This is a genomic window from Pseudomonas sp. ICMP 8385, assembly GCF_002699915.1.
GTDB lineage: Bacteria > Pseudomonadota > Gammaproteobacteria > Pseudomonadales > Pseudomonadaceae > Aquipseudomonas > Aquipseudomonas gessardii.
Genome location: NZ_LKBY01000001.1, coordinates 401,412 through 454,748, shown reverse-complemented (window position 1 = coordinate 454,748; position 53,337 = coordinate 401,412). Strand labels below are relative to the sequence as shown.

The following is a 53,337-nucleotide window of genomic DNA, read 5'->3' as shown; positions in this document are numbered from 1 at the left end:
GCTCGCGAGAACCGCTGAAGACCGTGGGGCCATTGCTCCAATTCATGACATGGCCTGCGGCGTCATAAGCACTTTGCGTCCCGTCCGGGTAACGCCGGCTCGTCAGGCTGGCCACGCTGGACAGCGGTGGGAAGCGATCACTGTTCAGGCCAAACAGCGCCACTGACTGCCCCCCACCCTCGCCGCCGCCGTAGTTGAGCAACAGGCATTGCTCACCCACTGTGGGGATCCGCGTTTCCGTCTGCGCCCCGGCGCTGGGGTTGAAAAAGCGAATCGCCGGGGTCAGCAACTCGCCATGGCTGACCTTGCAGGTGTTGCTGGCCGCATCAACTTCCTGGCACACGCCGATCCGGCAAAAGCTCTCGGCCCGCCGATAGAGGTCTTCCAGCTGGGTTTCCATCTGTGCCAGGCGCTCGACAATGGGCGCCAATTGCAGGCGTAACAGTGCATCGAACATGGGCTACTCCTGCAATGGCCGGTATTGATCGGGGTCGTCGATATCCGACACTTCCCAGGTCCGGGCAAACAGCGGCTTGCCGATGGGGTCGTCGAGCAGCGGCGGGCCGAGGTAAAGGGTCTGGCTGAAGGACACGGTCCAACTGTCGTAGTTGGGTTCGGCCCCCACCGGGGTCGACGGCAGCGCAACGATATTCACCGGCACATCGCACTGGGCCGGCGGCAACTGCCAACGGTTATCCAGCACCAGGTCCATCAGCCGGCTTGCCAGGTCGCAGGCGTCAAAGGGCTGCGCGCCCTGGGCGGCCATGACCTTGAGCGAAATCGACAAGACATGGGCCTTGCGCCCTTCAAGGGAGCGTACGCCCGGGCCATTGCGCTCGACCATGATCGCCACGGCGGTTTCATCCGCCGCCAGAATGCCCGGCGGGCTGCCCACCCGTAGCTCGGGGAACGCTGCACGCAGGGCCTGGCCGACGGCAATCGGCAGCTGTGAAGGTTTTTCAATGAGGGTCATGGGTGGCTTCCTTGCAACAATCACTTTGAATCCGGGGGCGGGTTGACCCCGATGCGCCTGGCAGCCCAGCGCTCATAAAGGCCGATGGCGACGTCGGCACCGGCCATGGCGGTCAAGCACCCGAGCGCGCCGGCCGTCCAGATCGACATGCCAGCGGCGTACAGCAACATCAACGCTGAAACCCCGCACACCATGCAGGCCCCGGAACGCAGGGCCAGGCGGCGGACCAGCGACCAACCGCGGGCGCCCTCCTTGTCGGCGCGCCACATCTCCCCGGACACGCCGCCGATCAGGGCCAAAATAATCACCAGCCAGATAGGCATTTCTGCCAACGCTTGCTGCTCGTTTGTCATGTCACGCCTCCTGGAATGCGTAAAACCGGCAGGTGGCCGGTGCTTGGGTCAATAGATGGATGGGGTTGTCGGTAGGCATTCCAAAAAGCCCGGTGGCCCAGGCTTTTCAGTAATGCTGTCCTTAGGCGCTACTGGCGCGTTACGGATTCTTCCTTGATGTTTTTCCGACCACGATCCCTGTCTGCCGGATAACTGCTTCTGGTGCTTTACGCTGCACACCCGGGTCAGTTGCCAACCCTCTGAACCGTCAAGGCCGGTTCATCGCTGCCTGTTGTAAAACCGTGAAACTAAAGAGCGTCGGCATCCTTGCCGGTGTTGCCTGGCGTCCTTGCCATCACTCGGTGGCGTCCATGCCAGTGTTACGTGCCTTCCTTGTCTTCCTTGGCAGCATCCTTGCCGCCTCCACCAGGCCTTGTTGGCTGGCTTGAGATGGAGAATATGCATGTATGCATATACAGTCAATGCATAAATGCATTTTATTTTGCGAAATTTATGCGAATTCGCATAAAAGCCTTGAGGGGTGGCTACTTGGCGGTTTTCCACAGACGAAAAAAAGCCCGCTCTTGGGCGGGCTGCTTCTTACAAAGAAGGGTTAGCGGGCGTACATGCCCCACCAAAAAACGTGACCGAGGATGCTGATCTGCTCTTCCTGGATCTCCTGGAAGCTGTAGTCCTCATCGGGATGCTCATCCCGGTTGAAGCTGCGCAGGCGGATCCCCGAAGGCAGGCGATAGAGCTGTTTGACCCGCAATTGACCGTTGTGATTGATGGCATACAAGTCACCATCCACGATATCGCCGATCCCGCTCTTGCCGGCATTCACCCCTACCGTCGCCCCATCGCGCAGCACCGGCAGCATGCTGTTGCCGCGTACCGTCACACACTTGGCCTGGTCGAACTGCACACCGTTATGCCGCAGGCTGCGCTTACCAAAACGCAGGCTGGCCTTCTCGCTTTCCTCGATGACGAATCTTCCTGATCCAGCAGCCAATTCAACCTCGCGCAAAAAGGGGATCGACACCTCGTCATCATTAACGGGCGTGTCGTCGTCCCACAGGCTTATATCCTTGAGCTCCGAATGCATCGGATCGCGCTCATCCTGCCACGCCGCCCCCGCGCGCCCGCGCAACTGGTCGGTGCTTACGCGGAAATAATCGGCGATACGCGAGATGTGCTTGTCCGATGGATCAACGATCTTGCCGCTGAGAATCCGGGACAGAGTGGATTGAGGCACGCCGGTACGCCGGTGAAGCTCCGTGGGGGAGATCCCGTCGCGATCGAGCAGCTCTCTTAAGACGATTGAAACGTTGCGTTTTTGCATAACGGGGATAGTGACGGGAGTTTTGGGGGTTGGCAAATGCTAATTTGCATATTTCGTGCATGGGGTCTGCGGTTGTACCTGGCCGTTTGTGAACTGCGAAGCACTGACCTCGCGTGTTAACCTTGCCCCCATCGCAAAAAATGCTGGGCCAAGCGCCCCCTTTGCCCCATCACTTTCAACGAACTTGCCTACTACCCAATGAGTAAAAATACGTCCGATCTGTCCTCCCACACCCCGATGATGCAGCAGTATGGGCTGGAGAAGGTCGCACGCAGCTGACTGCGTGGCTTGCAGCGACTCACTGTCTAAAACTCTTATGAGAGATAGCGCCTGTTTCGCCCAATGAAACCGGGATAGGCCGAGGTAGTTTTAGACAGCTTTTTGAGTGTTGCGCTATCGACCATTTACCAGTTCATGATCGCCAGCTCGCCGGTTACCGCCGCCTTGCCCTGTCGTGGGTTTGCGGTGCTGTAGCGGATATCCATCGACTCAAACCGGAACCCATCAAACACGCGCCGGATATCTGGGTGGTCATTGATGCTGACCATCACCTTGCCCTGGCAGGCCCGCATGAACTCGGCCATTCGTTCGTATTGCTCAAAACCAAATTCAGCGCCATACCCTGCCGTTTTCCAGTAGGGCGGGTCCATGTAGTGGAAGGTGTGTGGCCGATCGTATTTCTCGGCACACCTCAACCACGGCAGATTCTCGACGTAGGTACCGGAAAGGCGCTGCCAGGCTTGTGACAGGTTTTCCTCGATCCGCAGCAGATTGATCGGCCGGCCCGTGGTCGCCGTGCCAAAGACCTGACCGGTTGTCTTGGCTCCGAAGGCATGGTGCTGGAGATAGAAGAACCGCGCCGCCCTCTGGATGTCCGTCAATGTTTCCGGCACCGCCATCTTCTGCCACTCGAAGATCTGCCGCGAGCTGAGCGCCCATTTGAACTGGCGCACAAACTCCTCGAGGTGGTGCTGAACCACGCGATACAGGTTCACAAGCTCGCCGTTTATATCATTTAGCACTTCCACCTTCGCGGGCTGCTCGCGCTTGAAGTACAGCGCGGCGCCGCCGGCGAATACCTCAACATAGCATTCATGCTCTGGGAACAGGGCCAGCAGGCGCTTCGAGAGGCGACGCTTGCCGCCCATCCATGGAACGATTGGGTTTGTCATTTTTGCAATCCTTTGCAAAGGGGGTGTTTGTTGGGGGCGTGTTAATTTTTTCGACCGGGAATGTAGGTCAGGGCGCAATGGCCCTGACGTACGCCTGGCACGCCCGCAGCGCGATCAATCCTTGGTCGCCGGCATCGGTGATGGCGATAATTCGTTGAGCATGCGCTGGGTCAAGTTGGGCTCGACGGGCTGCATGAACCACGCCGACGGCGCCGGAGGCGGGAGGCACGTTGCAGCCACTGGCTGAATCCGTGGCGTCGAGAAGGACTGACAGCCGCACATCAGCAGTAGCAAGGCGGTCACGCAGCAGAGCCTGGTTGCGTTGAGCATCGGAAAGTTCTCGGGTGTGTTGTTGATCGGAGGTGGCCAGGGTCTTCTCCAGGGCCAGGCGCCTGCCCTGCTCTTCGTTCACCTGCTTGGCGGCCGCCGCGCTGACGGCAGCCAGCTCGCCCTGGTGCAGGCCGGCCTGCTCGGCCAGCTTCTTACCCAGACGCCAGTCCTGCACCTGCCAGGTGACGCCGGCGGCGCTGGCCATCAGCACCAGGACCAGCACCACCAGCCCGGCCAGCTTCTGCACGGGCGTCATCACGGCACATCCTTGAAGAAGACGTGGTGCCCGAGGCGCAACGTCTGCTTGGCCTTCGCCGCCCAGGCCGGGGCCTTGGGCATCGTGGTTGCGTAGTAGTGCGTGGCCCCACCGGTTGGATCCGGTACCGCACCGGCCATCACCTGGTCAGCCGCACGCTGGGCCTGGGCGAACTGCGCGGCCGGGATCGGCTTGGCGCCGCTGAGGTAGGCGTAGTTCGGGTCGTTCTGGTTCCAGCAGCTGAACTGCCAGGGCTTCAGGCACACGCCGGCGTAGCCCTCCCCCCACCAGGACTTGGCCTTGCCGTCGAACACGCGGTTGCGGATGGTCCAGGCCACGGCGATCTGGCCGTCCAGCCCCTCGCCGCGGGCCTCACCCCAGAGCGTGCGCGCCAGGATGTCCCGGTCTTTATCGGAAGTGGTCATGCTTTTCTCCAGGCAAAAATAAACCCGCTCGATGGCGGGTGTGGTCGACGACAGCGCGGCGCTACGGCGCGGCGGGCCAATCAATGGCGAGTGGGTAGCCCTCCTGCTCAGGCACACGGTTCAGGGCCACACGGTATTTCTTCCAGGCCTTGAGGGTCGCCAGCTCTGTCTCGGTCCCTTCGTCGATATCGACGGCGTCCTGAAGTGGCGCGATTGCGTAATCCGCCTCGGCTCGCAGGTGCGCGATCTGGGTCTGTGCAGCCGCCACAGGATCAATTTCCGGCGCCGGCAGCTCTGCCTGTGGAGGGCGGTCAGGCACCAGGATGTGCAGAGTGATCATGACCTTCAAATCGTACGGCTTGCCCTCTTTCGTCACGGTGACCGTGAGCAGGCCGTCATCAAACGCAATGTCCACCTCGGCGGGGTTGTCCGAGGGGTGAAGCCCGTAGCCCCAGCCCTGATCGAGCGGCGGGAATGGGACCATGCCCAGGGTGCCAGTGACACAGTAAACGCCCACGCCCTGGCGATAACAGGTCACCTCGGTCCCTCCCAGCGAGACGAAATCGAACTTCTCACCCGTGCCGGTGATGTTAATTGCTGCTCTTGCCATGATCAGATCGCCCTCAGCGTGTTGTCGGCCATACGAGTAGTGTTGCCGGTGTGGTAAACCTGCACCCATGGGCCAAAGCCACCGAATGCAGACCGAAAGAAGAGCCGGCTATCGCCGTTGTAAATCATCAACTGGGCCCCTACCAGGCCGCCCCGCCGGAGGTTGATGCCAGTTGCGTTAATCGTTTCTCCCGTGCCACCAGGAGAGACAGCGTTGCCCGCGATGAACGCGCTACCAAGATTGTTGTAAGCATCGTTCCAGTCAGAGACGATTACGCAATCTGCGCCAACGCCAAAATCACCAACTTTCAACACTCGGCCCGGAGTGGTATCGACGTTACCCACGGTCACGGCCGCTGTTGCAGCAGTACCCAGCCCCAGGCCAGCACGTCCCTCAGTCGGGTTTCTGCCACCGGTGCCGCCCATGGCTACCGGCACGACATCCTGAGTGGACACATCACCCAAGCCCGCGAGCGTTGCGCCCCACTGCTGAACAAATTGATTCACCGCGTCGGCCAGGGCTTTGGGATATCCGTTAACGGGCACAATCCCGTACCCGGCGCCGCCAACGGCAGGCCCACGGTACGCCGGCGAAATGGCAAGCAACGTATCGCTTGCGGGGTTGATCACTTGATAGATGCCCTGGTCAGGGCCGACAAACATATCCCCGGCACGGCAGTTCGAGAACTTGGTGCCGACGCCCGTTACTGTCGGGCTCCCGTTCTGAACGCTCACAGTCCCTTCTGAAAACCAAGAAGCCATAGGTTTCTCCAGTTGAGTGCCCATATCGGCACTTGAAATTAGTTGTAGTAACGTTCTATTGGAAACTTGCAGACAGGTACGCCCAGAAAAAAACCGTCTGAGCCCTGCCAATAAAACCGGTCGAGGTACTGTTTCTGGTTGAATATCTGCAACACCGGAACGCCACCATCCAAAATGGTGATACCTGCATACTGCGAGTTATTTGCAAACCACATGATGCCGCGATCCATACTTGAAACACATATGAAGTCGCTTGCGTCAATCACCACATCGCTGTAGTAGGTATCTACAAAGGTCCCTCTGCCGACAGTCCATTTTTTTGCGAACTTCCCGAAGCGAACAACTCGATCACTTGAGATAAACACTATTCGATTTTGCTCATCCCGCACTTCAAGCCCGTACTCAGTCGAACTGCTTTGATCTGAGTACTTACAAGACACAAACTCCATTAAATAATCTTGCAATACGCTGCCGCCCCGAACGGCTGACGTGACATGGAAGCCGGTCCAGTTGCCCGACGATCCTTCGATTGAGATGTACAAGCCGAGGTTGTCGTGTGAGGCCGTTATCGTCCGCAAAAATATCTGGGGCGGCTCCACGGTGCGAATAGGTTTGGCAAAGTTAAACTGCCCTTTGCCGGGCTTATCCGTGTAGCGAGATTGAATCCTGAACTGCCCCCTTTCAGAGAACACCAGTACCTTGTAGGTGCTGCTGATGCTGACCGACCCATGATCGTTTACAGCGATAAAACCGTAGTCATCCATATCAATTCACCTTGACCACTTCCACAACGCTCTCTACGACATTGCGCGTCCACATCTCGCGGTTTTTACCACCGCCACCGCCATCTGGCTCGCGGTAGTTGATTTGGGTGTAAATCGCAATTCTCGTCCCTCCCAAATCGGTATAGGTAGGCAGTCCACCCCAAGTATCAGGGCGCCCAATCTGATCATATGGCGCGTAAACTTTGGGGGTGATCGTGACAAAGCAGGTGGCGGGGTCATAGCCTGGAACATCCATAAGGATGTACTCATAGTTAGACCCGCGCCCGCCACCCGTAGCCGCCGGGACTATCAATACCGCCAACTTCTGTAGAGTGAAATCCTCCATACCCAATGTTTTAATGCCGTTCGCATCAAACACACTTAAACCAAAGTCCATACCCACACCTCCCCTGCAACTTCAACCCAGTCAAAGTCTTAGATTGCCGGTCATTGTCCGACGTACGTCATTGCCGTCATACACAGCAAGGCCGTTGTTATTGAGCAGGATCGAGCCACCAGTACCATCGCCGCGAAGTACGAATGTGCCCGCCTTCACATTGATCTCCAGCAGCGGGCGCCCCCTGGAGTCGACAGCCTCAGATCGCAGCGTCATGCCCAGAATGATCTCCTGGATAAATGCCTTGTTGATCACCGCCTGGTTGATGAACACCTGACCGCCGCTCACAACGAACGGCGTAATCAACTGCCCACTGACCTCGTCGACAATCGCGAAGCGCTGCGCAAACGCCAGGATCTCCGACGTTTCCCCATCGCTACCCAGTGCCAGGGCCGCCATTACTGTTTTGCCGTTGGCGGTAGTCTTGGTTTTGATCGTGGTCTGCGCAGATACCTTGCCGTTGAGATCGACAACCGTCTCGCTCACTTGCTGAACCGAGGCATTCGTCTGTCCGATGCTCGACTGCAGGGTTTCCGAGGTTCTGGCCAGGGCCTGGTTGGCGGAAGCCTGGACCTTCTTCTCAACCTCAAAGCTGGCTGTCGACTCCCAGGCCTTGATCGCGCCGGCAAGATCACCGGAACCATCATCGCCGCGCACCGAAGCCCGCAGCGCCTCATTGCTGGACGCTTGAGACGTGACCTTACCGTCGAGGTTGGTGACCTTGGTGTCGAGGCCGGTAATGGCCTGGGAATTGCCGGCTACCTTCTCTTCGGTCAACTCCAAGTCGCTTTTGAGCTGAGTCAGTTGAGTGGCTGCCGTCTGCTTGTTGGTGGCCACCACCTGCTCCAGCACGGTCAGCCCGGACTGGTTCGCCCCCACCCGCGCCTCCATCGTGGTGAGTTGCCGCGCCATTGCATCGCTTTCAGAAGCCCGCGTGCGCTTCTCAATCCCGAGATCAGCGGTCGATTGCCACCCTTTCACCGCGTCCGCCAGATCGCCCGCGCCATCATCGCCACGGGCAGCCGAGCGCAGCGCCTCAACCGACGTCGCGGTGGCCACCACCTGGCCCTCGATCTCCTCGATCATGCTGGTGACCAGTTGAACCTGCTGGGCCAGCGCGTTGGTGGTTTGCAGGATTGTGCCGATATCCTTCCAGTACAGCGGGTTTGGCGGCGCTTCGCCGGCCGGTACCGGGCCAGTCGCCTGGTACAGGTGCCCATCCTTTTGCGTGAATGCGCCAGCGGTGTAGGGCTCATCCGGGTTGTACGGCTCTGCCCCGGTAATCTGGCCCAGCAACCCCTCCAGCTCTGCCTTGGCCTCCGTCAGCCGATCATTGACGGACCCAGGCCCATCGCCAGAGATCAGCTCGATCTCTTCGCGCAGGCTCTGGTACAGCGAACCTTTGCTGATCATCCCTTCGAAGTGTTTCTCGTATTCGCTTTGGACGGAACTTGATGCGCCGTTTACTGCGTCGGGTACCGGGTAGAACGGTCCGATATTTCCAGTGCGGTCGACCAGCCGAGCCCAAAAGAAGAACGACGCGCCGGCGACAGGGATGTACATCTCATGAGAAGCCTGCGGGTAGCTGAAGTCGCTCAACTTGATCGCCGTCGCCAGGTCCGGCGACTCGCTATACCAGACCTCCGTGCGCTGGGTGTCCTCTGCACCTGGTGGAAAACCCCACTGGATGCCGATGCCGTAGACCATGCTGGTGGTGCTCAGGAACGCCACCGCCGGCGGCACACCCTCTTTACCCTTCAGGTTGGTAAGGGTCGAGTTTCGCCATTGTGACGAGAAGTCAAAGGCGCTCACCGCCCGCACCCGGGCTACATAATCGCCCGCGTAAATACCGACCACGTCAACGTTAGTCTGTCCGGTTGGCAGCAACTTGATCCAGTTGCCACTGTCCTTGCGCCACTCCACGTCATATCCGACTGCACCGTCTACGGCGGGCCAGCTGATAGTCATTGTCGCCACCGCCAGGCCTTGCACGACCGAAGACGCCGCCGCAACCGAGACACTTGCAGGCGCTGGAACAACAGCGATAGGAATCACGCTGATCGGGCGCTCCTCCAATCGTGCTCCGGTGTCGATGCGCGCAAACTTGCTCGGTTCAAACTGCAACGCACTGATCTCGAAGTCGCCCTCGAGCGTGCGTTTTGTACGAATCACCCGGTACAGCGGAATGGCCAGATCATCAGCATCGAGCGCCCACTGCAACTGCGGCACAGGCGGCTCACTGTAGGCGATGGTCACGGTCACATCGCGGTCGCTGACGCTTTGCACGGTTCGCCCTTCGGCGCGGCCACCCGGCAGGTTGATGATCAATCGATCACCGGCCTTGGCCTGGGTGTTGCGATCAAGCGTCACCACACGACCAGAAGCTGCTGCTATTCGCCCGCCTACCTCGCGCCCAGCCAGCAACGAGTCGGCCACCGGGATGATGTGACCTGGCAGCGGAATCACGCCCTCCATGCCAGTTTTGAATGACACAGTGCGATCCTGGTTGTTACTCAGGATTGCCCATTTCCCGCGGCGCTGGGCTTCTGAAGCGCGAGTGCAACCAATGGCACTGAGTTCGGTAGGACGATCACCGTAGCGGCGCTGGAGATCAGGGTCGGCGAATGGAATGACATCGGTGTCGTAGTTGTTGGCCGGGTTATCGTAGCTGACCAGGGCCCGGGTATATCGAGTTTTGGCCGAGGCGCTGCCGTACGAAAACTTCCCGCCGATGACGTTCGACCTGGTGAATACATAGTCGAAGTCCTGCGCGCGAGGCATATCAGCCTGCATGACCAGTTGGCCCTGAGCCCAGTAGGTCATGCCTCGGTAAATGGCCGAGATATCGCGGAGCAGCGACCAGGCATCAGCCTTGCCTTGCAGGTTCATGTCACAAAGGAAGCGCGGCTCGGTACCGCCCAGGCCGTTCGGAACCAGTTGATCGCAATACTGGGCGATTCGGAAAAGCTCCCACTTATCAACCATGAACGACTTGATACGTTTACCAAGTCCAAAACGATCCTCCGTGCACACTCCGAACGTGATCCAGGCCGGGTTGTTGGTCCAGGCTGACTTCATAGTGCCGTCCCACGCTCCGCTGTAGGTGCGCTGGACTGGGTCGTAGTTGCTCGGCACCATCCACCGGCGCGCATTGCACTCCACGGTGACGGCCGGAATATTGGTGAACTGCTCGGCGTCGAACTCGATGTAAAGAAGCGCTGTGTTTGGGTAGCGCAGCTTGGCATCTATAACTTCCGTGATGCCCGCAATCAGCATGGTGTCAGCAATCCTGTTGCTGTTCTGATTCGGTGTCAGCCGCCTAACACGGATCAGCCAACCAGTGGTTGCTGTAGGCAAATCAACGCGGCGCGAGCGTTCGTAGCGTGTGGTCGTTTTGCCGTCTACAGCGTCGGGATAGACCTGTTGATATGGGCCGCCATCGGTGGCCACATCAATGGCGTAATCGATACGGTAGCCCACGACATTGCCTTGATCATCCTGCCGTTGTAATGCCGGCCATGCAAAACGTAGGCGCACGGCTGATAGCTGGATATTGGTGATCGAGCGCACCCACGGAGAATCACTGCGCAACTCGACGTTCAGCGATGTCTCGTTCTCTACCGCTGGAATTCCGGGGATGTAGGTCTGATCAACGGAGCCTGGGCGCCAATCCCACTTCACATTCGGGAAGTTGTAGTTGCCGCTGGCATCACGAATCGGTGTGTTATCCAGGTAGATGTCATAGTCGGTAGGAACGCCGTCAAACTCACCCTCACCAACAGCAATCAAGAGCTTTGCCAAGTTGGTCGAGCGCAAGCTATCGCTGGCTTCGGTCGGCGACTTCGGCTTGCTGCTACCGCCCTTCTCGCCATGAACATCGATTTGTGCAACTGCGCCCATGCTTTCCTCCAGGCAATAAAAAACCGCCACTTGGGCGGTCGCGGTGCGGCTCTTCTGCTTACGTTTTGTCCTCGGCATAGATCGAGGCCGAGATAATCATGCCGCCCCACCGGCGGCGGCCGATGCAGATCGGCACCGGGTTGCCACTGGCGGTGGTGTTCTTGGCAGATCCAAACGCATAGCTGGGCATATTTTCCGGCGAAGCGCTTTGCTTGAGGCCTGATGCCTGGGGACTGAGCATTTGCATTGCGCCGCCCACCGCTAACCCAATACCAAGCTGAACGGCCCAAGGCTGTTTGAAATAGGTGCCCACAGCAATCAGGACAACCCCGAGCACCGTTTGGAGAAGCCCGGCGCGTTTGCTGCCAGCAATTATTGGCACGATTTTAAGAGTTTTTATTCCTCCCAGATCGAAGCCTTTCTCGCCAACGTTTTTTCCATTGCGGACAATGGCGAACCTCATGCCGAGCCTATCAAGACGGGCGACTTCTTCCGAAAAACCGTCAACTGTGACCCTCAGCGCCTTGAAAACCTCCCATGCGTTACCCGTTTCCAACTGGTAATCCTTCTGCCGGAAGAACTTTCTTCCCAGAATGCTGCCGAGCTGAATAGTTGTTCGTGGACTGTAATGCACTGCTGTTGCAGCCATCTCATTCTCCAGGCAATAAAAAACCGCCCTAGGGCGGCTTTCTTTCAGTAGGTCGTAGGTGATAAATCCATACTCATCGCTGAGTCGGTAGATATCCTGAAGCGCTTCGTGCCACCAGGCTTCAACAAGGCCTCGCGCTCTTTTAGCCCGCTGCCACAAGAGGTAGCGGAGACGATGTGATCGCCAGCTGGAACGTAAAACTTTGCAGTTTCCCCTGGCCCGATTTCTGCTGATTTGTGACCATCAATGCTGATCGTTGTATTACAGCCGCCGCCGACGAAACCCGTATCTCTGGTGATAATCAACACTGCATCGCCTTCACGTTGCGCTTGGTTCGCCAGCAGTCTTGAAGCAGGTACAGGGTCTGCCTTGTCGGATGGGATAGGGGAAGTTGCGCAGCCCGCGAGCAGCGTTACCGCCAACACGCCTATGATCAATTTCATGCGGTTCACTCCTGTGGAAGATGAGCCACCTTATCACCGAGCATCACGGTGACGCAGCACCAGGCGCGTGCGATCCAGCCAAGGGCCGCCAAAAACGATCAGCTCAGATGGCCTGCCGTAAAGGTGATGCAGGAGAAAAGGCCCGGGGCCGAACGTGCCCGAGTCTTCGCCGGGTAGCGATGGATCGGTGCCCAGGTATATGCCGGCATGATTCGGGTGAGCCGTCCGACCAACCTGCATCACGATCATGTCGCCACGCTGCGGACGGTCGACGCGCACGAATCCGGCGGCCTCGTAGTGCTGCTCGTACAGGCTGGCGTTATCCGCACTCTCCCACCAGCCATCGGCACGCTGGAAGGCTTCGAACTCAATCCCCCATTCGCGCTTATACCACTCGGCGCATACAGCCCAACAGTCCCAAGCCCCATGAACAAACGGTCGCTTGAGTAGCGGCACGCTGCCGGTCGGGGTGATCGTCCGTAGATCCCCCTCGGGCCACGACAGAATGTGCCAGGGCAAGGCCGTGGCCTCGCACATTGCCAAGTCACGCGGTGACGGCCTGCTGGTAGCGTCGGGATGCGAATGCACTACGCCAATCACCTCCCCAATATCTTCGGCCGCGGCGTACTCCTCCGGGTCGATCCGAAACTCTTCGTTCGGATCGGCGGCGATGTTCCTGCAAGGGAAGTACTTCTCCGCCCGGCCCACGGAAATCAAAAGCCCGCAGCACTCTTTCGGGTACTCGGCCGCCGCATGCGCCTGTATGGCTGCGATGATGTGTTTGCGCATTTTTCAGCTCCTGGCGATGAGGGACACAGCGGGAAATCCCCCGAATGGCATGGGGTTGTCCCGCCCAAATCGAGGGTCGCACCCCTTTCCAAGCGTGCCGTCGCATTCGTCCTGTTCGGGATCGTCTGTGGGTAAACCATCCTTCGTGACGTATGGCCCGGTGTAGTTGCAATTAGGGCCGCGATAACCACCAGTTAGGCACCAATGGCACAGCGTCGTGGCGTGCCGGCCGATTGACTCACCGCCAACGTCGCCTGGGCTGGCCAGCTCCCAACTGACCGTTTCCCCGTCTTCGTTCGTCTTCTGGTCGATGTACCAGACCTCGATCGTCTCCTGGGTTGGATCTGCCGTTGGGTTCCCTTCTGGGAAGTTCTCAGCGTCAAGGTAGCTGCCCAGCGTATGCCGCATGGTCAACTTGAAATCCGCGAGGTCCTGGAACGCCAGACACAGTGCAGTGATTCGCCCGTTAACGTTGCCGACAGACAACGTGGGGCGAACGGCCGTGCCGTCTCCGTTCGCCTCGATGCCGTCGATCTGCATCGGCCAGGCGTTGTACTCCTCGCCATTCCAGTAGATCGCCTTCGCCGGCAGTTGGTCAGCATCGGCGCCGGCGGCGATCAACTCAGCCGCCGTGTACGGGATGGCGTGACCGTGGAAGCGCAAAACGTCCGCGCCGAAGTCCGTGCCGTCCAACTCAAAGAGCAGCACTTCGCTGCCAGGTTCAAGAACCTGGATATCGCTGATCAGCGGCATGGTTGCCCCTTATGGAAGAAAAGATTGGGTGAAAGTGGTGGTCAGGGTGAACATTCCGGCGCCGTTCGGGGTGATCGAGGGCGCGGTACCACGGAAGAACGAAAGCTCTCCCAGTGGCGGTGTCCAGAAAAACGACTTGTGCCCAGCGTGCCGGTCGAGGAACTCCTTGATTTGCAGGGCGACCGCCTCTCTCACAACGAACGTAAGCGGCCAGGAATCGAGCCGATTATTCGGCCCGTCCCCAACAACCTGCTCATAGCCGCTCCCAAACTTTGAGGATCGATTGCGGTACTCGGGAATGCTGGTGGCCGAGATCGACGGACACCAACCAAAGACTTCAACGGCCATTCACAAGCCTCCAGATTTGCCCGCCGGGCTGAGTTTCCTTGGCGATTTCCGCTTGAGCCCCACGGCGGGCGATATCCGCGTAGGCCTGGCCGAGGGCCTGAGAGTCTTTCTGAGATGTGCCACTTTCCGCCCCCTGAACCACAAACGACTGCTGGATGACGACGCCCCCAGGGGCTGTCGGTGCTGACGATGACCCACCGGACAGCCCGACATAGCCACCGTCCGCATAACCCTTCTTGTTCAGGCGTTCCAGGTACCCGCGCATACCAGGTTGCTGAACCACCTCTTTGCGGATTACAAACTCATCGCCGTGCACAACACCCTTCGGCTCGTACTTACCACCAGGACCAGTCCAGCCCCCATCGGATAGGCCCGGCCATTTCGAAAGAACATCAGCGGAGTACCCGGCCGCTGTGCTGCCAGCTGACACCGCAGCGCCACCACCGCCACCAAATGCGCTACCGATTGCACTGCCGGCGATACTTGCGAACACGTTCGATGCCGCTGACTGCAAAGCCATCTTGGCAATCATCTTGGCAAAGCTCTTGGCCACATCACCAAAGCTCTGATCTGCCCCGAAAGCCCAATCGACGGCGGCGTCGGTAAGGCCGTCATACAGCGACGTGAACGCCGACTGCGTCTGCCCTGCGACATCCTTTGCCTGATCCATGTAGTTCTGGAAAGCCGAGGAAGCCCCCAGCGACCAATCGCTTCGGGCCTGATCTTCGTCCTCGTAGAACTTGTTTTGCATGGCCAGGCGCTGATCGAGCGCGGATTTAAGGGCCTGGGTTTCCTTGTTGTACAGCTCGGCGCTGAACTGATCCTTGCTGCTCTTGTTGTAGTCCGAGGTCAGCTTGTCCATTTGCGACTGATAGGACTGCTGAATGCCGCGCTGCTCCTGTAGGCGCTTGCGCTGTTCATCGCCCAGGCCAATACCGGCCAGGTTGTTGTCGAGGCCCTGCTGGGCGCTCGAAAGCTGGCTTTTCAGGTTTTCATCGAATGCCGCGAGTTTTTTCTGAGTTTCCAGGCCCTTCTCGCGAAGCGTGTTCTCAGCCTCGAGCGCTGCGTTGCGCTTGAGCTGGGCCGTGATCAAGTCCTGGCTGGCCAACAGCGACCGCTGCTCAGCCGTGAGTGTTTTCTTGGCCTTGATATCGGCCAACTGTTGCTCGAACTCGACCAGTTTTTTCGCATTCGCGCCAAGGGTCTGACTCGCTGCGGACTGATCGCCAATCAGGCCGTTTTGCCGCTGGAGGACGGCGTATTGCTGGCGGGCCTGGTCGAGCGCCCTGATCCCCGCATCCTCGCGATAGAGCGGCGTTCTGGCCACCTTCGGATCTTTGTACTTGTCGTTTATGTTGGCGATGTCTTTGGTCTGCTGCTCTGGGGAGATCAGCAGGGACTTATCGCCGGAGGCGCGGGCCTGGATGATTCGGCGCTCGACCAGCATCCGGTATTCGCCCAGCTCGCGTGCGCGCTTATCGGCGTTGGTCTCGGTCTCCTTGCGCAGTTTGTCCAGAGAGACCTGGTCCGACAGCGCTTGTTGCTGTTGCTGCTGCTGGAAGCCCCGGGCAGCCGCCCGGCGATCCTCCTCGGCCTTCAGAACAAGTTTCTGGGTTTTCTCAGCCTCTAATGCCTCGACACGGAAGCTGTCGTTTGGCACCAGATTGTCAAACCCATCGGATTTGTTCAGCTTTCGAGCGTTGGCAATGTCATTGAGCTGCTTGTCCAGCGCGGCGATCTGCTGGTCTAAGGTGTCCTCGCGGCCAACGTTGAGCGCAGCATCCCACGCTTCTTTCGCGGCGTTTTTTACAGCGCTCCAACTGCCCTCGAGGAGCCCGAGGTTCTTTTTGATCGAGTCGGATGTGCGGTTAAGCCCTTGCTCATAGGTGTCATTGGCAAGCGCGGCGGCCTCCTGAGTCTTGCCTTGCGCCTGGAGCGCCTTAATCTGTTCATAGGTGGTTGCCGTCAGAAAGTTCATCGACTCGTTGAGCTTCAGAATCTCCGCAGCAGGGTCCTTCGCGATCTTCTCGAAGTTCTTGACGGTCTCCTCGGCGGCCTGCCCTGTTGCCGATTCGAACCGGATAGCGGCCGCAGCAATGCCTTCGAAGGCCTGAATGGGAATGCGAGTAGAGCCCGCCAGTTGCGCCAGGACGCCAGACGCCTTGCCGATAGTGCCGTTGGCCAGGGCAATCTGCTGGGCAAGCGTGGAAAGCTGGCCAGCAGTGGTGCCTACGGTGTTCCCAGTCATGGCCAGGGAGGTGGTGTAGGCCGTGGCCTCGTCGCTTCCCTGCTTGTAAGCCAAGGCCAATACAGCGGCCGCAGCGGCGGCAACAGTAAACGGGTTGATCAGTCCGAGGACGTAGCCGCCCAAGGCCTGTGCTGCGGGCCCAATCCCGCCGAACATATCCTTGAGCTGTCCACCCTGCTGCAAGAACACCGTCATGGGGTTCTGGCCGGCCTGCAGCGATACGGCAATATCTGTGAACTGAGCCGGCACGCCCCGCAAGTTCGCGGCGTATTGCTTGGCGGTCTGTCCGTTTTTGAGCATTACCTTGTCGGTTTGCTCGATAGAAGCGCGCTGTTCATCGATCTTTTTCTTATAGAGGTCGAACTCAGCAGTGGGTAGTCGCCCAGCCTTGCGGTGGGCCTGCAGTTGCTCCTCCATCTTGTCGAGGCGACTGTATGCCGCCACAACAGGATCAATGCGACCAACGAGCTTATCCAGCTCCTTGGCCTGGTAGGCGGCCTCCTTGGTTGTGGACTTGAGCTTTCGCTCTGCACGGTCCATCCCCTTTTCAAAGCCGCCAGTGTTGGCCACCAGATCGACCGTTAGCTGGCCAAGTGAATCAACAGCCATAAATCACCTCTTGACCGACTGCAACAGCGCGAACAGGTCCTGCGCGGACGCCTCAACCTCTTCCTCTGGCTCCCCGCGTTTAGGCAGGAAGTCATCGAAATTTGCCTTGCCGCCGTGCACGTTGTTCAAAATGGTGGCGAGCAGGGCGACACCACGCTCAATTTTCAAGCCCAGGTTCAGCGTTCCGTTCTGCTCGACGTACGCCATCCACGAAAGCACCTCGGTGTAGCTGAGGCTGGCTTTCGCTTCAGCGACGGATCGCCCGCCGATGCCGTTGAGCACCAGCTCATGCCAGAACTCATCGGCGGGCCCTATTTTTTTTCTTCGGCGCCCTCACCAATGCCATTTGCTTCGTTGAGTGCAGCCAGAAGTGCCAGCGTCAACTGAGCGCACAGCGGGCCATTGCCAGAGTCGTTGGTGCCGAGCACATCCCCAACAGAGAACACTGGCGAGCCGTCTTTCTTGAGAATGTTGTTGGCAATACGCTCGGCGAGCACATCGCCGCCGGCGTCCTTCGACTCCCAGCGCTGGGTCAACTCGATGAAAGACTCTTGGCGCACGTAGATCGTGGCCTTCTGCGTTTTGCCACCGGAAAACCACTCGATGTCTTTTTTTACCGCCATGCCGGCGAATGCTCCGGCTGCGGCCAGGGCTTTAATGCTGAGATCCATGGTTATTCCTTATGGAGCGATGACTTTAGGGACAAATACCGGGTCGCCAGACACTTGGATGCCGACGGTGGACTTCACAACGTCATTCAGCGCGAAGCTGAACGGGAAGCTGTTCATGTAGCCCTCGAACGTGATCCAGGTGCGGGTGTTCGGCAGATCAAAATCGACTTCCAACCCAACGACAGCAGTTGCGGCCGCGCCGGTACCGCCGCCGCCACCAGTGAGCGCGATGGTTGGTGCGGAGGTGTAACCAGATCCGGCATTGGTGATGGTGAAACCGGTCACCGAGCCAGCCGAAACAGCTGCTGTTGCAGTAGCGCCAGTGCCGCCACCGCCGGTAATAGCGACAGTAGGTGCCGAGGTGTAGCCGGTGCCGCCACTGGTGAGTGAGATCGCCGAAAGCGCGCCGGCCTGGCTGACAGTCGGCGGGATTCCTTCCAGCTCGCCCTGGGCATTCACAATGCGGCCGTCAGACCAGCCAATCGCCCAGAGCAGTTTGGTACCGGCGGTTTTGAGCCGGTGCAGGCGGACGTGAGCCGCAGATTGCGGGTCGATGTTCAGGCCAAAAGAAGCCGAACCAGGCTCAGCGAGACCGGCCTCGTATTCCCGGGCGCTGGAGTTCATGCAGGTCGTTTCGATCTGCGCAATGCTGGTATCGATCCCGTCCAGGGAGGTAAAGCAGCCGACCACCAAAATAGCTTTGGTGAGCGGGTCAATGGCGTAGAGGTCCGTGCCTTGGGTCTTAATGGTCAATTTGTACTCCCCGATTTTCTTGGAAAATCACTTTTGAGCGGGCATAAAAAACCCGCCGAAGCGGGTGGTTCTTTTCTGATTTACGGCTACAAACTCACCAGCCAGGCAACGTCGAAACCTTTGCGGTAGCTGTGGGTGTCCTTGTCCTTGTCGTCGATCCCGAAGCCGGTGACATAAGCGTGCTGGGCAATAACCCGGCGCAGCACCATCACTACGTCATCAGCGGCAGAAGCTGTTTCTGCGTACACGTCGACCTGAAGGCCGTAACGATCCGTACTTGGTACGCAGTTGAGGAAGTTGATCGGCGAGCCGCTGACAACCTGCCAGACGGCATAGGGCCGCTCTACCCCCTCTGGCGCCTGGCCGTGCGGGTAAAGGCGCGTAGGGCCGGTGCCAAGCCGCGCAGTGACGGCCTGGCTCGCGGAGCACACCTGAAAAATGGGCGCGGTCATTCATTCACCCCCAGTTTGATCAGCTGATACTTCGCCGAGCTGAGGAATTCCTGGAACAGCTGCTCGCGGTTGTTGGCAAGGGCCGGCCGAAGGAATGGTTTTGCCCGGTTCTTCTCGGTACCGAGCTCCACCCACCACCAGTAGAACGTGTTGCCGCCCTTCTGGCCGCGCTTGCGCATTCGCACGCCCACCGAGATAACCACGGCGCCGAGCTCCTGCCCAAGCGCCTTGCGCTCAACCATGGCCAGGTTGGCCGGGATGAAGTTGGCAGTCTCCGGGTCATCGATGCGCGATGCACGGTCCTTCGCGTCGATCAGCACTATGTCCATTGCGTCCTTGGCCGCCGGCGTGACCACTTTGCGGCGCATTTCCTCCGTCAGTCCCTTGAACCTGGCTGACAGTGCATCGGCGCCCGTGAGGTTGTACGTGACCCAATCAGCCATCGGTCACCCCCGTTTTGCTCAATATCGTCAGGTATTCAAGGCCGGAATCCCGATCCGGGAGCGGTTCGCCCTCGATGCTGTAGAGCTTCCCGCGATGAACGATCCGCATCGTCGGCAGCAGGCCTGCCCAGTGGCGGATCACGAACCTGACCGTTGCCTGGGATTGCGCCGCCTGCGCGGAGAACAAATCCTTGGAGCTCAGCGGTTCGTATGCGGCCGGCACCTTTTCACGAACAGGGCGCCAGCCTGGAATCATTTCCCCGTTGTTCTGGTCTTGCACTAAAGCCCTTTCTTCAAAATCTATGCGGTGTCGCAAACGTCCGGCACGCATCACGCACCCATCCCGATGCGGTAGGGCATCAGCAGTGATTTGCTTGCCAGGGGAAGCTCAACAGCAGTGCTGCCGACCACCACCTCCTCACGATTGGCGAACAGATGACCAAGTTTGAGCAGACACGCGGCCTCGATCGCCTTGTTAATCACAATACCGAAGTCGTCCATGTCGATTGCTTCGAACGTGTCGGACAGCGTCCGGCGCGCCCTCTCGCGCAACCGGCACCGGTCTTCAACATTCTCCGGATCATCCGCTACTACCAGCGCAGCGCGGTATGCAGCGCGGGCGGCCTGAGTTCTCGGAATGGTCGCGGCCTTGGCAAGATCAACAGCGGCCTGATCGGCAAAGAACCGGCGCTGCAGGAACTGCTGTGCAGCCTCCTCGGCACCGTCAAGTTGCGACTGCACCAGCACCTGGTCCTCTGGCTCAGCCAGCAAATGCCTCATGGCCAGGTCGATGTCGATCACGCTCATGGTCAGTCGGCCTTTTTCTTGGTGGCGGGTTTGGCTGCCGCTTTATTCGCAGGGGTTGGGGCCTGCTTGTTTTCCGGGGCAGGAGCGTTCTTCACGTCGTATCCCTCGATCAGGCCATTACGGCGTAGATCGCGGGCCACTGATTCATCCACGGTGAATTCCGCGCCACGCTTCACATACTTTTCGCCTGAACCCAGGCCATCGGCATTGAAGCCCTTGATCGCTTTTACAGTGATGTCTGGCATCGATGTTCGCACCCGGTTTCCCGGGTGCGCTCCTGTGAGGTGTCGAAGCCTTACGGCGCGTCGAATTCACCGTGGACGAAGGATTCTTCACGGTACACAGCCATAGCCAGGCGCTCTTCCGCGCGAATCGTGACCATGTTGGTACGGAAGTTGTCGCCGTCTTCAGTCGAAACTTCGACGGCCGCCTCTTCGCGGTCGAAAATCTGAGCCGCGATGTTCATGGCGCCCACCAGGAATTCACCCTCTGGAACAGCGTTACTGTCCACAACAGGCAGCTTCCACAGGCGTTGTGCGCCGCCTTCCTGGACGTTGACCCAGATGTAGGAGCCAGTGCTGTCCTTGGTCAGCTCGATATCAGCCCAGTCGACGGGGTTGAGTGCGATCGCCGAGGCGCGGTATTCGGCGATTCGTACCTGCAGGATGGCGCGACGCAGCGTATCGATCTTGGTATCGCCGGCTTTGCGAAGGGCGTTGTTGAAGGCGGATGCCTGAGGGATCAGGCCGAGCATGTTCCCGCCCACGCCGTTACCGGCAAGGATCTGCTCTTCTTCCTTGTACTTCAGGCCGTAGATCGCGCGGCCGTTGATGTAGCTCTGCAACAGCGGGATATCGGACAGAACCTGCTTGGAGGCGCGGAACCAGTGAGCGATGGTAACGACGTTGGTCGTTTTCAGCGCAAACGAGATGTCAGACTGAGCTTTCGCTGCGCCTTCACCGGCCTGGATCGCCGCCATATTCTGGAAGCCGCTTTCTTGCACGAACTCGACAGCGTTAGAGTCGGTCCGGCCGGGCATGATCAAATCGCGGATGACGAATTGACGCTCCGGATCTGCAACGATGCCAGGTACCCGCGTTGGCTGGATGCCGACGCCCACGCCGCCAGTACCGGTGGTTGCGCTGGTGATGTTGGTGACGGCCTTGCGACCAATGCGGGCGATGCCACGGCCGCGAGTTTGCAGGGCCTTGAAGTCCTCCGAGTCGGACAGCTCTTCGCCTACCGACTTGGCATCAGTTGGATCGTTCGCCGCAAAGCGGCGAGTCAGCTTCTGCTCGATGTCCTGTAGGCGATCCTGCAAGCCCAGGCCATCCTTTACCAGGCCGTCGAGAACGGTCTTGGTATCGGCCAGAATGGTGCCGTGTTCTTTGATTTCTTTGTTCGCCTTCTCGGCGAACGCTTTGATTTCCTGGTCGCGCTGGTCCAGCAGGTCGGTTACCGCTTTCAGTTGGACCTTGTCGTCGGAGTGCTCCTTGCGTTGCATCTGACGGTTTTCGGCGCGAGCCTGGTTGCTCATGGCGTTATGCATGGTGAATCCTCAAAACGATGGGAGAGTCAGTGCCGGGCGCGATTTGATCGCCTCGACGAGTTCAGCTTCAGCCAGGTCGCCCGCGGACTCGCTCCGGAGCAGGTGTTGCAGTCCACGGTTGGCAATCACCGTTGACTGATTTTTCGAGAATCCTGCCTCGCGCAAGAGCAACTCGAATTCTTTCAGGGAAGGAAGGCCGCCATGTGCCAACTTCGACTTGATGGTGTCGGTGCGCGCCTCATCGTTGGCCGGCACCGTCACAATGGAAATTTCCACCAGGTCGAGCTTGGTCAGCGTGCGGATGCGGGTCTTCTCGTCGAAGCTCGATTCACGCACGTAATAGCCGATGGAAAGGCCAGTGATGGATCGGGACTTCATGCCGCGCATGGCGATACGCGCATACGGCGCATCAGCCAGCCAGAGCTCGCCATCGCCGAACAATCCCTTGGCATCCTCTTTCAGGGTGTCCATGGACCAGGAGCCGATTGGCTCGCCGGTGCGGTGCTGCCAGAGAACTGGCAACGATCGGCCTTTCGCTTTGAGATCGGCGATCGACTCAAGAAACGCCCCGGGCGCCACCACCTCGTTGTAGCTGTCGACGACACCAAACACCGATCCGTAGCCAGAAAAAAGGCCGTCATCGCTGACAGCCTTCACGTCGTAATCAAATGAGCGGTACTTCACCGCCAGGGACTGGTCTTTGCGTTTCATTCCTGGTTCCCCTTGGGTTTTTCATTGAGCCAGTCCAGCAGCGCGGAACGGGCTTGCTGGGCATCACCCGAGCCTTCGCCGAGCTTGTCGATCGGCAGCATGTTGGATTGAACGGTGAGCTTCGCCGCGTTACCGCCCATAGGCGCTAGGTTCTCCTTGATACGGCAGTCGTCTCGGGTGTAGATGCCGTTTTGCGTCATGGAGCTGTAAAACGCCGCACGTGCCGCACTGTCTGCGCGAAGCAGGCCTTCCGGGTTGAACTTGGCGTAAAACCGTCGGCGCTCATCGGGCCGTAGAAGGCGCCTGTTGATGCTTTGCTCAATACGTTTCATCCATGGCAGCAGGGTAAAACTGAGGAAACCGAGCATCTGCTGCTCCATCCCCGTCCCCCAACTGGTGCTGTTCGAGGTGTGCCCCACCATCCAAGGCGGAACACGGAACCAGCGGCAAATCTCCTCAACGTTGAACGCCCGGGTTTGCAGCATCTGGGCATCTTCAGGCGTCATGGAAACTTGCTGGTACTTCATGCCGGCTTCCAAAACCATGGTCTTGCCGGTGTTAACCGCGCCGGCAAATTTTGCCGCCATGTCCTCGCGGATATCGTTGCGCTGTTCCTTATTCAGGATCTGATCAGTAGACAAAACGCCGCCGAGCTTCATCCCGTTAGCAAACATCTTGCTAGCCGACTCATCCGCAGCCATTGCGGCGCCAAATACGTTGCGACCCATTGCGAGCGGGCTTAAACCGCTCATGGGGTCTGTGCCAAAGCCGCGGGTATGCATCATCTGCTCATCGAGAAGCGTGTGCGATTTGCCCTCGCTGTCGATGAACCGATACTCAATGGCGCCGCTGCTGGTCCGGCGCGGCGGTGATACCGCCTGAGGTAGCAGGAACTCCAGGGAAGAGAGCTCGCCACCTACCAGGTGCGGCTCGTTAAAGCTGTTCCCGGCCAAAAGTAGGCTAGCCACCACGCATTCCCAAAACTCAACTGGGGTTTGGTCGGCATTCGGCTGGATGCTGATGACGCGGTGCACCGGGTGCGATGAAGCCACTACGGGGACGCCGTCCTTGTCCTCATACAGCGCAATCGGCAGCGTGGCCAAGGTCTCAGCGATCAGACGAACGCAAGCCCAAACCGTGGACAGCTGAAGCGCTGTTTGCTGGCTTACCGTCTTGCCTGAGGCGGAATCGGTGCCGTAGTAACCGTTCCAGAATGACGTATCGCCAAGACCAATACGTCGCCCAACCCATCCGGCGAGCGAAGACTTCACGAATCCAGGCTCGGCCGATTTGAACAGAGCCTGGCGCAGGACTGATTTGATAGGTTTATTCACCAGTCAGCCCCTTGCGGATGAATCCAGCGGCCGCCAGGCAGCCGGCGCCCGCCGCCACAAGTGCCCAGCCGAGCCCGGCAAGTACGAAGACGCCGGCGACCAGCAGGCCAAGCGCAACGATGGCGACCACTAAAAAAAGGATCAGGCCGTTATCCATGGTTCGTTTATCCAATGATGATCGGGTTTGAGAAAAATTCGGTGATGTCTTGGCTCTGTGCCTGGGCGCCGGATATCCCCACAGCCATCAGTAGCGCGCACATATCGTCGATCTTGTCCGCTGAGCGCTTCTTGTTTGGCCCCATGTTCATGTTGTCGTCGTATTTGACGATGAGGTTTGATGCACACCAGTTAAGGAGCATGTCGCCACCGTGGCAGAACTTACCCGAGACATAAGCAAGCTCCAGCGCCTGCATGGCAGGGTGATACGACTTCGGCCCCTGGATGAACTCGATCATTGGAATGTCTGCAGCTACTAGTCGGTTGACTAGATCCCTGGCGTTCCAACTGTCATAGGCAATCTCCTTAACGTTGAAGCGCTCGTAGACCGACTTGATATCGGCCTCGATCACCGCATAGTCAGTGACATCACCCTCAGTCTGTTTGAGCAGTCCAGCCTCGACCCAAGACTCATAAGGAACGGTGCCCCGCTCAGTTCGAAAGGACACTGCACTCTCAGGTGCCCAGCGCCAACCGTAGGTATAGAGAACACCTTCGACATTCCATACCAAACGAAACGACGTGATGTCGGTTGTCGATGCCAGGTCTAAGCCACCCCAGCATGGATAATCACGCAGCCATTCAAGGTCGACCTCTCCACCACATTTCTGCCATTTGTTGAGATCTACCCAGCCATCTGCCGTTGATGCTGGCCGGTTCAAGCGCTTGATACGAAACTCAGCCATCTTCGACGGCATCTGCTTCGCCTCGACCGCCTCCTTGCGAATCGCCGCCATCAAATGCGGGTTCACATCCATCAGTGGGTTGGCTTTGATCCAGCAGGTCTCGTCGAACTCCTCGTCAGCCTTGATTCCGAGGCTCTTGTCCTCATCATCTACGGCGTAGAACACCACAAGGAAGTGATCGGCGGTGTTACCAAAAAGGCCAGACAACAGCTTTTTGGCAAACATCCTGATTTCAGCCCACGGCCCGGGGTTCGTGTAGCCCTCGGTTGTTGTGTAAAGCCAAAGCGGGTTGCCACGCGCACCGGCCGCCGATGTCAAAACGTTCAACAGGTCAGCGGTTTTGTGCGCGTGGATTTCATCCAGGCCGACGTGCGACGGGTTCAGACCGTCCTGGGTCGAGGCCTTGGCGTGAATCGGCTTGAAGCTCGCGCCCGTTTCCGCCCGGCTGATCGACTTTGCCCAAACCTCAAGCCCGAAGTGCTCCCGCAGGTCTGCGTTTTTCTCGACCATGCGCTTGGCGGCATTGAAGATGATTGCGGCCTGGCCGAACGTGGTGGCCGCGCTGACGATCTGGGCGCCCTCCTCCGGCTCGCAGCATTCGCAGTACAGAAGAATCGCCGAGGACAATGTGCTCTTGGCGTTCTTCCGTGCCACGGCGAACAGCGCCGAGGTGAATCGGCGAGGATGAAACATCCCGTCACCGCCCCAGCCTTCGGTGTATACCGCTTCGCGCTTTCGGAAACCGAACAACTGCACAACAAAGAAGATGTGCGACGGATGCATGACAATCGTCGGTTTGTCCCACTTCCCTTCAACGTGGTGCAACTTTTCAATGAAGTCGCATGGGTCGTTGGCGTGCCATGGGTCAAAGATGAAGGAGCAGTCCTTCTTTTTTGCTCGCTTCAGGTCATCCAGAAACCGCTTTGACGCCTCACGGATCAAGCGTCCGTGCTTCTTTCTCTTTTTGTCAGCTACCGCTGCCTTGGCGTAGTCGGTCGCGATCTTGACGAAATCACGCATTCCCACTCCAGACTGGACAGCCAGATCATTTGATTATTTAGCACCCTGCTTGCGGCCGTTCCCGGCGAAGGCGTTGCCCTTTGGTTTTTCGGAGCCAGACGAAACCTTCCGGCGACTGGCTGGCGTCATCCCGAACTCTGAAAAAAGCGCTTTCAACGCCGTGGTTTCTGCCGCTGTCGATTCCATGTCTGCCTTGGCTTTTTTCCGAAAGCACTGCCAGGCGAAGCAAAGTTGCTCCAGCGAATAAAGGTCAACGACTTGCAGCACCCTGGCGCTGACGAGTTGCCGGCCAAGTGATCGCCACATTTCCGAGCCATCAACATTCAGGTGCTGGGGCGGGTCTGGAAAGTCGGCGACTAGGTCGAACTCCGGCGCGTCCGTCTCCTCGCGATCCGGGCGAGTTGTACCGGCCAGAACCTTGAGGTGCGGGGCCGTTGGCTTCCGTCCTCTGGTCATTTGTGGTCCTTCAATTTTGAAAAGCTAATTTTGACGGCGCGAAAAAACGGCTCGGGCGCGGTCTAGAAGCGAAAAGCCCCAGACTATTGACCCACCCCCACCCATAGAGCCTGCCTAAGCCTGCTGCGAGGCCTCATCAGCCACGCCTGGAGTTGCCGAAGCCACCATCTTCCTTAGCTGTCTTGGCTGAGTGGCACGGATGGCAAAGGCCTTGCCAGTTGGTTCGATCCCAGAACAGAACCTTGTCGCCACGGTGCGGGACGATGTGGTCTACATCAGTCGCCACAACCACGCGGCCTTGCTGCTGGCAGTGAACGCACAACGGATGCTTGGCCAGGTAGCCCTTGCTCGATTGCTGCCACCGGTAGGTGTAGCCGCGCTCGTTGCTGGTACCGCGCTGCTGTTCGGGTGTCGTGTGCCTGGGCGTGGCTGGTGAAGCCGGCTTGTGTCGCGGTGGCCTTACCGGCATATCGGTTACTCGGTGTGTGGTCCGCTCTTGGCGGGCCTGTTGTCAGTGGGTTCAACAGGGGGAGCCGCAGGCACAAGGCCTGCACGCTCTGCTGCAATCCTCAGCCACTTGATCGCTCGGGAGCGTCGAGCGGCGCATCCGCTGCAAGCCATCACTCCACCCACTCAATTGCTACCGTGCCGACCAGTCGCCTGGTGTAAACCTCGTCGCAACCTGGCTTCTTGGGCCGCAGCGGGAGCGGGCAATAGATCGCAATGCCTCGGGCGGTATCGCACCACCTCACACGCTGAACCTCGTAGCCGTTGACGAACACACGCCGCCGGCCTCGACCATCCTCAAAGTGATGGAAGGTTTCTGTTCTACTCATGTCCAACCTCCGAGGCTCTTGATGCCCACCGCTTCCAGTAACGCAGCACGCCGCCAAGCTGAAGCAGCTCATTCATTGCCCTGGTGCGGAGTGGGCAGGTGCTGTTTAGGCGCCTACCGTGGTAGTAGTCAGCCTTGGCCATCGAAGCCATGGCATACCCAACCAGCCACTCAGGGGCGCCGACCTTGATGCATGCCTTCAGCTCTATCTCTGTCTTGCGCGTCAGGTCTCGGTATCGCATCACCAACCTCCTGCCACCTTGGCGCCTACCGCTACACCGGCAATGAACACCAGCACGATCAGCACTGACGCAAGACTTGCGACGTGCGCGGCGTTCGGGGTGCGCATGGGTGGTGGTGCTGGTGGCGCAGGGGCAGGATCTGGCCGGCGAAACCTCAGCCCACCATTCGGAACGTACCGATCAGGCTCCAGCACCAGGTGACCGTCGTTGACCAGGCTCTCGACCAGTCGCATCGCCACCCTTTGCTCCTCGCTGGGCTGGAAGCGCGGGCGACCTGTAAGAGTTCCCATCGTCACGCCTCCTGCGAAATCTTGATCATTGCCATGAGCGCGCCAACGAGCGCTTTGTCGGAACGTGTAGCGATAGCGGTCACTTCAGCTTCAGCCTTGAAGACCTCGGCCTGCTCCTCTGCTGACATCTCGGTGACCATGCCCTTCATCTGGTAGTACTCCGCACTAACTGTGCTCATGGGCTGTTCCTCATTGCGCGCCACGATTGGGCGCATTCGAAAACGTGGCGCGGATTAATCAACCTTGCGGCTGGGCAACTTGAAGTCGGTAACCCGGTCAGCAATAGCGCGGATCTTCTCCACACCCAGGAAGCCAACCCAGCCACCGACGAAGGTGGACATGGTCTGAGGTAGCCCGAAGAACTCCAGGCCGCTGATGATGGTCAGGGTTAAACCGCCGCAGATGGCACCCTCGACCAGCATCTGGCGTCGAGTGCCGCCACCGTAAGTGATCCGCAACACAGCCATCGCGGCAGACAACAAGGCGGCGCCGATCAAAGGGAAGTGCTGGCTAAACCATGCGAACGCGAACGCCCATGTGTCTGGTTTGTCTGGCATGTTCATCTCGATATCCTCCCGGTTAGGGAGTGAAGGAATGGATTAGCGGGATCGGTGAAGCAGGCCGCCAGGGAGAAGCTCAGAGCGGAGCACGTCCTTCACGACCTTGGCGAAGTCAGCCTCGAACCCTTCGACATCAACCACAAGCTGAGCTACGTGACGGGGTTCATCAGAAGCGGACGACACGGCGTTGAGCGCAGATGCGACACCGCCAGCCTTCAGAGCGGTGCCTGTATGCCAGTTACTGATCGCGTCAGCGAGGCTGCCATCATCTCCGCCTCTTGCGAATGAACTCACCAACTCGGTGTTTACGGTGAATTGCGGGGCGAGTGCGCCGTCGTGACTGATTTCTATCACGCCGGCCTTGATGCAGATGTGGGTGCCGGCCACCTTCGCCTTCTCCAGGCGATCAGCCAGTTCCTGCTCTGTTTCGAGGCGGGAGTAGCTCAGGAACAGACGAGCATTGAACGACTCCCTGCCGTAGCTCGCGTCGAACTCTTCGAACTCGGCGACGTGGCGATACTGCTCCGGCACCCGCTCAAGCTCTGCCTGCATGAACTGGAGCAGGTTGGCGGCATTCTTGGGCAAGTCGTACTTGCTCCAGCTGGCCACTTCGACCGACACCATCTGGCGCTCAGGCGCTTTGGCCGCGCTACCGAGGGTGCAGGAGTTGATTTCGAGCGTGCCCGCCTTCAGGTCGATCTTCAGGCCGGACATGCCCGGCACGTAGTCATGGGATTGCAATGAACCGGACATTTACTGTGCTCCAGAAACGACGAAGGCCCGCCGATATGGCGAGCCCTGGAATGGGTTCGATGTCTTTCCATCAGTCCACTTGAGCCAGCCCTAATAGCACAGGAATGAGCTGCTCATGCTGCCGGTGTTCTTCCGTAACGCGTGACTACCGGCTATACCGCGTCCAGGCCCGCCCGAAGGCCCACCCTGGCTATGGCTTCACGCGCTAAATTTTTGGCATAAAAAAAGCCCGACTCAATAGCCGGGCTTTCTCTGTTTGGGCGTCATCCTGTGATGCACCAAACCGCAGGTTCGAAATCTACGCGGTCACTCGGTCACTGTCAAGCAACCTGCTGAAGCAAAAGACCGCGCTCCTCGAGCAGCAGCTCAACAGCTATGTGCGCCGCGCTCACTTGGTCATCCAGCCAGCGCTTGGTGATCGAGCGCCAGCGGCGTAGCGTCCTTTCCGGCGTGCCATCGGCATCCCAACTGTGCAGCACATAGAAGGATCCTGGTAGCCCGTTCCGCCTCTCCGGAACCATCCAGGCCATAACGCACTTAGTCTTGAAAAGTTGGTGGGCGGGGCTGACAACCCTGGGGGTGAGATACGCGGCGGCGATCCTCACCTCATTCTGGTTGATCGAGTACTTGCCCACCAGCGCCTGCCACTGGATCTCCGGTAGCGCCCGCTTGATGGTCGCCCGAGTCATTGAATCCTGAGTCAGCCGCTCCTCCGGGGATAGATCATCGCTTACCGACCCTCCGGGCAACTCATCGTCGAAGGTGGCTTTGTACTTGCGCTGCCATGAGGCCTTTTTTGTGCCGTCGTGGATCTCGATAGACATCACCCGACTGATGCAGTGTGCAGCATCGCGATAGACAGTCATGCAGCCCTCCGAATGCGGCGTGGCGGTGGGTTGTCGTCCAGGCCAAGCAGGTTGCGCAACAGCTTGTCGGCCGATTTGCTCTTGGCGTTCCCCTCTGCCACCCAGCGTTTGCAGTAATCCCCAAACTCGATATTGACCCGGGTTGCGTGCCAACTGGCAACCATATCCAAGAGGCAGGCCATGGCTGCGGCGCCGCCAACCTTCTCCTGGGCCAGCCCCTCCCCGGCGATCTTCAAGAACTTACGCTCGTGTTCCTGCAGGCTTTTGCGCGGCAATGCCGCCGTTACGTTATTCATTTGCGGCACTCCCGAGGCTTTTACAAACCTCCACTATGGTTAATTGTCGAATGTGGTTGCGGGCCTTGCTGTGCGTGGCCTGTAGGCGATTCTGTGAATCTCCGAATCTAACGCCTGTCTGCACGGCATCTGGGCCTTGGGCGGTTCTGTCTAACGATTTTCCGCCGTTCATAGCGTTGCACCCCGCACTTGCAGGTACTCGTTTGGCTTCATGTCGTTGCGCGCCTGGGCCGATACAGCGTGACGCCAGGCTCGATACGCCTCCTCCGGCGAATCGCCAACACCTGCCCACGGATGTTCCTTGGCAAAGCACCAGAAGGTGCCGCTGCGCCCGGTGATCCGCGCCTTCGGTAGCTGACCGGTAAACCCGACCTTGTGCCGCGCCAGCCAGCCCTCGACCGCCGGCCAGATGATCTCTTGCTCTGGCTTGGAGAAGGCGCCCTTCCCTCCGTTGCTGTAGACCTCGGCCAAGCCATAGCCCTGATTTGCCACCCATAGGACAAAGCCGCTGGGCGTGTGGATCAACTTGTAACCCTTCATCGTCCAAGCCCAATCCTCGGGATAGTCACGGATCGACTCGGCGATGCGTTCGGCTTCGGGGTGCCGAGGAACTTCAATAATCTTCATGCCGGGCTCTAGCGTGAAAGCCTCACCACGCAGCGCTGCTGCATAGGCCTTCTCGATCTCTGGCTTCCGCCCCAGTAAACGATCAATCAGATTAAAACTTCTCATCGTTCCTCCTCCCCTTGTACTGGCTGGCGAAGGGGCGCCCCATCTCCACCTCTTCGTTGGTCGGTGGCTTGCCCGCGAAGTCGACAAAGCGCACGTACTTGCCCTGCTGCTGCACAAGGCACGAACCGACCTTGGCGTGCCTGACTTTGCCGACAATGAGCTCGGTGACACCGTTTTGGCCTTCTTCGCTCTCCATGTCGCGATGCACCAGGATCACCACGTCGGCATCCTGCTCGATCTGGCCCGAGTCGCGGATATCGCTTGGACGCGGGCGCTTGTCTGGGCGGTTGGTCGATCCACGGTTGAGCTGAGCCAGCACGATCACCGGGATTTTCAGTTCTTTAGCCAGGTTCTTCAGGGCTGTGGATATCTTCCCGACTTCGATAGAACGGTTGGCGCCACCCTCTGCGGTGATCAGCTGGACGTAGTCCACCAGCAACACGTTGAGACCCTCGCGGCGCTGGCACTGGCGGGCGATAGAACGAATGCGGGGCATGGTCATGCCGGCCTGGTCGTTGACGAACAAATTTGCTTGGTCGAGAACGCTCACGGCGCCAGTCAACTTGGGCCAGTCGTGATCCTCCAGCTCACCACTGTCCAACTTGCTCAGGTTGACGCTACCAAGCGATGCCAGGCCGCGCGTTATGAGCTCCTCCTTGGTCATCTCCATGCTGAACGCCAAACCCGCGCCACCGAGCTTGCAGGTGACGTGCTGGGCGATTTGCAGGCCGAGGATTGTCTTGCCGGAGCCGGTGAGCCCGCCAACGACGATCATGTTGCCAGGGCGCAACCCGCGCACCAGTTCATCAAGATCTTTCAGTCCGGTGGAAAGCCCGGCGGGCATCGTCTTGTTGAACTTCGAGTCAATGGTGTCCACCACGCCCGGCAAGATCTCGCTGGCCCTGTAGTAATCCCGCTGGCCGTCGTCATCCAGATCTCGAAGGTCGGCGGTGGCCTGCTGGGCAAGTGCGATGATCTCCGCCAGCGGCAAATCTTCCGTGGCTTGCTCGCGAATAACGTCGCCAGCCTCAACCACTCGCCGCAATATCGCCCTCTCCCGAACGTGCTTGGCGTACGTCTTCCAGTTGGCGGTGCTGGTCACGTTATTGGCGATCTCGACTGCAAAGGCCAAGGTGCTATCGCCACTCGGCAATTTCGGACGCCAAAGCCCAACTGTGACCGGGTCAACCGGATCACCAGTGGCGTGACAGTCAATGATTGCCTGGAAAAGCGCGGCGTTTTCCAAGTCGTGGAAGTCGGAGACGCTGACCTTGCTGGTGACCTCATCGAACAGGTCCGGCTTCAACATGATTGCGCCGAGGATGCCATGCTCGGCTTCGATGCTGAACAGTTCGCGGCTCATGCGTAACCCCTCGCCGAAGCCCAACGGAACACCACCACGATGCCGCCCTTGTCCCGCAGACGATCAACAGCACGATCACCCAGACACTGGCGCAGCTCGGTCACGCCAAGGTTGCTCACCACGATGGTGGGCTTGATCTTCTCGTACCGGCCATTGACCACCTCGAAAAGCACCTGGCGCTCGAAGTCAGTCCCGTGCTGGACGCCAACCTCGTCGATGACCAGCAGGTCGGGGCGGATCAGGTCTGCGTAGACATCCGCCTCGGTGCGGCCACGATTGCCAAAGGTGGCCTTCACGTCGCGGATGATCGAGCCAGCAGTGGCGTAAAGCCCGACCAGCCCGGCGTGTGCGTGCTCACGAATCACCGCCTGCAGCATTGCCGTGGCCAGGTGCGTCTTGCCCGTGCCCACCGTGCCCAGCAGCATCGCAGAGCGGCCTACGCCAAAGTTCTCTTCGAAAGCCTCCACGAAACCACTGCACGCGGCCAGCGCCTGGGCCTGTGCAGGCGCTTCAGCGCTCCAGTTGGATAATGTGCAGCCCGTGAACCGCTCCGGGATGCCAGCGTCGAGCAGGCGCTCGTTCAGCAGCCTGTCGCGTTGAATCCCAGCAGCCTTCGAGCGCTGATCAAGGTCTTGCGAGTGGCGAGCGTCGAAGTGGCAGCGCGGGCAACCGAACCAAACCGGATCGGCGCCGAACTGTTGCACCAGGTTGTCGGGGAAGCGGCCATGCTCACGGCAGTCGCCCGCCCGGGTTTCAAGGGTGTAGTTGGGTTTTGTGGTCATGGGGTCACGCTCGCAATTCGGTAAGTTCCATCTGACTGTCGTTCAAGGCCGTCTTCGTGGTTGATCTGGTCGAGGTCGGTGTGGCGCGACTGCTTGCTACCGGCGGGAGTCAGTTCGTCCGTCCAGCGCTCGCCGTTCAGCCAGGTCGATGCCATCGGCACGTATTGCCCGTCGTCCTTCGTCCAGTCGCGGGAAACCCGTTGATTGCCCAGTGCGGTCATCAGCGTCAGGCGGAGTTCTGCGCTTGGCTTGAGCTTCTCCCAAGCCTTGCGAGCATCCTTCTTCGACTTCTTGTTCGGGTACAGCTTCCAGAACACCTCGAATGCTTCGGCCAATTCCACTTCCGATGTGCACAAGGTTTTAGGTTCCTTGACTGGTTCAGAAGAGTGACTGGTTCTGGGGGCGGCTGACGCCCCACCCCCTGGGGCAGCTCCCGCCCCAGGTAGGGCAGCTGACGCCCCACTACCAAGTTCAAGGTGGAAAAGGTTCGACTGGTTCAGTTCACCCTTTCGACGGTACTCGCGGCGAAGGAAACCAGCTTTCTCAAGCTCTCGAACGTGGACCTTCACCGTGGTGCGGCTGATTTCGCACTGGTCGGCGATATGCTGATACGACGGCCAGCACTCGCCCTGATCGCTGGCGTTGTCGGCCAGCTTGACAAGAACCAGCTTGCGCAGCGGGTTTCCGACCTTGGTTTTCATGGCCTTGACCATCAATTCCATGCTCATAGGTCAAGCTCCCGCGTTACACGGTGCACGAAGTCGTGATAAGCCTCAGACATAACGAACCCCTGCGCTTCCAGAGCTTCGCGATAGGCCTTTGCCGATCCGTACAGCACCCAGCGCTCGCGCTCGGGCAGATCCTTGAAGTGGTCGTAGGTCGGCCAAGGTCCTGCAATTATCGGCGCTGTACGAGCCTCCTGGGGGGGGGCATGAGGGTTGGTGATGGTCATTGCAAAGTCTCCCCGCGAGCCGTGGTGCGTTTCACTGTCGCCGAAGCATCACCTGGAGCGTCACCAGCAAGGCGCTGCTTCAAGACGTGCATGGCGGTGGTGGCATCGATGGAGAGCAACCGAGCCTCTGCCATATCCAGGGCTTCCGGCGAATGCGTCATGATCGATTCGCTGACTCGCCGGGCATAACTGAGGCTGGCGTTAGCCAACTGCAGATCCGTCAAGTCATCAAAGGCGCTAGGTGGATTAGGATTGCCGGGCACGGTGACGATGGGGATACGCTGCTCGGGCATGGGCGCACCCTCCAGCAGATGCCGCCCCATAGCCTCCCAATGCTCGCGGGCGACCACATCAGCGTCATGCCCAGTCTTGCGCCTGAACAGCACCTTGAGCGCGTAGAACGCCCGGATCAGATCAACGTGAGTGTCATCCCCATTTTCGATGGAGTACTCGGGCTCGCTGATCACTTCCAGGGTGTCTTTCACGATCTCGAAGCACCTGAGTAGTAGAGCCGCATCGCCATGCTTGGCCATGTTCTCCTCGTCGATGTGCTCCACGGGCAGCGACGATGGAAAATCAATAACGTTCTTCATTGGGCACGCTCCAGACGCTCAACCAAGTTGCGCAACTTGCGCTTGAGTCGTGTGGTGAGGGCGCGCTGATCAAACCAGCGGCTATAGGCACCTTGTGTGAACTCCACTACCCCGCGATACGCCGGGTCTTCGAAGTCGAAGCGGGTGCGTTCGCCGTTGCCTGGGCGACCGTGGGCGCGGAAATAGGTCGCATACATCGAACTCAGCTCGCGTTTGAGCGAATTGCGCAGGATCTCAGCCTGCTGGAAATCAATAGCGGCCTCGGCGATCAGGGTCATGAGTTGTTCGTAGGTAGGTTTCTTGTTCATGCTTGTTCTCCGTCGGCGCCAAACAGGTCAGCCAGGTCAATATCAAAAACAGCAGCCCAGGCAGCGGCAGGCCAGGCTTTAACGCCTTCGGCATAACGCTTATCAGGGACGGTCTCCGGGGTTACGCCATTCGCTTTGCACCAGCGCCGAAGGTTTACGAAGCTGAAGCTGCGGTCGGTCGCGGCCTCGACCTTGAGGATGGTGGCGTGGCGCGCACTGAAGCCCAGTTCGTCGCGAAGGCGAGCAGCTTCACGCACCGCCGCCGATGCCGTGGCCATTGCCGTGGCTTCGCGCTTGGTGCCGATCTGCGCTTTGGTTGCAACAGCATGATCACGCTGCTCGATCGCAAGCTTTTCGGAGCGCTTGGATTCCAGTAGGTGTTCCAGGGCTTGGATGTAGTCGCTTGGCAGCGCTGGCGACTGCGTCTGGCGTTCAAGGTTGTTGAGTTTGGTGGTGACTCGTCGGCGAACAGCCTTAGACTCGCGCATCAGTACCCACATGCACTGATCTCGGGTCATGCGAAGCTCTACCGACTCGGTCTTGTTCAAATTTTGAACTACGAAAGTTTCGTAGTGCTCGCCGACAAGCTCATCCCGGCAGCGGGCAGTAAAGTCGTTGCGGCGAACCTCTCCTTCGCCGAACTCAGAACGAGCTTCGTTGACCAGTTCAAGCAGCTCGATGCTGGTCATGGTGACGGCATCGCCGCCTTGGAATTTGGCGATGGTCATCAGTAAGCCCTCGAGCGAGAGTCGCGACGGTAGGTTCTTGGCCGGCGAGCCCGCTCAATAGCTGCCGAGGAGACGCCCGTCCCGATGAAGGAAACATGCAAGTCAGTCTTGAGCATCACCTCAGGGATGTGGAGGTAGCGACCGGCAGGAAGCGCCCGCGGCTGGCGCCGAACCCTGGGCATATGCTTGTCCATCAGCGCGATATCGGCGGCGACTTCTTCCTGGAGGCTCTTGCCGAGCTCGCACAGCGGGACGGGCTCGCCCGGGCGAATCTGGCTCCAGGCATAGCGATCAGCCAATACCTCGTTGATGCTGCGGATCACGCTTTCGCAGCGGGTGCGGACCTGGTGGTCATCAATACGACCGGTATCCCAGTAGCAGAAATTATCCACACGGTGCCCGATCTCATGAGCAACGATGAACGGATAGATTTCGTGATCTTCGAGGATTGACCAATCGATCTCGGGCCGCTGGACACGCCGCAGCCGGCCCGCATCTACGCTGGTTGAAAGCTCAATGCCGCATCCCTCAGTAAACGACAGCTCGTCTGCCGAGACATCCATGCAGACGAGAGTGGCGCGAGGGTCGAAGATGCCCCAGCAATTGCCCAGAGCACGGAAAGTCGAGAGACTCAGCGCGCAGCCTGCCTGCTTTGCCTGCTCGGCGAAGCTACGGTACTGGGTGCGAGTTAGGCGAAGCGTGGTGTCGGTTTTCATGGCCGCACCTCGATATCAATTCCAGGTCGCTCACCAACTACGCCGTAGGACGCGCCCAAGTGGCGATGCAGCCAGCAGAAGTTCCCGCTGAAGATCCGCACCTGCTCGACATGCCGACTAAGGTCACAGGCCAATTGGCTGTTGTGGTAGCCGCCCAAGGCAGGAACGATCTGGCCGAGAACGAGCGCCGCCAGGCGATTGAACTCATCGCGAGCGAAATTCATTGAGCACATGTCGTCAGCGTCGAGCACTGCTTCACGCAAGACTTCGCCTTCAAGTTGGCCAATAACAGAAAGGGAGGTGGTCATGGCTGCCCCTCCGAATTTCGCGCCACGTTTTGCGACTCAGCGTTTCGTGGCGCGAACTCGCTGCACGGATAGATCAAAGCGTTCAAGTGCCCGTCATAGGAGAGCATCGCCAGATTTGAAGCGCGACAATCAGCGTCATACTTACCGTATGAAGGGTGACTGCCGGCGCCCATCTTCAGGGCCCAGTCAGGAAGCAGTTTGCGGCAACGCATTTCGTTGAGGATCGTCCACCAGGTTGAAGCATGGGCGCGTTCGGCGATGAGAAGCGCCACGACGGCATGCTGTTTATCCTCAGGCACGATGGCAGCAACTTTCGGCGCAAGATCGGGGTCTCCCTGATCGGGGTATTGCGTATCTGATAGCGGGGTGCTATTTTTTGGGTGCATGAAATCGTCCTCTAGACGAAAAAGTACTGAATCACTCGCTGCGAACGAGTGGTTTGAGAAGCCCGCCTGCGAAGCGGGCTTTTTGTTGCCCGGAGAAAAGTCAGCCAGACAGCAAAAACTGGAATGGGTTGCGGGGATTCATGGGGGCGCCTGCTGGGTACTGTATGAATTCACAGCCATATTGGAGGCCTGTGCTAGACGGGCGACTTGGTCCAAAATTTGTTCAGGGTCGGGGCGAGCTTTGTGATTAGGTCCGGCGGATGGGAACCCCTTCAATTCGATCGCTTCGAATGAGCCACAAGGTTTTTCCGTGACGAATATGAGTCGCCCAGTCTTCAGGGCTTTGCATATCGCGGTTTGGCTTGAGCCAAGAGATTTTGCAGCTTCCTCTTGACCTATCCCCTCTACAAAGGAACTCAGTGGAATTGGCGTCATACGCTCACCTGAAAATGGCTTATGACACAAAAGATAACTTGCGGTGCTAGAATTGTAAAGACCGGCGGTCCTTTGCAAATCAAGACCACTGGTCTTAGGCTTCAATTATGAAAAAGCGCGAACTTACCTCCGTTGAAAAGGAAGAATGCCAAGCACTTAAGGCGATCTACCTTGCGAAGAAAAAACAGCTGGGACTCAGCCAAGAGAAGATGGCGGAAGACTTTGGGATGACTCAGACCGGCGTCAGCATGTATCTGAATGGAAAAAACTCGCTCAATGTCATGACGGCGGCCAAGTTCTCCAAGCTGCTGCAGGTGCCTATCTCTTCCTTTAGCCCGCGAATCGCGGCAACGGTTGAGAGGCTCGCAAAAATCAACGTCGCAACTGAGGCTGTGCCAGTAGAGTCCAATGCCGAGCATCTGGGAGATCTGTCGGTATGGGAGGATGGGGACCGTCTTGATGAAGATGATTGCGAGGTTCCCTATTACGCCGAGGTTGAGTTCGCCGGCGGGACTGGTATGACTGAAGTTATTGAGCTCACCGATAGAAAATTGCGATTCAGTCAAGCGACTCTTCGGGCGGCAGGCGTTGACTGTAGAAGCGCCGCGTGCGCTCGCGTCAAAGGCAAAAGCATGGAAAGGCTCATCCTTGACGGGGCGGCTATCGGCTTTGACAGATCCTGCACAGCGATCTTTGACGGTGAGATTTACGCCTTCAATCAAGAAGGGATGCTAAGGGTCAAATACTTGTACCGAATGCCTGGCGGCGGCGTACGAATCAGGAGCGAGAACTCCGACGAGTACCCTGATGAGATCATGAATGCGGAGACGTTCAACGAGCAGGTTCAAATGCTGGGACGCGTCTTCTGGTGGAGTACAGTCCGAAGGGCTCCGAGATTTTAACTGTCCACACCCAATCAACAAATCCCGGCCTGGCTGGGATTTTTTTTGCCTTCGGAAAATTATAAAACCGCAGGTGTTGACTTTAAATAGCACCGCAGGTACTTTTGCCTTACCGAATTTCAACACCGCAAGATTAAGGAAGTCTCATGGATATCGTTATCGGCAGCTGGAAGGGCACAGTCCGGGCAAAATTTTCCCCCAGGGAGATGGAAGCAGTTTTGCTTTGTGCGAACAACCTTACCGTGAAGCAGGCAGCCAAGCAGATGAGCATATCGCCAGATAGCGTTACCAAACGCCTATTAAGCGCAAAGTTTAAGGTAGGCGTATCCAGTATCCGCGCTCTTGTTCTTGAGTCGCTTCGCCTGGGTTTCATCGCGGACGCTTCGTATTCGGTTCCGGCCGATCCGGATAAACAGCCAAGGGAGCGGCAGCATGATGGGATTTTCCTTGCTTAAAGTAGCGGCGAGCGCCTTCGGCGAGGGCGCTGTCCGGTGCGAAAGCATCATGTGGCATGGCTAGGCATGGCAGGTTATGGCGATGCATGGCAGGGCACGGCTTGGCATGGGCTGCAAAGCAGCGTCATGCATCTTGGTAACAGGGTGCATGGCGGTGACAACGGTCACCCAAGGCGGGGCACGGCAAGGTGCGGTCCGGTTCGGCGCAGCTTGGCAAGGCATGGGCTGGATGTATCAGCGTACTGGTCACCACTTGGTGGTCAGTACAGTGAAACAACCATCAAGGCAGGGTACGGAAAATGCAGACAATCAAACTCAAACTCATTGGCCAGTCGCCGCTGCTGATGCACAGCGACCGGTTCGCCAATCCGCTGGACGAAGCGACCAAGGGTCACAAAGTGCTGACCAGCAAGCGCAAAAAGCTGGATGAGGACCACGCCGACATAGCCAAGTCTGAGTGGCTTGGCGCGCTCTATCACGACGCGGAGCTGGGCCCATTCCTGCCAGGCCAGAACATCAAGTCCGCGCTTGTAGGTGCAGCAAAAATCCAGCGCTTGGGTGCTGCATTCAAACGGGCCGTGTTGGTATTGGATGATCGCTGCAAGCTTGAGTACACCGGGCCCCGCGACCAAGAAAAGATGTTCGCGAACCCTCGATTCGTTGATGCGCGCAGCGTAGTGGTGGGCACCTCCAGGATTATCCGGTATCGCCCGAAGTTTTCGGACTGGACCACCACCGTTGAGATTATGTACTCCCCTGAAATGATCGAGCGTGAAGACGTGATTCGCGCAGCCGAGAACGCCGGGTTATTCGTTGGCCTATGCGACTACCGCCCAGAGAAAGGTGGCGCGTTCGGTCGCTTCAATGTCGAGGTGATGGAATGACCAAGACGACACTCCACCCGGAATGGCGCCAGGCAGCGAAAGATATCGCCGAGCAATTCAAGTACGGCGATCTGGTAAGCATGGTCTGGCTGCAAGAAGCGTTTCATCTGCAAGAACCCAAAAACATTGATGAGTTCAAGTCGTATCAATTTGATTTCCTCGCCAGTATGGACGCTCTACGCCAGGAACTTCTGGAAGAGCACAAGTTGATTCTCCGAAATGTTCGCGGGGCTGGCTATGAAGTTGTCGAGCCAAACGAGCAAGTTGAGTTCGCATGGCATTCTGCGTTTGGAAAGGTGAAGCAAGAACTGGGCAAGTTGGCAGGCGCAATTCGCAATATTCGCTATGACGAACTATCAGAAGAAAAGCGTCGAGAACACGCCGATGCTCAGGCGAAGCTGTGCGGCGTAACCGCTTTCGTACGGCGCGAAGGCAAGCGTAAAACCGGACTCCTTAAAGCGTCCTAAGACACATTTAACACCTCAAACTTTATTGATTGCCAAGTTATCGGCGGGCTACCGGCTTGCCTGGAGAAAACAAATGAGGTCTATGCGAGTTACACCTACACGGCTTTTCTTAATTTCGACAGTGATACTTTCCTACATCACTGCCTCGGGTATTTGGTTGATCCACTTCGCTCCAAACCTGATCGGGAGTTCATCAGAGTTTGAAGTTGTTGCTGGCTTCTTTGGCGTTTCCGTTTGGTTGATTGCCTCTGCGTGCCTAGCCTTGAGCGTGATCGGCGCCCCGCCTGCCCCACGACATCCCGCTGAGCCGTTCAACATCGACACGCACGTACACATGATCGTCGATGCTCGCCGGTACCAGTGGTTGCGCGATCGTGGCCGCGTTATCGATATCGACACCTGCCTTTGCGTTGGGAACGACGATAAATTTTACTTCGGGCATGAACTCGATAAGAACGTCGACGACGCGATGCGCCTGGCCCGCCTGAAGGAGTTGCACCCATGCGCGGACTAATCATCATTGCCCTGCTGCTGATCGTTGGCCAGGCCAGCGCCGAACAACTCACGACGGAAATCAGAACCTTCCACGACGTGAAGCGCGGCGTTACGTGCTGGGTCTTTGACGGACTGAGGAGAGGTGGAATCAGTTGCTTGCCGGACAGCTCGCTCCTACAGGCGCCCGCCAGCACCGCCACCGATGAAAGCCAGGCGGACCGGGCTTCTCTGGCAACTTCCATGTGCCAAATCGAGCAATTGCCCGCCACCCCGCTCCCACAGGAACAGGGGTTCCAGCTATGAATACTCGCATTGCGAATGGCGCAACCATGCATGTCGGCCGCAACCGTGCCGGCGAGCTGGCCAACCTCGGCTCCCGCTTGGTCCGCCTGGGCCAGATGCTGCAGGACGACCAGACCAAGATCGGCGATTTGATGCGCCTGGCGCAGGAGTGCCGCTTTAACCTGAACTTGCATGTGGCGACTGATTCGGATGGGCGCGGCGATGAACAAGGAAAGTGACGCGACACCATCTACAAATACCGAAAACGTGTCGCGACACGAAAACTAAAAGTGACCCAGGGTCACAATTAAAAGGAGGTAGGTATGTTTCTGACAGCGGAGGAAGTTGCAGACCTGACCGGCTACAAGAAGCCAGGGGCGCAGATAAAGTGGCTGACCGCCGAACGCTACGGGTTCGCGGTAGGTGGTGATGGGCACCCGAAGGTGCTGCGCCAGGTTGTCATCGGGCGGCTGGGTGGTATTCAATCAAGGAAGGGGCCAGAGCTTCGGCTGGGTTGAGGTGAAGATCGATGCGTCCGCGCAAGAAGGACCGGCACCTGCCGGCGTGCATGTACCAGAAGCATGGCGCTTATTACCTAGTCCGCAAGGGCAAGTGGAAACGCCTGGGCACCGACTTTCAGGCATCGCTGGCCGAGTACGCAAAGCTGCTGGACAAGGGCAGCCAGGGCGGAATGCCGAAACTGATCGACGACGCGCTCGAGCACATGCGCACCAGGACGAAGCCCCCCCTGAAGCCGAACACCCTCAAACAATATGAGGCGGCATGCGAACGGCTAAAGGAAAACTTCGCGGACTTTGAACCCCGTGAGGTGCTTCAGCGACACGTCGTCGCACTCAAGCTGCACATGGCAGACACGCCGAATATGTCGAACCGAGTTATCTCGGTGCTGCGGGCGGTGTTCACTTATGCCCTGGAGCAGCAGATCGTCGACTCGAATCCCTGCATCGGAGTTCGCCGGCACCTGGAACACAAGCGCGACCGGTACATCAGCCATGGCGAGTTTGAGGCCATCTGCGCCAATTCAAGCGACAACATGCGGGTTATTTACGAGATGTGCTACCTGACCGGTCAGCGCATCGGTGACGTTCTGGCGATCCGACTTGCCGACATCAGCGCTGACGGGATCGCGTTCAAACAGGAAAAGACCAATGCCAGGCTGCTGGTGCAGATGACACCAGACCTGGAGGCTCTGATCGCCCGGATCAAGGCGCTACCAAGGAAGATCCGGGGTCTCACACTATTCTGCTCCCCACGCGGCGGTAAACCGGTGCACTACAGCTCGGTAAAGGATGCCTTCGCCATCAGCTGCAGGAAGGCCGGCGTTGATGACGCAAGCCTTCACGACCTGCGCGCCAAATCCCTTTCCGATACCGACGACCAGGGCAACGATGCGCAAAAACTGGGCGGTCACACAGACGCCAAGATGACGCAGCGATATCTGCGCCTGCGAAAAATCAACATTGGACTGCCGCCTACAATGCCTAAAAAATCCCTGTAGTATTAGACAGATGTAAGTTGTCAAATAGACAGGAAGAGCTGAACCCCGCGTATGACTGACCTCTCCAGCCACACCCCGATGATGCAGCAGTACTGGCGCCTGAAAAACCAGCACCCTGATCAGTTGATGTTCTATCGCATGGGCGACTTCTACGAGATCTTCTATGAAGACGCGAAGAAGGCCGCCAAGCTGCTGGACATTACCCTGACCGCCCGCGGGCAGTCGGCTGGGCAGGCGATTCCGATGTGTGGGATTCCTTACCATTCGCTGGAAGGTTACCTGGCCAAGCTGGTCAAGCTCGGTGAGTCGGTGGTGATCTGCGAGCAGATCGGCGACCCAGCGACCAGCAAGGGGCCGGTGGAGCGCCAGGTGGTGCGGATCATTACGCCGGGGACGGTCAGTGATGAGGCGCTGCTGGATGAGCGGCGCGACAATCTGATCGCGGCGGTGCTGGGGGATGAGCGGCTGTTCGGCCTGGCGGTGCTGGATATCACCAGTGGCAATTTCACGGTCCTGGAGATCAAGGGCTGGGAGAACCTGCTGGCGGAGTTGGAGCGCATCAATCCGGTGGAGTTGATGATCCCGGATGATTGGCCAAAGGATTTGCCGGCGGAAAAACGCCGTGGGGCCAAGCGACGTGCGCCGTGGGATTTTGAACGCGATTCGGCGCTGAAAAGTCTGTGCCAGCAGTTCTCCGTACAGGATCTGAAGGGTTTTGGTTGCGAAACCCTGACCCTGGCCATCGGCGCCGCCGGTTGCCTGCTCAATTACGCCAAGGAAACCCAGCGCACCGCCCTGCCGCATTTGCGCAGCCTGCGCCATGAACGCCTGGACGATACGGTGGTGCTCGATGGCGCCAGCCGGCGCAACCTGGAACTGGACACCAACCTGGCCGGTGGCCGCGACAATACCCTGCAGTCGGTGGTGGACCGTTGCCAGACCGCCATGGGCAGCCGCTTGCTGACCCGCTGGCTGAACCGCCCGCTGCGCGACTTGAGCGTGCTGCAGGCGCGCCAGTCGTCCATTACCTGCCTGCTGGACGGCTACCGCTTTGAAAAGCTGCAACCGCAGCTCAAGGAAATCGGCGATATCGAGCGGATTCTGGCGCGAATCGGCCTGCGTAATGCCCGCCCGCGCGACCTGGCGCGCCTGCGTGACGCCCTGGGCGTGCTGCCCGAGTTGCAACAGGCGATGACCGAGCTGGAAGCGCCGCACCTGCAACAACTTGCCGTCACCGCCGGTACCTACCCGGAACTGGCTGCGCTGCTGGAAAAAGCCATTATCGACAACCCGCCCGCGATCATCCGCGACGGCGGCGTGCTCAAGACCGGTTACGACAGCGAGCTGGACGAGCTGCAAGCCTTGAGCGAGAACGCCGGGCAGTTCCTGATCGACCTGGAAGCCCGCGAAAAGGCCCGCACCGGCCTGGCCAACCTGAAGGTCGGCTACAACCGTGTGCACGGCTACTTTATCGAGTTGCCGAGCAAGCAGGCCGAGCAGGCCCCGATTGATTACCAGCGCCGCCAGACGCTCAAAGGTGCCGAACGCTTCATTACACCCGAGCTGAAAGCCTTTGAAGACAAGGCGCTGTCGGCCAAGAGCCGCGCCCTGGCCCGGGAAAAGATGCTCTACGAGGCCTTGCTCGAAGACCTGATCGGCAAGCTCGCGCCGTTGCAGGACACCGCCGCGGCCCTGGCCGAGCTGGATGTATTGAGCAACCTTGCCGAACGTGCGCTGAACCTTGACCTGAACTGCCCGCGTTTTGTCAGCGAGCCGTGCATGCGCATCGTCCAGGGTCGCCACCCGGTGGTGGAGCAAGTACTGACCACGCCGTTCGTGGCCAACGACCTGTCCCTGGACGACGACACGCGCATGCTGGTGATTACCGGTCCGAACATGGGCGGTAAATCCACCTACATGCGCCAGACCGCATTGATCGTGCTGCTGGCCCATATCGGCAGTTTCGTGCCGGCGGCCAGTTGCGAGTTGTCCCTGGTGGACCGCATCTTTACCCGTATCGGCTCCAGCGATGACCTGGCTGGTGGCCGTTCGACCTTTATGGTGGAAATGAGCGAAACCGCCAATATCCTGCACAACGCCAGCGACCGCAGCCTGGTGCTGATGGACGAAGTGGGGCGCGGCACCAGCACCTTCGACGGCCTGTCCCTGGCCTGGGCCGCCGCCGAGCGCCTGGCCCACCTGCGGGCCTATACGCTATTTGCCACCCACTACTTTGAACTGACCGTGCTACCGGAAAGCGAGCCGCTGGTGGCCAACGTGCATCTCAATGCCACCGAGCACAACGAGCGCATCGTGTTCCTGCACCATGTGCTGCCTGGGCCGGCCAGCCAGAGTTACGGCCTGGCCGTGGCCCAGTTGGCCGGTGTGCCGAACGACGTGATCCTGCGCGCCCGCGAGCACCTCAGCCGCCTGGAAACCACCGCCCTGCCCCACGAGACCGTGGTTGCCAGCCCAGCCAAGGCCGCCAGCAAACCCGGGGTGCCCATGCAGAGCGATATGTTCGCCAGCCTGCCCCACCCGGTATTGGATGAGTTGGCAAAGCTTGACCTGGATGACTTGACACCGCGTAAAGCGCTCGAAATGTTATATGCACTGAAGACTCGGATATAACGCAGACGCTTGCAAGCTGGTAGACTCTCGCGCGGTTTGGGATGCTGCAGGCTTTTAGCCTGGCCTGCAGACTATCGCTCCCAAACCTCGCGAACCCTGCCAGAAGGGGTTTCGCTGCCGCCGCCTGAGGAGAAAACTAGAAATGACCTTCGTCGTCACCGACAACTGCATCAAGTGCAAGTACACCGACTGCGTAGAAGTGTGTCCGGTGGACTGCTTTTACGAAGGCCCGAACTTCCTGGTCATCCACCCGGACGAGTGCATTGACTGCGCCCTGTGTGAACCAGAATGCCCGGCCGTTGCGATTTTCTCCGAGGATGAAGTCCCGGAGGACATGCAGGAATTTATTCAGTTGAATGTCGAGCTGGCGGAAATCTGGCCCAACATCACTGAAAAGAAAGAATCGCTGCCAGGCGCAGAAGAGTGGGATGGCGTGAAGGGCAAGATCAAAGACCTCGAACGCTAACAGCGTCGCGCCCCTCCAAAAGGCCCCTTGCGGGCCTTTTTGCGTTTCTGGAGGCCGGTCGTTTACTTTTCTGCAGGCAAAAAAAAGGGGCGGTTTGACCCGCCCACATTTTTTCCCTAGTCCCTGTGTTCCTTTTCATCGTCCTGATGAATCGCATCCTGCGAAGTTCCCTGAGTCATCGTTCCTTGATGACCGTGTCAATCCGTGGACACAGGGCTGATAGTAGAGACTTCCCGGACAAGTTCAACGGGATCCATTCCCAAGCGCGCCTTGCCATAGCGCCCGAATAAAAATAAATAAATCTTTTATTTCAATAACATAGAAATATGTCCGAGTGATTCGAGTCGTCCTGGGCCGGCTAAAAAACCAAACACTTACGAAAAAGTAAGCGAATGCTTACACCGCTCATTAGGGAAATGCTCAGTCGACCTCCCAAAAGGTTTACGCCAGACAAGAAAAAGCCCCGACAAGGTCGAGGCTTTTCTACCTGCAAGCTACTCAGTCGTCGCTGACAGTGATGGTCGGCATTGCCTGGGCACCGGCTTCCTGCAAGACAATCCGCGCGCCCACGTGACGGGCCAGTTCCTGGTAGACCATGGCGATCTGCCCATCGGGTTCGGCGGCGACCGTCGGCTTACCGCCATCGGCCTGTTCACGAATGCCCATCGACAGCGGCAACGAAGCCAGCAGTTCAACGTCATATTGGGTGGCCAGCTTTTCGCCGCCGCCTTCACCGAACAAATGCTCGGCATGCCCGCAGTTGGAGCAGATGTGCACCGCCATGTTCTCCACCACGCCCAGCACCGGGATGTTGACCTTGCGGAACATCTCCACGCCTTTGCGGGCATCGAGCAACGCCAGGTCCTGGGGCGTGGTAACGATCACCGCCCCGGCCACCGGCACTTTTTGCGCCAGGGTCAGCTGGATATCGCCGGTGCCTGGCGGCATATCGATCACCAGGTAATCCAGGTTGCCCCAGTCGGTTTGCATCACCAGTTGCATCAAAGCCCCGGAGACCATGGGCCCGCGCCACACCATCGGCGTGTTGTCATCGGTCAGGAAGGCCATCGACATGACTTCCACACCATGGGCCTGGATCGGCACGAACCACTTCTGGTCCTTGATCTTCGGCCGCGAACCTTCGGCAATGCCAAACATCACGCCCTGGCTGGGACCATAGATGTCCGCGTCGAGGATGCCCACGCGCGCCCCTTCCCGGGCCAGGGCCAGGGCCAGGTTGGCCGCGGTGGTCGATTTGCCCACGCCACCCTTGCCGGACGCCACGGCCACCACGTTCTTGACGTTGGCCAGGCCCGGGATCTGCGCCTGGGCCTTGTGCGCAGCGATCACGCATTGGATGTCGACCTTGGCCGAGCGCACGCCGTCCAGGCCTTCAATGGCCATTTGCAGCATCTGTGCCCAACCACTCTTGAACAGACCTGCCGCGTAGCCCAGTTCAAGCTGGACCGTGACCTGGTCGCCCTGCACATCAATGGCCCGGACACAGCCGGCGCTGACCGGGTCCTGGTTCAGATAGGGGTCGGTGTACTGGCGAAGAACGGCTTCCACCGCTGCGCGATTGACGGCGCTCATGGGCTACTCCCGGAAAAGACAGACTAAAACAGGCGGCTATCCTAACCGTTCCAACGCTTGAGGGGCATGCTTTCGCAACATTGGAAAACCCTGAAACAGCCTCACGGGGTGAAATAAATTTGCCGGCGCTTTATAGTGGCCGACCTCCGTTTCATCAAGTAGCCGAGCCCCATGTCCGAGCCACGCAAGATCCTCGTCACCAGCGCCCTGCCCTATGCCAATGGTTCCATCCATCTTGGCCATATGCTTGAGTACATCCAGACCGATATGTGGGTGCGCTTCCAGAAGCATCGCGGCAATCAATGCATTTATGTCTGCGCGGACGACGCCCACGGTTCGGCCATCATGTTGCGCGCCGAAAAGGAAGGCATCACCCCGGAACAACTGATCGCCAACGTCCAGGCTGAACACAGCGCCGACTTTGCCGAGTTCCTGGTGGATTTCGACAACTTCCACTCGACCCACGCCGAAGAAAACCGTGAGCTGTCGAGCCAGATCTACCTGAAGCTGCGGGATGCCGGGCACATCGCCACCCGCTCGATCACCCAGTATTTCGACCCGGAAAAGAAAATGTTCCTGGCCGACCGCTTCATCAAGGGCACCTGCCCCAAATGCGGCACCGAAGACCAGTACGGCGACAACTGCGAAAAATGCGGCGCCACCTACGCGCCCACCGACCTGAAGGATCCGAAGTCGGCGATCTCGGGCGCCACCCCGGTGCTCAAGGATTCCCAGCACTTCTTCTTCAAGCTCCCGGATTTCCAGGAGATGCTGCAAACCTGGACCCGCAGCGGCACCCTGCAGGACGCCGTGGCGAACAAGATCGCCGAATGGCTGGATGCCGGCCTGCAACAGTGGGATATCTCCCGCGATGCGCCGTATTTCGGCTTCGAGATCCCCGATGAGCCGGGCAAGTACTTCTATGTGTGGCTGGACGCGCCGATCGGCTACATGGCGAGCTTCAAGAACCTCTGCGACCGCACGCCAGAGTTGGACTTCGACGCGTTCTGGGGCAAGGACTCCACCGCCGAGCTGTACCATTTCATCGGCAAGGACATCGTCAACTTCCACGCCCTGTTCTGGCCGGCGATGCTCGAAGGTTCGGGCTACCGCAAGCCGACCGGCATCGCCGTGCACGGCTACCTGACGGTCAACGGGCAGAAAATGTCCAAGTCCCGTGGCACCTTTATCAAGGCCCGCACCTACCTGGACCACCTGTCGCCGGAATACCTGCGCTACTACTACGCGTCCAAGCTGGGCCGTGGCGTCGACGACCTGGACCTGAACCTGGAAGACTTCGTACAGAAGGTCAACTCGGACCTGGTGGGCAAGGTGGTCAACATCGCCAGCCGTTGCGCCGGGTTTATCCACAAGGGCAACGCCGGCCTGATGGTACCGGTCAACGCCGCACCGGAGCTGACCGACGCCTTCCTGGCCGCCGCGCCAAGCATCGCCGATGCCTATGAGGCCCGCGACTTTGCCCGCGCCATGCGCGAGATCATGGGCCTGGCCGACCGCGCCAACGCCTGGATCGCCGACAAGGCACCGTGGTCGCTGAACAAGCAGGAAGGCAAGCAGGATGAAGTCCAGGCCATCTGCGCCACCGGCATCAACCTGTTCCGCCAGTTGGTGATCTTCCTCAAGCCGGTGCTACCGTTGCTGGCCGCCGACGCCGAGGCCTTCCTCAACGTTGCGCCACTGACCTGGAATGACCACGCCAGCCTGCTCAACAATCATCAGCTCAATGAATTCAAGCCATTGATGACCCGTATCGACCCGGTCAAGGTGCAGGCCATGACGGATGCCTCCAAGGAAGACCTGACCGCCAGCCAGACCGACACCGGCGAAGCCGCCCCCGCCGGCAATGGCGAGTTGGCCAAGGACCCGTTGTCGCCGGAAATCGACTTCGACGCCTTTGCCGCCGTGGACCTGCGGGTGGCCTTGATCATCAAGGCCGAAGCCGTGGAAGGCGCCGACAAGCTGTTGCGCCTGACCCTGGATATCGGTGACGAGCAACGCAACGTGTTCTCCGGGATCAAGAGTGCTTACCCGGACCCGTCCAAGCTCGATGGTCGCCTGACCATGATGATTGCCAACCTCAAGCCACGCAAAATGAAGTTCGGCATCTCCGAAGGCATGGTGATGGCAGCCGGTCCCGGCGGCGAGGAAATCTACCTGCTCAGCCCGGACAGCGGCGCCAAGCCTGGCCAGCGCATCAAGTAACCCGAAGTGCCCTGTCGCGGTGATTGGCCGCGACAGGGCGGTTTGCGCTAGTACCCTCTCCCTGCTTGCCGGATAATCAGGCCCTGTTTGCTTAACCGGCCCGACCATGACCGAACTGCTTGTCGCCCTTCTCTGCGCCGCCCTGATCAGCCATTACCTGCTGCGTCTGGCGCTGCCTGGAGATCGGCCCCTGGAGCGACGGCGGATGCATGCCCTGGGGTTGGCGACCACACTTCTGGTCACCTTCAGCGGAGTTTCCAGCGACCTGCTGCTTCACTTTGTGTTGCAACCCTTGGCGCTGGACGCGTTATGGCTGTTTGCCTATGTGCCCGTGGCAATCCTGTTGAGCCAGCCCTTGCTGAATGCACTGTCCCGCCGCGTGCCCGCACTGCCCTTCGACGGGTTGTGGGTGCCGCTGCTGGCTAACGCCGGCGTGCTCAGCGTGGTACTCCTGGGCCCTGGCAATACCAGCCAACTGATCTATAGCCTGGGCATCGGCCCGGCGTTCTGGTTGACTCTCAGCCTGTTCAACGATTTGCGCCAGCGCATAGACCATAACGATATCCCCCAGCCCTTCAAAGGCCTGCCCGTGGACCTGTTCAGTGCCGGGCTGATGGCCGTGGCGTTGCTGGGCTTAAACGCAATGATCAAACCATGAGCCTGATTCAACGTATCGACGCCCTGCTGCCCCAGACCCAATGCGGCAAATGCGGGCACCCGGGCTGCAAACCCTACGCCGAAGGCATCGCCCAGGGCGAAGCCATCAACAAGTGCCCGCCAGGCGGCACCGAAACCATCGCCGAGCTGGCGCAGCTGTTGAACCTGGTGCCCCTGGAGCTAGACAGCACCCGTGGGGAAGCCCCCGCGCAGATTGCCTTTATCCGTGAAGCCGAGTGCATCGGTTGCACCAAGTGCATCCAGGCCTGCCCGGTGGATGCCATCGTCGGCGCGGCCAAGTTGATGCACACCGTGATCGTGGATGAATGCACCGGCTGCGACTTGTGTGTCGCGCCCTGCCCGGTGGATTGCATCGACATGCTACCGCTGCCCCTGGCCACGGTGCTGCCGATTGTCGCGGGCTATGCCAGCACCGCCGAGGAGCGCCAGGCGCGCACGACCAAGCGTGACCGCGCCCGACGTCGCTTCGAGCAGCGCAATGCGCGGCTGCACCGCGAGCAAGAGCGCAAACTGGCGGAACGCCTGGCCCGCAACAAACGCCCGGCCCCCAGCGAAGAGGTCAACAGCAACCCGTTGCAGGCCGCCATCGAACGCGTGCGCGCACAAAAAGCCGCCGATATCGACGCCGCGCTCAAAAAGGCCAAGATCAACCTGGCGATGAGCCGGGCACAACTGCACAAATCCCTGAAAGCCTTTGGTCACCCGCCAACCTTTGAGCAGCAGTCGCAGTTGATCATCCTGCAACAGCAATTTGAATCCGCCGAACAGGCGTTGGCCGCCCTTGAAACGAACGCCCCACCAGCCGCGATCCAGCAGCCCCATAAAGATCCAGCGCTCAAGCGCGCCAAAATCCAACTGGCCATGCGCCGCGCCGAGCTGAAAAAAGCCCAGGACGCGATGGCCGATGCCGAACAACTAGCCACCCTGGGCGCAGCCCTGGCCACCGCTGAACAGGCCTTGCATGCGGCAGAGGAAAGCTCCGAGCAGCCCAGGCCCGATTTGCAACGTGTCGAGAAACGCCCCATCGACAGCCAACTGCGCCAGCTGAAGACCGCCCTGGCCTATGCCCGCGCCGACCTGAGCAAACTCGAACGCCAACCCGCCAGCAGTGCCGCCGAGTTGGTGGAGGCCCGGCGGCGCCTGGATGACGCCCAACGGCAAGTAGACACCTATGTCAGCGCCTGAGGTGGTTGATCGCCAGCAATACGCCATGCAGCGCCTGCTGCTGGCGACACTACCTGGGGTGCTGGTGCTGTTCTGGTTGTATGGCTGGGGCGTGTTGATCAACCTGTTGCTGGCCTGCACCTGTGCATGGGCCGTCGAAGGCGGTGTGCGCCGGCTGCGCGGCCAGCGCGCCGGTGACCTCAGCGGCCTGGTCAGCGCAGTGCTGCTGGCGCTGGCGCTGCCACCTTACTGCCCGTGGTGGTTATGCCTGGGCGCCGTCAGCAGTGGCTTGCTGCTGGGTAAACACCTGTATGGCGGCCAGCAGAACCCCTTCAACCCGGCCATGCTCGGCTATGCGCTGATGCTGCTGGCCTTTCCCCAGCCAATGACCCATTGGCCCGCGTCCCACGGCCTGGACCTGCTGGCCGGCCTGCAACAGGTGTTCGGCCTGCACGGCGAAACCGCCGATGCCTGGGCCCGGGCCACGGCGCTGGATGCCTTGCGCGTCAATAACAGCCTGACCATCGATGAGCTGTTTGCCCGCCACCCGGCATTCGGCCAGGTCGCCGGCAAAGGCAGCGAGTGGGTAAACCTGGCGTTTCTCGCCGGCGGCCTCTTCTTGCTGCAACAACGGGTCTTCAGTTGGCATGCACCGGTGGGCATGCTCGCCAGCCTGTTCGTGATCAGCCTGCTGTGCTGGAACGGCTCGGGTTCGGACTCCCATGGCTCACCGCTGTTTCACCTGCTGACCGGGGCCAGCATGCTCGGGGCGTTCTTTATCATCACCGAACCGGTGTCGGGCGCAAGAAATGCGCGGGCGCGCCTGCTGTTTGGCGTGGGGGTGGGCCTGCTGACCTACCTGATCCGCACCTGGGGCAGCTACCCGGATGGCGTGGCGTTCGCCGTGCTGATGATGAACCTGGCAGTGCCGGCACTGGAGCGCTGGACGCGACCGCAGGCGGTGGCGGCATGAAGCGCAGCTCTCAAGCCTTGAGCGTGCTGCTGATCGCCGTCGGCGCGGCGGGCCTGACCCTTGGCCTGCAACAGTTGACGGCCAAGCCCATTGCCGCGCAGCAGCGTGAGATGCAAAGTCGGGCGTTGCTGGATGTGCTGCCCGCCGGCAGTTATGACAATCAACCGCTGGAGCACCCCCTCGGCATCACCTCGGGCCTGCTGGACAACAGCCAACTGCTGGGGGGTTATCTTGCGACCTTGGCCGGCACACCCAATGCCGTCGTGCTGCGCTCGCAGGTCAATGGTTATGGTGGGCGTATCGAATTACTGATTGCCATCGACCGCAACGCCAGGCTGCTCGGGGTAAAGACCCTGGCGCACGCAGAAACACCGACACTGGGCGGGCATATTGGCGAGCCCGGCAATGCGTGGCTGGCCTCATTCAAGGGGCTGTCGCGGGGAAATCCACAAGCCTGGGCATTGAAGAAAGACAGCGGCCAATTCGACCAACTGGCCGGCGCGACCATCACCTCCCGCGCAGTGATCAACGCCATCCACGATGCCTTGCGGTATTTTGACGAGCATCGCCAGGCCCTGCTGGAGCCCACCGGCCATGACTAAGCCATTCGCCCTCGCCAGCCTGTTATGGCTGCCTGCGCTGCTGGGGGTCAGTGCCACCCCGGCGGGCGCCGCCATATTCTGGGGGTTGTGGGCACTGACCATGACGCTGCATGGCTGGAGCTGTGGCTGGGTGCGCAATCGCCTCAGTGCTCATGGGTGGCTGACGGCCAATGTATTGCTGGCCACCACCTGGGCCAGTTGTGCACACTTGGTGGCCCAGGCCCTGGCCTTTGCGCCGTCTACAGGCCTGGGGGCATACCTGGCGTTGATCGGCGTGCAATGCGTACTGCTTGAACATGACCGCCCGTTCGCCGCCAACCCGCGCAGGGCACGGCTTCAACTGTTCGCGATATCCGCCGGACTGCTGGCGGCCATCACCCTTTTACGCTTGTTGCCCGGCAGCGGTATTGCCACTCTCGCCCCCACAGGGTTTATCCTGCTCGGATTGCTGCTTGCCGGGTGGCAGGCCTGGACCCAACGCCGCACACCCCATTGAAGGAACCGCTCGCCCCATGAATGCCGCAAAACGCCTGGAGATCTTTCGTCGGTTTCACGAGGACAACCCGGAGCCCAAGACCGAACTGGCCTACGCATCGCCGTTCGAGTTGCTGATTGCCGTGATCCTGTCTGCGCAATCGACGGATGTGGGCGTCAACAAG

70 protein-coding genes (2 of these 70 running past the window's edge) are annotated in these 53,337 nt (G+C 59.3%); 18 read left to right on the top strand and 52 right to left on the bottom strand.

The genetic code is table 11. The features are described from left to right. The 51 genes from AO268_RS02190 to AO268_RS01940 all read right to left on the bottom strand — a co-directional run. Positions 1-457, bottom strand: partial view of a phage baseplate assembly protein V gene (locus AO268_RS02190; protein ID WP_076961799.1) — the 5' portion only. It extends 155 nt beyond the left edge of the window; 457 of the gene's 612 nt are visible here — the first part of the coding sequence; the start codon lies at positions 455-457; its stop codon lies off the left edge, out of view. Between the two features lie 3 nt (positions 458-460). Continuing rightward, positions 461-973: a hypothetical protein gene (locus AO268_RS02185; RefSeq protein WP_099167785.1), complete on the bottom strand. Its 513-nt coding sequence runs from the start codon at positions 971-973 to the stop codon at positions 461-463. A 20-nt stretch (positions 974-993) separates the two neighbouring features. Then, on the bottom strand, positions 994-1,326 hold the full coding sequence (locus tag AO268_RS02180; RefSeq protein WP_076961797.1) for a phage holin family protein: 333 nt from the start codon (positions 1,324-1,326) through the stop codon (positions 994-996). Positions 1,327-1,918: 592 nt separating this feature from the next. Then, on the bottom strand, positions 1,919-2,647 hold the full coding sequence (locus tag AO268_RS02175) for a LexA family transcriptional regulator (RefSeq protein ID WP_076961796.1): 729 nt from the start codon (positions 2,645-2,647) through the stop codon (positions 1,919-1,921). Between the two features lie 404 nt (positions 2,648-3,051). After that, the gene (locus AO268_RS02170) at positions 3,052-3,819 is read right to left on the bottom strand and encodes a DNA adenine methylase (RefSeq protein WP_099167784.1); all 768 of its coding nucleotides are present in this window, start codon (positions 3,817-3,819) and stop codon (positions 3,052-3,054) included. A gap of 67 nt (positions 3,820-3,886) precedes the next feature. Beyond that, positions 3,887-4,405, bottom strand: coding sequence for a lysis system i-spanin subunit Rz (locus AO268_RS02165; protein ID WP_099167783.1), 519 nt, complete (start codon positions 4,403-4,405; stop codon positions 3,887-3,889). After that, positions 4,405-4,830 (bottom strand): cell wall hydrolase, encoded by a 426-nt coding sequence (locus tag AO268_RS02160; protein WP_099167782.1) that lies wholly within the window; start codon positions 4,828-4,830, stop codon positions 4,405-4,407. The genes AO268_RS02165 and AO268_RS02160 overlap by 1 nt, the downstream gene beginning before the upstream one ends. Before the next feature lie 61 nt (positions 4,831-4,891). Next, positions 4,892-5,440 (bottom strand): tail fiber assembly protein, encoded by a 549-nt coding sequence (locus tag AO268_RS33485; RefSeq protein ID WP_099167781.1) that lies wholly within the window; start codon positions 5,438-5,440, stop codon positions 4,892-4,894. A gap of 2 nt (positions 5,441-5,442) precedes the next feature. Beyond that, complete coding sequence (locus AO268_RS02150; protein WP_141562768.1) at positions 5,443-6,225, bottom strand: hypothetical protein; 783 nt, start codon at positions 6,223-6,225, stop codon at positions 5,443-5,445. Positions 6,226-6,239: 14 nt separating this feature from the next. Next, positions 6,240-6,965 carry a hypothetical protein gene (locus AO268_RS02145; protein WP_099167779.1) on the bottom strand — a complete coding sequence of 242 codons (726 nt, stop codon included), beginning with the start codon at positions 6,963-6,965 and terminating at the stop codon, positions 6,240-6,242. A gap of 1 nt (position 6,966) precedes the next feature. Next, entirely contained in the window at positions 6,967-7,362 is a 396-nt protein-coding gene (locus AO268_RS02140) for a hypothetical protein (RefSeq protein ID WP_099167778.1), read from the bottom strand. Positions 7,363-7,392: 30 nt separating this feature from the next. Further along, positions 7,393-11,262: a TipJ family phage tail tip protein gene (gene gpJ / locus AO268_RS02135; protein ID WP_099167777.1), complete on the bottom strand. Its 3,870-nt coding sequence runs from the start codon at positions 11,260-11,262 to the stop codon at positions 7,393-7,395. Positions 11,263-11,320: 58 nt separating this feature from the next. Then, positions 11,321-11,911, bottom strand: a complete 591-nt coding sequence (locus AO268_RS02130; protein ID WP_099167776.1) for a tail assembly protein — start codon at positions 11,909-11,911, stop codon at positions 11,321-11,323. A 44-nt stretch (positions 11,912-11,955) separates the two neighbouring features. Beyond that, positions 11,956-12,354: a hypothetical protein gene (locus AO268_RS02125; protein ID WP_099167775.1), complete on the bottom strand. Its 399-nt coding sequence runs from the start codon at positions 12,352-12,354 to the stop codon at positions 11,956-11,958. 33 nt (positions 12,355-12,387) lie between these two features. Next, a complete protein-coding gene (locus AO268_RS02120) occupies positions 12,388-13,143 on the bottom strand; it encodes a C40 family peptidase (protein ID WP_099167774.1) in 756 nt (251 codons plus the stop codon). 3 nt (positions 13,144-13,146) lie between these two features. After that, positions 13,147-13,896: a phage minor tail protein L gene (locus AO268_RS02115; protein WP_099167773.1), complete on the bottom strand. Its 750-nt coding sequence runs from the start codon at positions 13,894-13,896 to the stop codon at positions 13,147-13,149. A 9-nt stretch (positions 13,897-13,905) separates the two neighbouring features. Beyond that, positions 13,906-14,244 carry a phage tail protein gene (locus AO268_RS02110; RefSeq protein ID WP_099167772.1) on the bottom strand — a complete coding sequence of 113 codons (339 nt, stop codon included), beginning with the start codon at positions 14,242-14,244 and terminating at the stop codon, positions 13,906-13,908. After that, on the bottom strand, positions 14,234-17,101 hold the full coding sequence (locus AO268_RS02105) for a phage tail tape measure protein (protein WP_099167771.1): 2,868 nt from the start codon (positions 17,099-17,101) through the stop codon (positions 14,234-14,236). The genes AO268_RS02110 and AO268_RS02105 overlap by 11 nt, the downstream gene beginning before the upstream one ends. Positions 17,102-17,104: 3 nt before the next feature. After that, positions 17,105-17,383 carry a phage tail assembly protein T gene (locus AO268_RS02100; protein ID WP_257154326.1) on the bottom strand — a complete coding sequence of 93 codons (279 nt, stop codon included), beginning with the start codon at positions 17,381-17,383 and terminating at the stop codon, positions 17,105-17,107. Positions 17,384-17,412: 29 nt separating this feature from the next. Further along, positions 17,413-17,772: a phage tail assembly chaperone family protein, TAC gene (locus AO268_RS02095; RefSeq protein WP_099167770.1), complete on the bottom strand. Its 360-nt coding sequence runs from the start codon at positions 17,770-17,772 to the stop codon at positions 17,413-17,415. A gap of 9 nt (positions 17,773-17,781) precedes the next feature. Continuing rightward, entirely contained in the window at positions 17,782-18,525 is a 744-nt protein-coding gene (locus tag AO268_RS02090) for a phage tail tube protein (RefSeq protein ID WP_099167769.1), read from the bottom strand. Between the two features lie 86 nt (positions 18,526-18,611). After that, entirely contained in the window at positions 18,612-18,977 is a 366-nt protein-coding gene (gene gp17, locus AO268_RS02085) for a tail completion protein gp17 (protein WP_099167768.1), read from the bottom strand. Then, positions 18,974-19,420 (bottom strand): HK97-gp10 family putative phage morphogenesis protein, encoded by a 447-nt coding sequence (locus tag AO268_RS02080; protein ID WP_099167767.1) that lies wholly within the window; start codon positions 19,418-19,420, stop codon positions 18,974-18,976. The genes gp17 and AO268_RS02080 overlap by 4 nt, the downstream gene beginning before the upstream one ends. Continuing rightward, positions 19,413-19,751, bottom strand: a complete 339-nt coding sequence (locus AO268_RS02075; protein WP_099167766.1) for a phage head closure protein — start codon at positions 19,749-19,751, stop codon at positions 19,413-19,415. The genes AO268_RS02080 and AO268_RS02075 overlap by 8 nt, the downstream gene beginning before the upstream one ends. Continuing rightward, complete coding sequence (locus AO268_RS02070) at positions 19,751-20,227, bottom strand: head-tail connector protein (protein WP_099167765.1); 477 nt, start codon at positions 20,225-20,227, stop codon at positions 19,751-19,753. Before AO268_RS02070 ends, AO268_RS02075 begins: the two co-directional genes overlap by 1 nt. 2 nt (positions 20,228-20,229) lie before the next feature. Beyond that, positions 20,230-20,472, bottom strand: a complete 243-nt coding sequence (locus tag AO268_RS02065; RefSeq protein WP_099167764.1) for a hypothetical protein — start codon at positions 20,470-20,472, stop codon at positions 20,230-20,232. Positions 20,473-20,522: 50 nt separating this feature from the next. Continuing rightward, the gene (locus AO268_RS02060; protein WP_099167763.1) at positions 20,523-21,776 is read right to left on the bottom strand and encodes a phage major capsid protein; all 1,254 of its coding nucleotides are present in this window, start codon (positions 21,774-21,776) and stop codon (positions 20,523-20,525) included. A 9-nt stretch (positions 21,777-21,785) separates the two neighbouring features. After that, the gene (locus AO268_RS02055; protein WP_099167762.1) at positions 21,786-22,487 is read right to left on the bottom strand and encodes an HK97 family phage prohead protease; all 702 of its coding nucleotides are present in this window, start codon (positions 22,485-22,487) and stop codon (positions 21,786-21,788) included. Continuing rightward, positions 22,484-23,821 carry a phage portal protein gene (locus tag AO268_RS02050; RefSeq protein ID WP_218927872.1) on the bottom strand — a complete coding sequence of 446 codons (1,338 nt, stop codon included), beginning with the start codon at positions 23,819-23,821 and terminating at the stop codon, positions 22,484-22,486. Before AO268_RS02050 ends, AO268_RS02055 begins: the two co-directional genes overlap by 4 nt. Continuing rightward, the gene (locus tag AO268_RS32610; RefSeq protein ID WP_099167761.1) at positions 23,814-23,978 is read right to left on the bottom strand and encodes a hypothetical protein; all 165 of its coding nucleotides are present in this window, start codon (positions 23,976-23,978) and stop codon (positions 23,814-23,816) included. The genes AO268_RS02050 and AO268_RS32610 overlap by 8 nt, the downstream gene beginning before the upstream one ends. Before the next feature lie 7 nt (positions 23,979-23,985). After that, positions 23,986-25,743, bottom strand: a complete 1,758-nt coding sequence (locus AO268_RS02040) for a terminase large subunit (RefSeq protein WP_099167760.1) — start codon at positions 25,741-25,743, stop codon at positions 23,986-23,988. 33 nt (positions 25,744-25,776) lie between these two features. Beyond that, positions 25,777-26,199 (bottom strand): P27 family phage terminase small subunit, encoded by a 423-nt coding sequence (locus AO268_RS02035; RefSeq protein WP_099167759.1) that lies wholly within the window; start codon positions 26,197-26,199, stop codon positions 25,777-25,779. A 136-nt stretch (positions 26,200-26,335) separates the two neighbouring features. Continuing rightward, entirely contained in the window at positions 26,336-26,668 is a 333-nt protein-coding gene (locus tag AO268_RS02030; protein ID WP_099167758.1) for an HNH endonuclease, read from the bottom strand. Positions 26,669-27,275: 607 nt separating this feature from the next. Next, positions 27,276-27,566 carry a hypothetical protein gene (locus AO268_RS02015; protein WP_099167755.1) on the bottom strand — a complete coding sequence of 97 codons (291 nt, stop codon included), beginning with the start codon at positions 27,564-27,566 and terminating at the stop codon, positions 27,276-27,278. A gap of 2 nt (positions 27,567-27,568) precedes the next feature. Continuing rightward, positions 27,569-27,745: a hypothetical protein gene (locus AO268_RS32605; RefSeq protein WP_176561328.1), complete on the bottom strand. Its 177-nt coding sequence runs from the start codon at positions 27,743-27,745 to the stop codon at positions 27,569-27,571. Positions 27,746-27,799: 54 nt separating this feature from the next. After that, entirely contained in the window at positions 27,800-28,129 is a 330-nt protein-coding gene (locus AO268_RS02010; RefSeq protein WP_099167754.1) for a phage holin, lambda family, read from the bottom strand. Positions 28,130-28,165: 36 nt separating this feature from the next. Next, on the bottom strand, positions 28,166-28,879 hold the full coding sequence (locus tag AO268_RS02005; protein WP_099167753.1) for a hypothetical protein: 714 nt from the start codon (positions 28,877-28,879) through the stop codon (positions 28,166-28,168). A 320-nt stretch (positions 28,880-29,199) separates the two neighbouring features. Continuing rightward, the gene (locus AO268_RS02000) at positions 29,200-29,745 is read right to left on the bottom strand and encodes a hypothetical protein (RefSeq protein ID WP_099167752.1); all 546 of its coding nucleotides are present in this window, start codon (positions 29,743-29,745) and stop codon (positions 29,200-29,202) included. Beyond that, complete coding sequence (locus AO268_RS01995; protein ID WP_099167751.1) at positions 29,742-30,041, bottom strand: hypothetical protein; 300 nt, start codon at positions 30,039-30,041, stop codon at positions 29,742-29,744. Before AO268_RS01995 ends, AO268_RS02000 begins: the two co-directional genes overlap by 4 nt. Positions 30,042-30,209: 168 nt before the next feature. Beyond that, positions 30,210-30,773 carry a hypothetical protein gene (locus tag AO268_RS01990; protein WP_099167750.1) on the bottom strand — a complete coding sequence of 188 codons (564 nt, stop codon included), beginning with the start codon at positions 30,771-30,773 and terminating at the stop codon, positions 30,210-30,212. Further along, positions 30,760-32,136, bottom strand: a complete 1,377-nt coding sequence (locus tag AO268_RS01985; RefSeq protein ID WP_099167749.1) for a replicative DNA helicase — start codon at positions 32,134-32,136, stop codon at positions 30,760-30,762. The genes AO268_RS01990 and AO268_RS01985 overlap by 14 nt, the downstream gene beginning before the upstream one ends. After that, positions 32,133-32,918, bottom strand: a complete 786-nt coding sequence (locus tag AO268_RS01980) for an ATP-binding protein (RefSeq protein ID WP_099167748.1) — start codon at positions 32,916-32,918, stop codon at positions 32,133-32,135. Before AO268_RS01980 ends, AO268_RS01985 begins: the two co-directional genes overlap by 4 nt. After that, the gene (locus AO268_RS01975; protein ID WP_099167747.1) at positions 32,915-33,646 is read right to left on the bottom strand and encodes a helix-turn-helix domain-containing protein; all 732 of its coding nucleotides are present in this window, start codon (positions 33,644-33,646) and stop codon (positions 32,915-32,917) included. Before AO268_RS01975 ends, AO268_RS01980 begins: the two co-directional genes overlap by 4 nt. Beyond that, entirely contained in the window at positions 33,643-33,870 is a 228-nt protein-coding gene (locus AO268_RS01970; protein ID WP_099167746.1) for a hypothetical protein, read from the bottom strand. The genes AO268_RS01975 and AO268_RS01970 overlap by 4 nt, the downstream gene beginning before the upstream one ends. Further along, positions 33,867-34,463: a hypothetical protein gene (locus AO268_RS01965; RefSeq protein WP_099167745.1), complete on the bottom strand. Its 597-nt coding sequence runs from the start codon at positions 34,461-34,463 to the stop codon at positions 33,867-33,869. The genes AO268_RS01970 and AO268_RS01965 overlap by 4 nt, the downstream gene beginning before the upstream one ends. Further along, positions 34,460-34,771, bottom strand: coding sequence for a hypothetical protein (locus AO268_RS01960; protein ID WP_099167744.1), 312 nt, complete (start codon positions 34,769-34,771; stop codon positions 34,460-34,462). Before AO268_RS01960 ends, AO268_RS01965 begins: the two co-directional genes overlap by 4 nt. Then, positions 34,768-35,499: a hypothetical protein gene (locus AO268_RS01955; RefSeq protein WP_099167743.1), complete on the bottom strand. Its 732-nt coding sequence runs from the start codon at positions 35,497-35,499 to the stop codon at positions 34,768-34,770. The genes AO268_RS01960 and AO268_RS01955 overlap by 4 nt, the downstream gene beginning before the upstream one ends. Further along, on the bottom strand, positions 35,499-36,215 hold the full coding sequence (locus AO268_RS01950; protein WP_099167742.1) for a hypothetical protein: 717 nt from the start codon (positions 36,213-36,215) through the stop codon (positions 35,499-35,501). The genes AO268_RS01955 and AO268_RS01950 overlap by 1 nt, the downstream gene beginning before the upstream one ends. Further along, positions 36,212-36,523, bottom strand: a complete 312-nt coding sequence (locus AO268_RS01945) for a hypothetical protein (RefSeq protein ID WP_057711992.1) — start codon at positions 36,521-36,523, stop codon at positions 36,212-36,214. The genes AO268_RS01950 and AO268_RS01945 overlap by 4 nt, the downstream gene beginning before the upstream one ends. Further along, entirely contained in the window at positions 36,520-36,909 is a 390-nt protein-coding gene (locus AO268_RS32300; RefSeq protein ID WP_141562767.1) for a hypothetical protein, read from the bottom strand. Before AO268_RS32300 ends, AO268_RS01945 begins: the two co-directional genes overlap by 4 nt. Before the next feature lie 138 nt (positions 36,910-37,047). Next, positions 37,048-37,344, bottom strand: a complete 297-nt coding sequence (locus AO268_RS01940) for a Cro/CI family transcriptional regulator (protein WP_099167741.1) — start codon at positions 37,342-37,344, stop codon at positions 37,048-37,050. A gap of 107 nt (positions 37,345-37,451) precedes the next feature. Between AO268_RS01940 and AO268_RS01935 the strand changes: the two genes are divergently transcribed. From AO268_RS01935 to fdxA, 11 genes are all read left to right on the top strand, one after another. Further along, positions 37,452-38,246: a LexA family transcriptional regulator gene (locus tag AO268_RS01935; protein ID WP_099167740.1), complete on the top strand. Its 795-nt coding sequence runs from the start codon at positions 37,452-37,454 to the stop codon at positions 38,244-38,246. Positions 38,247-38,392: 146 nt separating this feature from the next. Beyond that, positions 38,393-38,701 carry a helix-turn-helix transcriptional regulator gene (locus AO268_RS01930; RefSeq protein WP_099167739.1) on the top strand — a complete coding sequence of 103 codons (309 nt, stop codon included), beginning with the start codon at positions 38,393-38,395 and terminating at the stop codon, positions 38,699-38,701. A 299-nt stretch (positions 38,702-39,000) separates the two neighbouring features. Continuing rightward, positions 39,001-39,585, top strand: coding sequence for a hypothetical protein (locus tag AO268_RS01925; protein WP_033899827.1), 585 nt, complete (start codon positions 39,001-39,003; stop codon positions 39,583-39,585). After that, positions 39,582-40,052, top strand: coding sequence for a hypothetical protein (locus tag AO268_RS01920; RefSeq protein WP_099167738.1), 471 nt, complete (start codon positions 39,582-39,584; stop codon positions 40,050-40,052). The genes AO268_RS01925 and AO268_RS01920 overlap by 4 nt, the downstream gene beginning before the upstream one ends. Positions 40,053-40,134: 82 nt before the next feature. Then, complete coding sequence (locus AO268_RS01915) at positions 40,135-40,566, top strand: hypothetical protein (protein ID WP_141562766.1); 432 nt, start codon at positions 40,135-40,137, stop codon at positions 40,564-40,566. Next, positions 40,554-40,850, top strand: a complete 297-nt coding sequence (locus AO268_RS01910; protein ID WP_099167736.1) for a hypothetical protein — start codon at positions 40,554-40,556, stop codon at positions 40,848-40,850. Before AO268_RS01915 ends, AO268_RS01910 begins: the two co-directional genes overlap by 13 nt. Beyond that, positions 40,847-41,068: a hypothetical protein gene (locus AO268_RS01905; RefSeq protein ID WP_099167735.1), complete on the top strand. Its 222-nt coding sequence runs from the start codon at positions 40,847-40,849 to the stop codon at positions 41,066-41,068. Before AO268_RS01910 ends, AO268_RS01905 begins: the two co-directional genes overlap by 4 nt. Positions 41,069-41,152: 84 nt before the next feature. Continuing rightward, entirely contained in the window at positions 41,153-41,347 is a 195-nt protein-coding gene (locus AO268_RS01900; protein WP_010564156.1) for a DUF4224 domain-containing protein, read from the top strand. 11 nt (positions 41,348-41,358) lie between these two features. Then, positions 41,359-42,348, top strand: coding sequence for a tyrosine-type recombinase/integrase (locus tag AO268_RS01895; RefSeq protein ID WP_099167734.1), 990 nt, complete (start codon positions 41,359-41,361; stop codon positions 42,346-42,348). A gap of 51 nt (positions 42,349-42,399) precedes the next feature. After that, on the top strand, positions 42,400-44,979 hold the full coding sequence (gene mutS, locus AO268_RS01890) for a DNA mismatch repair protein MutS (protein ID WP_099167733.1): 2,580 nt from the start codon (positions 42,400-42,402) through the stop codon (positions 44,977-44,979). A gap of 142 nt (positions 44,980-45,121) precedes the next feature. Beyond that, positions 45,122-45,445 (top strand): ferredoxin FdxA, encoded by a 324-nt coding sequence (fdxA, locus tag AO268_RS01885; RefSeq protein WP_076961792.1) that lies wholly within the window; start codon positions 45,122-45,124, stop codon positions 45,443-45,445. Between the two features lie 498 nt (positions 45,446-45,943). Here fdxA and apbC read toward each other — a convergent pair whose 3' ends face one another. Continuing rightward, positions 45,944-47,038, bottom strand: a complete 1,095-nt coding sequence (gene apbC / locus AO268_RS01880; protein ID WP_076965291.1) for an iron-sulfur cluster carrier protein ApbC — start codon at positions 47,036-47,038, stop codon at positions 45,944-45,946. Positions 47,039-47,209: 171 nt separating this feature from the next. On the opposite strand from apbC, the gene metG reads away from it, so the two are divergent. The 7 genes from metG to nth all read left to right on the top strand — a co-directional run. Then, positions 47,210-49,261: a methionine--tRNA ligase gene (gene metG, locus AO268_RS01875; protein WP_076965290.1), complete on the top strand. Its 2,052-nt coding sequence runs from the start codon at positions 47,210-47,212 to the stop codon at positions 49,259-49,261. Between the two features lie 106 nt (positions 49,262-49,367). After that, the gene (locus AO268_RS01870; protein WP_099167732.1) at positions 49,368-49,919 is read left to right on the top strand and encodes an Rnf-Nqr domain containing protein; all 552 of its coding nucleotides are present in this window, start codon (positions 49,368-49,370) and stop codon (positions 49,917-49,919) included. Next, positions 49,916-51,124, top strand: a complete 1,209-nt coding sequence (gene rsxB / locus AO268_RS01865; protein WP_099167731.1) for an electron transport complex subunit RsxB — start codon at positions 49,916-49,918, stop codon at positions 51,122-51,124. The genes AO268_RS01870 and rsxB overlap by 4 nt, the downstream gene beginning before the upstream one ends. After that, entirely contained in the window at positions 51,111-52,076 is a 966-nt protein-coding gene (locus tag AO268_RS01860) for an RnfABCDGE type electron transport complex subunit D (RefSeq protein WP_099167730.1), read from the top strand. The genes rsxB and AO268_RS01860 overlap by 14 nt, the downstream gene beginning before the upstream one ends. Beyond that, positions 52,073-52,678 (top strand): RnfABCDGE type electron transport complex subunit G, encoded by a 606-nt coding sequence (locus tag AO268_RS01855; protein ID WP_099167729.1) that lies wholly within the window; start codon positions 52,073-52,075, stop codon positions 52,676-52,678. Before AO268_RS01860 ends, AO268_RS01855 begins: the two co-directional genes overlap by 4 nt. Then, positions 52,671-53,174, top strand: a complete 504-nt coding sequence (locus tag AO268_RS01850; RefSeq protein ID WP_076965285.1) for an Rnf-Nqr domain containing protein — start codon at positions 52,671-52,673, stop codon at positions 53,172-53,174. The genes AO268_RS01855 and AO268_RS01850 overlap by 8 nt, the downstream gene beginning before the upstream one ends. Before the next feature lie 16 nt (positions 53,175-53,190). Beyond that, positions 53,191-53,337, top strand: the beginning of a protein-coding gene (gene nth / locus AO268_RS01845; RefSeq protein WP_076965284.1) for an endonuclease III. 492 nt of this gene lie beyond the right edge of the window; only the first 147 of its 639 coding nucleotides appear in the window; its start codon is at positions 53,191-53,193; its stop codon lies beyond the right edge, outside the window.

Coding starts and splice junctions, on each gene's coding strand:
- AO268_RS02185 (WP_099167785.1), bottom strand. CDS start 973: ATGACCCTCATTGAAAAACCTTCACAGCTGCCGATTGCCGTCGGCCAG.
- AO268_RS02180 (WP_076961797.1), bottom strand. CDS start 1,326: ATGACAAACGAGCAGCAAGCGTTGGCAGAAATGCCTATCTGGCTGGTG.
- AO268_RS02175 (WP_076961796.1), bottom strand. CDS start 2,647: ATGCAAAAACGCAACGTTTCAATCGTCTTAAGAGAGCTGCTCGATCGC.
- AO268_RS02170 (WP_099167784.1), bottom strand. CDS start 3,819: ATGACAAACCCAATCGTTCCATGGATGGGCGGCAAGCGTCGCCTCTCG.
- AO268_RS02165 (WP_099167783.1), bottom strand. CDS start 4,405: ATGACGCCCGTGCAGAAGCTGGCCGGGCTGGTGGTGCTGGTCCTGGTG.
- AO268_RS02160 (WP_099167782.1), bottom strand. CDS start 4,830: ATGACCACTTCCGATAAAGACCGGGACATCCTGGCGCGCACGCTCTGG.
- AO268_RS33485 (WP_099167781.1), bottom strand. CDS start 5,440: ATGGCAAGAGCAGCAATTAACATCACCGGCACGGGTGAGAAGTTCGAT.
- AO268_RS02150 (WP_141562768.1), bottom strand. CDS start 6,225: ATGGGCACTCAACTGGAGAAACCTATGGCTTCTTGGTTTTCAGAAGGG.
- AO268_RS02145 (WP_099167779.1), bottom strand. CDS start 6,965: ATGGATGACTACGGTTTTATCGCTGTAAACGATCATGGGTCGGTCAGC.
- AO268_RS02140 (WP_099167778.1), bottom strand. CDS start 7,362: ATGGACTTTGGTTTAAGTGTGTTTGATGCGAACGGCATTAAAACATTG.
- gpJ (WP_099167777.1), bottom strand. CDS start 11,262: ATGGGCGCAGTTGCACAAATCGATGTTCATGGCGAGAAGGGCGGTAGC.
- AO268_RS02130 (WP_099167776.1), bottom strand. CDS start 11,911: ATGGCTGCAACAGCAGTGCATTACAGTCCACGAACAACTATTCAGCTC.
- AO268_RS02125 (WP_099167775.1), bottom strand. CDS start 12,354: ATGAAATTGATCATAGGCGTGTTGGCGGTAACGCTGCTCGCGGGCTGC.
- AO268_RS02120 (WP_099167774.1), bottom strand. CDS start 13,143: ATGCGCAAACACATCATCGCAGCCATACAGGCGCATGCGGCGGCCGAG.
- AO268_RS02115 (WP_099167773.1), bottom strand. CDS start 13,896: ATGCCGCTGATCAGCGATATCCAGGTTCTTGAACCTGGCAGCGAAGTG.
- AO268_RS02110 (WP_099167772.1), bottom strand. CDS start 14,244: ATGGCCGTTGAAGTCTTTGGTTGGTGTCCGTCGATCTCGGCCACCAGC.
- AO268_RS02105 (WP_099167771.1), bottom strand. CDS start 17,101: ATGGCTGTTGATTCACTTGGCCAGCTAACGGTCGATCTGGTGGCCAAC.
- AO268_RS02095 (WP_099167770.1), bottom strand. CDS start 17,772: ATGGATCTCAGCATTAAAGCCCTGGCCGCAGCCGGAGCATTCGCCGGC.
- gp17 (WP_099167768.1), bottom strand. CDS start 18,977: ATGACCGCGCCCATTTTTCAGGTGTGCTCCGCGAGCCAGGCCGTCACT.
- AO268_RS02080 (WP_099167767.1), bottom strand. CDS start 19,420: ATGGCTGATTGGGTCACGTACAACCTCACGGGCGCCGATGCACTGTCA.
- AO268_RS02075 (WP_099167766.1), bottom strand. CDS start 19,751: ATGCGTGCCGGACGTTTGCGACACCGCATAGATTTTGAAGAAAGGGCT.
- AO268_RS02070 (WP_099167765.1), bottom strand. CDS start 20,227: ATGAGCGTGATCGACATCGACCTGGCCATGAGGCATTTGCTGGCTGAG.
- AO268_RS02065 (WP_099167764.1), bottom strand. CDS start 20,472: ATGCCAGACATCACTGTAAAAGCGATCAAGGGCTTCAATGCCGATGGC.
- AO268_RS02060 (WP_099167763.1), bottom strand. CDS start 21,776: ATGCATAACGCCATGAGCAACCAGGCTCGCGCCGAAAACCGTCAGATG.
- AO268_RS02055 (WP_099167762.1), bottom strand. CDS start 22,487: ATGAAACGCAAAGACCAGTCCCTGGCGGTGAAGTACCGCTCATTTGAT.
- AO268_RS32610 (WP_099167761.1), bottom strand. CDS start 23,978: ATGGATAACGGCCTGATCCTTTTTTTAGTGGTCGCCATCGTTGCGCTT.
- AO268_RS02040 (WP_099167760.1), bottom strand. CDS start 25,743: ATGCGTGATTTCGTCAAGATCGCGACCGACTACGCCAAGGCAGCGGTA.
- AO268_RS02035 (WP_099167759.1), bottom strand. CDS start 26,199: ATGACCAGAGGACGGAAGCCAACGGCCCCGCACCTCAAGGTTCTGGCC.
- AO268_RS02030 (WP_099167758.1), bottom strand. CDS start 26,668: ATGCCGGTAAGGCCACCGCGACACAAGCCGGCTTCACCAGCCACGCCC.
- AO268_RS02015 (WP_099167755.1), bottom strand. CDS start 27,566: ATGGGAACTCTTACAGGTCGCCCGCGCTTCCAGCCCAGCGAGGAGCAA.
- AO268_RS32605 (WP_176561328.1), bottom strand. CDS start 27,745: ATGAGCACAGTTAGTGCGGAGTACTACCAGATGAAGGGCATGGTCACC.
- AO268_RS02010 (WP_099167754.1), bottom strand. CDS start 28,129: ATGAACATGCCAGACAAACCAGACACATGGGCGTTCGCGTTCGCATGG.
- AO268_RS02005 (WP_099167753.1), bottom strand. CDS start 28,879: ATGTCCGGTTCATTGCAATCCCATGACTACGTGCCGGGCATGTCCGGC.
- AO268_RS02000 (WP_099167752.1), bottom strand. CDS start 29,745: ATGACTGTCTATCGCGATGCTGCACACTGCATCAGTCGGGTGATGTCT.
- AO268_RS01995 (WP_099167751.1), bottom strand. CDS start 30,041: ATGAATAACGTAACGGCGGCATTGCCGCGCAAAAGCCTGCAGGAACAC.
- AO268_RS01990 (WP_099167750.1), bottom strand. CDS start 30,773: ATGAGAAGTTTTAATCTGATTGATCGTTTACTGGGGCGGAAGCCAGAG.
- AO268_RS01985 (WP_099167749.1), bottom strand. CDS start 32,136: ATGAGCCGCGAACTGTTCAGCATCGAAGCCGAGCATGGCATCCTCGGC.
- AO268_RS01980 (WP_099167748.1), bottom strand. CDS start 32,918: ATGACCACAAAACCCAACTACACCCTTGAAACCCGGGCGGGCGACTGC.
- AO268_RS01975 (WP_099167747.1), bottom strand. CDS start 33,646: ATGAGCATGGAATTGATGGTCAAGGCCATGAAAACCAAGGTCGGAAAC.
- AO268_RS01970 (WP_099167746.1), bottom strand. CDS start 33,870: ATGACCATCACCAACCCTCATGCCCCCCCCCAGGAGGCTCGTACAGCG.
- AO268_RS01965 (WP_099167745.1), bottom strand. CDS start 34,463: ATGAAGAACGTTATTGATTTTCCATCGTCGCTGCCCGTGGAGCACATC.
- AO268_RS01960 (WP_099167744.1), bottom strand. CDS start 34,771: ATGAACAAGAAACCTACCTACGAACAACTCATGACCCTGATCGCCGAG.
- AO268_RS01955 (WP_099167743.1), bottom strand. CDS start 35,499: ATGACCATCGCCAAATTCCAAGGCGGCGATGCCGTCACCATGACCAGC.
- AO268_RS01950 (WP_099167742.1), bottom strand. CDS start 36,215: ATGAAAACCGACACCACGCTTCGCCTAACTCGCACCCAGTACCGTAGC.
- AO268_RS01945 (WP_057711992.1), bottom strand. CDS start 36,523: ATGACCACCTCCCTTTCTGTTATTGGCCAACTTGAAGGCGAAGTCTTG.
- AO268_RS32300 (WP_141562767.1), bottom strand. CDS start 36,909: ATGCACCCAAAAAATAGCACCCCGCTATCAGATACGCAATACCCCGAT.
- AO268_RS01940 (WP_099167741.1), bottom strand. CDS start 37,344: ATGACGCCAATTCCACTGAGTTCCTTTGTAGAGGGGATAGGTCAAGAG.
- AO268_RS01935 (WP_099167740.1), top strand. CDS start 37,452: ATGAAAAAGCGCGAACTTACCTCCGTTGAAAAGGAAGAATGCCAAGCA.
- AO268_RS01930 (WP_099167739.1), top strand. CDS start 38,393: ATGGATATCGTTATCGGCAGCTGGAAGGGCACAGTCCGGGCAAAATTT.
- AO268_RS01925 (WP_033899827.1), top strand. CDS start 39,001: ATGCAGACAATCAAACTCAAACTCATTGGCCAGTCGCCGCTGCTGATG.
- AO268_RS01920 (WP_099167738.1), top strand. CDS start 39,582: ATGACCAAGACGACACTCCACCCGGAATGGCGCCAGGCAGCGAAAGAT.
- AO268_RS01915 (WP_141562766.1), top strand. CDS start 40,135: ATGCGAGTTACACCTACACGGCTTTTCTTAATTTCGACAGTGATACTT.
- AO268_RS01910 (WP_099167736.1), top strand. CDS start 40,554: ATGCGCGGACTAATCATCATTGCCCTGCTGCTGATCGTTGGCCAGGCC.
- AO268_RS01905 (WP_099167735.1), top strand. CDS start 40,847: ATGAATACTCGCATTGCGAATGGCGCAACCATGCATGTCGGCCGCAAC.
- AO268_RS01900 (WP_010564156.1), top strand. CDS start 41,153: ATGTTTCTGACAGCGGAGGAAGTTGCAGACCTGACCGGCTACAAGAAG.
- AO268_RS01895 (WP_099167734.1), top strand. CDS start 41,359: ATGCGTCCGCGCAAGAAGGACCGGCACCTGCCGGCGTGCATGTACCAG.
- mutS (WP_099167733.1), top strand. CDS start 42,400: ATGACTGACCTCTCCAGCCACACCCCGATGATGCAGCAGTACTGGCGC.
- fdxA (WP_076961792.1), top strand. CDS start 45,122: ATGACCTTCGTCGTCACCGACAACTGCATCAAGTGCAAGTACACCGAC.
- apbC (WP_076965291.1), bottom strand. CDS start 47,038: ATGAGCGCCGTCAATCGCGCAGCGGTGGAAGCCGTTCTTCGCCAGTAC.
- metG (WP_076965290.1), top strand. CDS start 47,210: ATGTCCGAGCCACGCAAGATCCTCGTCACCAGCGCCCTGCCCTATGCC.
- AO268_RS01870 (WP_099167732.1), top strand. CDS start 49,368: ATGACCGAACTGCTTGTCGCCCTTCTCTGCGCCGCCCTGATCAGCCAT.
- rsxB (WP_099167731.1), top strand. CDS start 49,916: ATGAGCCTGATTCAACGTATCGACGCCCTGCTGCCCCAGACCCAATGC.
- AO268_RS01860 (WP_099167730.1), top strand. CDS start 51,111: ATGTCAGCGCCTGAGGTGGTTGATCGCCAGCAATACGCCATGCAGCGC.
- AO268_RS01855 (WP_099167729.1), top strand. CDS start 52,073: ATGAAGCGCAGCTCTCAAGCCTTGAGCGTGCTGCTGATCGCCGTCGGC.
- AO268_RS01850 (WP_076965285.1), top strand. CDS start 52,671: ATGACTAAGCCATTCGCCCTCGCCAGCCTGTTATGGCTGCCTGCGCTG.